39 protein-coding genes and 1 pseudogene (1 of these 40 running past the window's edge) are annotated in these 57,671 nt (G+C 51.1%); 17 read left to right on the top strand and 23 right to left on the bottom strand.

What is annotated here, in order from left to right; all coding sequences use genetic code 11:
- The 5 genes from MJ768_RS06990 to xth form a co-directional block, all read left to right on the top strand.
- Positions 1-429, top strand: a 429-nt coding sequence (locus MJ768_RS06990) for a hypothetical protein (RefSeq protein ID WP_239289436.1), incomplete at its 5' end; no start/stop codon positions are given.
- A complete protein-coding gene (locus MJ768_RS06995; RefSeq protein ID WP_239289438.1) occupies positions 422-1,432 on the top strand; it encodes a hypothetical protein in 1,011 nt (336 codons plus the stop codon). The genes MJ768_RS06990 and MJ768_RS06995, both read left to right, overlap by 8 nt.
- 1 nt (position 1,433) lies before the next feature.
- Positions 1,434-1,871 (top strand): type II toxin-antitoxin system death-on-curing family toxin, encoded by a 438-nt coding sequence (locus MJ768_RS07000; protein WP_239289440.1) that lies wholly within the window; start codon positions 1,434-1,436, stop codon positions 1,869-1,871.
- 412 nt (positions 1,872-2,283) lie between these two features.
- Entirely contained in the window at positions 2,284-3,759 is a 1,476-nt protein-coding gene (locus tag MJ768_RS07005) for a class I SAM-dependent DNA methyltransferase (protein ID WP_239289442.1), read from the top strand.
- A 111-nt stretch (positions 3,760-3,870) separates the two neighbouring features.
- Complete coding sequence (gene xth / locus MJ768_RS07010) at positions 3,871-4,638, top strand: exodeoxyribonuclease III (RefSeq protein ID WP_239289444.1); 768 nt, start codon at positions 3,871-3,873, stop codon at positions 4,636-4,638.
- Between the two features lie 58 nt (positions 4,639-4,696).
- Here xth and trpE read toward each other — a convergent pair whose 3' ends face one another.
- The 6 genes from trpE to gmk form a co-directional block, all read right to left on the bottom strand.
- Entirely contained in the window at positions 4,697-6,196 is a 1,500-nt protein-coding gene (gene trpE / locus MJ768_RS07015; RefSeq protein ID WP_239289446.1) for an anthranilate synthase component I, read from the bottom strand.
- A 132-nt stretch (positions 6,197-6,328) separates the two neighbouring features.
- Positions 6,329-7,012 carry a phosphoglycolate phosphatase gene (locus tag MJ768_RS07020; RefSeq protein ID WP_239289617.1) on the bottom strand — a complete coding sequence of 228 codons (684 nt, stop codon included), beginning with the start codon at positions 7,010-7,012 and terminating at the stop codon, positions 6,329-6,331.
- Between the two features lie 2 nt (positions 7,013-7,014).
- On the bottom strand, positions 7,015-7,698 hold the full coding sequence (gene rpe, locus MJ768_RS07025; RefSeq protein ID WP_239289448.1) for a ribulose-phosphate 3-epimerase: 684 nt from the start codon (positions 7,696-7,698) through the stop codon (positions 7,015-7,017).
- A gap of 152 nt (positions 7,699-7,850) precedes the next feature.
- Positions 7,851-9,224, bottom strand: coding sequence for an aminodeoxychorismate synthase component I (gene pabB, locus MJ768_RS07030; protein WP_239289450.1), 1,374 nt, complete (start codon positions 9,222-9,224; stop codon positions 7,851-7,853).
- Between the two features lie 421 nt (positions 9,225-9,645).
- A complete protein-coding gene (rpoZ, locus tag MJ768_RS07035) occupies positions 9,646-9,852 on the bottom strand; it encodes a DNA-directed RNA polymerase subunit omega (RefSeq protein WP_239289452.1) in 207 nt (68 codons plus the stop codon).
- The gene (gmk, locus tag MJ768_RS07040; RefSeq protein ID WP_239289454.1) at positions 9,840-10,475 is read right to left on the bottom strand and encodes a guanylate kinase; all 636 of its coding nucleotides are present in this window, start codon (positions 10,473-10,475) and stop codon (positions 9,840-9,842) included. Before gmk ends, rpoZ begins: the two co-directional genes overlap by 13 nt.
- A 673-nt stretch (positions 10,476-11,148) precedes the next feature.
- Between gmk and MJ768_RS07045 the strand changes: the two genes are divergently transcribed.
- From MJ768_RS07045 to MJ768_RS07065, 5 genes are all read left to right on the top strand, one after another.
- On the top strand, positions 11,149-15,765 hold the full coding sequence (locus MJ768_RS07045) for a glutamate synthase-related protein (RefSeq protein ID WP_239289619.1): 4,617 nt from the start codon (positions 11,149-11,151) through the stop codon (positions 15,763-15,765).
- Complete coding sequence (locus MJ768_RS07050) at positions 15,766-17,193, top strand: glutamate synthase subunit beta (RefSeq protein ID WP_239289456.1); 1,428 nt, start codon at positions 15,766-15,768, stop codon at positions 17,191-17,193. It begins immediately after the preceding gene.
- A gap of 317 nt (positions 17,194-17,510) precedes the next feature.
- A complete protein-coding gene (gene hemE / locus MJ768_RS07055; RefSeq protein WP_239289458.1) occupies positions 17,511-18,575 on the top strand; it encodes a uroporphyrinogen decarboxylase in 1,065 nt (354 codons plus the stop codon).
- Positions 18,576-18,866: 291 nt separating this feature from the next.
- Positions 18,867-21,044, top strand: coding sequence for a primosomal protein N' (locus MJ768_RS07060; RefSeq protein WP_239289460.1), 2,178 nt, complete (start codon positions 18,867-18,869; stop codon positions 21,042-21,044).
- Positions 21,045-21,090: 46 nt separating this feature from the next.
- Positions 21,091-22,488, top strand: a complete 1,398-nt coding sequence (locus tag MJ768_RS07065; protein ID WP_239289462.1) for an FAD-binding oxidoreductase — start codon at positions 21,091-21,093, stop codon at positions 22,486-22,488.
- A gap of 472 nt (positions 22,489-22,960) precedes the next feature.
- Here MJ768_RS07065 and MJ768_RS07070 read toward each other — a convergent pair whose 3' ends face one another.
- From MJ768_RS07070 to MJ768_RS07100, 7 genes and pseudogenes are all read right to left on the bottom strand, one after another.
- Positions 22,961-24,058, bottom strand: a complete 1,098-nt coding sequence (locus MJ768_RS07070; protein WP_239289464.1) for an acyltransferase family protein — start codon at positions 24,056-24,058, stop codon at positions 22,961-22,963.
- 70 nt (positions 24,059-24,128) lie between these two features.
- Positions 24,129-25,285 (bottom strand): annotated as a pseudogene (locus MJ768_RS07075) (IS3 family transposase).
- Positions 25,286-25,506: 221 nt separating this feature from the next.
- A complete protein-coding gene (gene proB / locus MJ768_RS07080; RefSeq protein ID WP_239289472.1) occupies positions 25,507-26,625 on the bottom strand; it encodes a glutamate 5-kinase in 1,119 nt (372 codons plus the stop codon).
- A 6-nt stretch (positions 26,626-26,631) separates the two neighbouring features.
- The gene (gene obgE, locus MJ768_RS07085) at positions 26,632-27,696 is read right to left on the bottom strand and encodes a GTPase ObgE (protein ID WP_239289474.1); all 1,065 of its coding nucleotides are present in this window, start codon (positions 27,694-27,696) and stop codon (positions 26,632-26,634) included.
- Between the two features lie 70 nt (positions 27,697-27,766).
- Positions 27,767-28,024: a 50S ribosomal protein L27 gene (gene rpmA, locus MJ768_RS07090; protein WP_239289476.1), complete on the bottom strand. Its 258-nt coding sequence runs from the start codon at positions 28,022-28,024 to the stop codon at positions 27,767-27,769.
- Between the two features lie 18 nt (positions 28,025-28,042).
- Positions 28,043-28,354, bottom strand: coding sequence for a 50S ribosomal protein L21 (rplU, locus tag MJ768_RS07095; protein WP_239289478.1), 312 nt, complete (start codon positions 28,352-28,354; stop codon positions 28,043-28,045).
- 144 nt (positions 28,355-28,498) lie between these two features.
- Positions 28,499-29,512, bottom strand: a complete 1,014-nt coding sequence (locus tag MJ768_RS07100; protein ID WP_239289480.1) for a tetratricopeptide repeat protein — start codon at positions 29,510-29,512, stop codon at positions 28,499-28,501.
- Between the two features lie 540 nt (positions 29,513-30,052).
- Between MJ768_RS07100 and MJ768_RS07105 the strand changes: the two genes are divergently transcribed.
- Entirely contained in the window at positions 30,053-33,178 is a 3,126-nt protein-coding gene (locus MJ768_RS07105) for an EAL domain-containing protein (protein ID WP_239289482.1), read from the top strand.
- Between the two features lie 126 nt (positions 33,179-33,304).
- Here MJ768_RS07105 and MJ768_RS07110 read toward each other — a convergent pair whose 3' ends face one another.
- The gene (locus MJ768_RS07110; RefSeq protein WP_239289484.1) at positions 33,305-33,703 is read right to left on the bottom strand and encodes a YqaA family protein; all 399 of its coding nucleotides are present in this window, start codon (positions 33,701-33,703) and stop codon (positions 33,305-33,307) included.
- A 63-nt stretch (positions 33,704-33,766) separates the two neighbouring features.
- The gene (locus MJ768_RS07115; RefSeq protein WP_239289486.1) at positions 33,767-34,582 is read right to left on the bottom strand and encodes a DUF4197 domain-containing protein; all 816 of its coding nucleotides are present in this window, start codon (positions 34,580-34,582) and stop codon (positions 33,767-33,769) included.
- Positions 34,583-34,842: 260 nt separating this feature from the next.
- On the opposite strand from MJ768_RS07115, the gene MJ768_RS07120 reads away from it, so the two are divergent.
- Positions 34,843-36,354, top strand: a complete 1,512-nt coding sequence (locus MJ768_RS07120; RefSeq protein ID WP_239289488.1) for a helicase HerA-like domain-containing protein — start codon at positions 34,843-34,845, stop codon at positions 36,352-36,354.
- A gap of 99 nt (positions 36,355-36,453) precedes the next feature.
- Here MJ768_RS07120 and lpdA read toward each other — a convergent pair whose 3' ends face one another.
- Positions 36,454-38,319 carry a dihydrolipoyl dehydrogenase gene (lpdA, locus tag MJ768_RS07125; RefSeq protein ID WP_239289490.1) on the bottom strand — a complete coding sequence of 622 codons (1,866 nt, stop codon included), beginning with the start codon at positions 38,317-38,319 and terminating at the stop codon, positions 36,454-36,456.
- A gap of 66 nt (positions 38,320-38,385) precedes the next feature.
- Entirely contained in the window at positions 38,386-39,645 is a 1,260-nt protein-coding gene (locus tag MJ768_RS07130) for a glutamate-5-semialdehyde dehydrogenase (protein WP_239289621.1), read from the bottom strand.
- Between the two features lie 147 nt (positions 39,646-39,792).
- Between MJ768_RS07130 and trpC the strand changes: the two genes are divergently transcribed.
- Positions 39,793-40,584: an indole-3-glycerol phosphate synthase TrpC gene (gene trpC / locus MJ768_RS07135; RefSeq protein ID WP_239289492.1), complete on the top strand. Its 792-nt coding sequence runs from the start codon at positions 39,793-39,795 to the stop codon at positions 40,582-40,584.
- 146 nt (positions 40,585-40,730) lie between these two features.
- On the opposite strand, the gene MJ768_RS07140 is transcribed toward trpC, so the two are convergent.
- Positions 40,731-41,822, bottom strand: a complete 1,092-nt coding sequence (locus MJ768_RS07140) for a porin (protein ID WP_239289494.1) — start codon at positions 41,820-41,822, stop codon at positions 40,731-40,733.
- A 511-nt stretch (positions 41,823-42,333) separates the two neighbouring features.
- On the opposite strand from MJ768_RS07140, the gene coq7 reads away from it, so the two are divergent.
- Entirely contained in the window at positions 42,334-42,960 is a 627-nt protein-coding gene (coq7, locus tag MJ768_RS07145) for a 2-polyprenyl-3-methyl-6-methoxy-1,4-benzoquinone monooxygenase (protein WP_239289503.1), read from the top strand.
- 695 nt (positions 42,961-43,655) lie between these two features.
- On the top strand, positions 43,656-45,638 hold the full coding sequence (locus MJ768_RS07150) for a RelA/SpoT family protein (protein ID WP_239289505.1): 1,983 nt from the start codon (positions 43,656-43,658) through the stop codon (positions 45,636-45,638).
- Positions 45,639-45,842: 204 nt separating this feature from the next.
- Here MJ768_RS07150 and MJ768_RS07155 read toward each other — a convergent pair whose 3' ends face one another.
- The 4 genes from MJ768_RS07155 to apbC all read right to left on the bottom strand — a co-directional run bounded on the left by MJ768_RS07155 (position 45,843) and on the right by apbC (position 50,327).
- The gene (locus MJ768_RS07155) at positions 45,843-48,095 is read right to left on the bottom strand and encodes an arginine/lysine/ornithine decarboxylase (RefSeq protein WP_239289507.1); all 2,253 of its coding nucleotides are present in this window, start codon (positions 48,093-48,095) and stop codon (positions 45,843-45,845) included.
- 195 nt (positions 48,096-48,290) lie between these two features.
- Positions 48,291-48,512 (bottom strand): hypothetical protein, encoded by a 222-nt coding sequence (locus MJ768_RS07160; protein WP_239289509.1) that lies wholly within the window; start codon positions 48,510-48,512, stop codon positions 48,291-48,293.
- A 68-nt stretch (positions 48,513-48,580) separates the two neighbouring features.
- Positions 48,581-49,147 (bottom strand): dCTP deaminase, encoded by a 567-nt coding sequence (dcd, locus tag MJ768_RS07165; protein ID WP_239289511.1) that lies wholly within the window; start codon positions 49,145-49,147, stop codon positions 48,581-48,583.
- Between the two features lie 85 nt (positions 49,148-49,232).
- On the bottom strand, positions 49,233-50,327 hold the full coding sequence (apbC, locus tag MJ768_RS07170; RefSeq protein WP_239289513.1) for an iron-sulfur cluster carrier protein ApbC: 1,095 nt from the start codon (positions 50,325-50,327) through the stop codon (positions 49,233-49,235).
- 114 nt (positions 50,328-50,441) lie between these two features.
- On the opposite strand from apbC, the gene metG reads away from it, so the two are divergent.
- Complete coding sequence (metG, locus tag MJ768_RS07175; protein ID WP_239289525.1) at positions 50,442-52,634, top strand: methionine--tRNA ligase; 2,193 nt, start codon at positions 50,442-50,444, stop codon at positions 52,632-52,634.
- Positions 52,635-52,642: 8 nt separating this feature from the next.
- Positions 52,643-54,322: a SulP family inorganic anion transporter gene (locus MJ768_RS07180; RefSeq protein WP_239289527.1), complete on the top strand. Its 1,680-nt coding sequence runs from the start codon at positions 52,643-52,645 to the stop codon at positions 54,320-54,322.
- Here the strand turns inward: MJ768_RS07180 and dnaE are convergent.
- Positions 54,313-57,671, bottom strand: the 3' portion of a protein-coding gene (gene dnaE, locus MJ768_RS07185; protein ID WP_239289529.1) for a DNA polymerase III subunit alpha. The gene runs 130 nt beyond the window's last position; only the last 3,359 of its 3,489 coding nucleotides appear in the window; its start codon lies beyond the right edge, outside the window — the gene reads right to left on this strand; it ends in the stop codon at positions 54,313-54,315. The two genes, MJ768_RS07180 and dnaE, sit on opposite strands and share 10 nt — an antisense overlap.

A 57,671-nucleotide genomic window follows, 5' to 3' on the forward strand; every position in this document is an offset into this window, starting at 1 on the left:
TATAAAAAACAATATGTTACGCTGCCTCAAAACTCGAAGTCCGACAGTCTGCTAGGCAGTCGAATTGGGCGTACTCAAATTATGCGGCTATCGACTGGCAATCAAGAATCTATGCGTAACATTGGGCAAGATAGAATTCGTTCAATAACTGTCCCTATTTGCTCAGGAGTAGAAGCTGATGCAGTTATTGAAACCCTTGCTGCAAGATTGTCTGAAGTTGACCAACTCGAACTAACCATCACCACCTCATTGCGACAATCTGAAGCCCTGCGCCAGTCCATTCTGAAAAAAGCCTTTTCCGGCAAACTGGTGCCGCAAGACCCTCACGACGAACCCGCCTCGGCATTGCTGGCGCGCATCAAGACGGAAAAAATGGGGCACACTCACGAATCGAAAAAATCTTTATCGAGGGGCAAGCGAAATGAATAAAGACCTGACCAACTCCGATATTCATCGGCAGAACATTCTCAATAACCATTATGCGTTGGAGAAGATCGAGGTTCATTTTGCTTTCTTCGGCAAACAGTTTGAAGGGCGGACAGTTTTTACCAAGGCTGACTTGGCGAGTTTATTTGAGGTGGATGAACGCACCATTGAACGTTATGTTGCTCAGCACGGGGATGAGCTGGGTAGAAATGGCTATCAAGTGCTAAGGGGAAAGACGTTAAAAAACTATAGGTTATCCGATGTCTCCGACACGAATGTCGGAGACAAAGCGCCTAGTTTGGGAGTGTTCAGCTTTCGCGCTTTGCTTAACATCGCCATGCTGTTGACTGAGAGTGAACGCGCCAAAGAAATCCGTTCGCGCATTCTGGATATTGTCATGGATGTGGTGGCTGAAAAAGCTGGCGGACACACGCAATTTATCAATCAACGCGACCCCGATTTTTTTCCTGCTGCTTATCAGGAATTTAGTTATCGCGAGTCGTTCACCAGTGCATTAAACCGCCATGTTGACGCTGGGCAGTTTAAGTATGCGCATTTCACGAACAAAATTTATCAAATTATTTTCCGTGAGAACGCCGCTGAATATCGGCAGGTGTTGAAGCTCGGCAAAAACGACAGCGTGCGTGACAGTATGTATGCCGAGGTGCTTAATCTAATTGCGAGCTTTGAAAATGGCATTGCCAGCCAAATCGAGCGGAGAGCGCAAGAACTCGGCAGAAAGCTCTTAGGGAGTGAGACGGATGAACTCTTTGTGCAAGCCGAAACCAACCCGTTTCTGCAGCCATTGATTCACGATGCGCGCACCCGTATGGCTAGCCGTGATTTGTGTTTCAGAGATGCGCTACACGATAAATTGCACTCATATATTCAAGCTGTACCGCAGGCTGATTTTGAGCGTTTTCTGGGAGAAACCAGCAAGGCTCTGGAAGAGCGCTTAAAAGATGAAGAGACGTTGGCTGTGTTTAAGCGCTTGAAGGATCGCTAACGTGGACGACGAGATTTTTTATTTTGATGCAAAGCATGCGGTTGAAGTGCATGACTACATTATTGAAGTTTCTGGTGGCTTGCACGGGAATCGTGATATTGGTTTACTGGAAAGCGTTTTGGATCATATCCAGAACGATATGTATTACCCCGGTTTCCATGAAAAATTGACGCATTTGGTTTTTTCGGTCAATAAATTTCATGCCTTTAATGATGGCAACAAGCGCGCCAGTATTAGTTTGGGCGCTTATTTTCTCCAGTTAAATGGCTACGACTATTGTGTAACGACATTCATACTGCGTATGGAAAATATCGTGGTGTGGGTGGCAGAGGGAAAAATAGATAAAGGGTTGCTCGGGGAAATGATCTGCTCCTTGATTGAAGAAGACGATTACAACGAATCATTGAAATTGAAAATTATTGAGGCGGTTAGCGCGTGAACTTTGCTACTTAACGCCGGATCAGGCGTATAAACTTTTGAAGCGCCTATTTGATTGAAAAATAATAAATAAACAATGGATTAAGCGGTATTCGTTCTATATTAAATCGTAGTCTATACGCCAGGGCGTATAGACAGCGCATAGAAGAGGCATAGAAATAGGTAAGCGTAATTACCCTTTAGTTAGGGTAATAGAGAGGGTAATAACAAATATCGAATTGGTCAGCAGGTTGCTGACCAATTGCTACAAGAAACATTCTAGCTTTGATTTAGCAGCCTCGATTTTCCATGGGGAAAGTTGTAATAAAACATTTGCTTATATGATGTCTCCGGCATGAATGCCGGAGACATCGTTCGCTACTTTTTGCGTCAACACCGCTACAAATGTACAAAATTTGATTCAGGGCTAAAGCATGAACGCAACCGCATCTATCGTTTCCAAAGTCTGGAGTTTTTGCACCACGTTGCGCGACGACGGGGTGAGCTATGGCGATTATCTGGAGCAGCTTACTTATCTGATCTTTCTGAAAATGGCCGACGAATACAGCCAGCCGCCGTATAACCGCAAGGTGAGCATACCCGCTGAGTACAACTGGCCAAGCCTGAAGGCCAAGCGTGGTGCAGAGCTGGAGGTGCATTATGTGACGCTGTTGCGCGAGCTGGGCAACAAGCCCGGCATGCTGGGGACGATTTTCACTAAGGCGCAAAATAAGATTCAAGACCCGGCCAAGCTGTATCGCCTGATCGACATGGTGAACGAGACAAGCTGGGTGACGATGGGCGCGGATGTGAAGGGCGACATCTACGAGGGCTTGCTGGAACGAAACGCGGAAGACACCAAGTCCGGTGCGGGGCAATACTTCACGCCACGTGCGCTGATCAAAGCGATGGTGGAATGTGTGCGCCCGGAGCCGAACAAGACCATTGCTGATCCGGCCTGCGGCACGGGTGGTTTCTTTCTGGCAGCCTATGATTTTCTGGTGAACGAACACCAGCTGGACAAAACGCAGAAGGCCTTTCTCAAACACGATACTTTTCACGGCAACGAGATCGTAGCGGGCACGCGCCGTCTGGCGTTGATGAATATGTTTTTGCACAACATTGGCGAAATCGACGGCGACAGCATGGTGTCGCCGAACGATGCGTTAGTAGCTGACAGTGGCAAACGCTACGACTACGTGCTGGCGAATCCGCCCTTCGGAAAAAAGAGCTCGATGAGCTTTACGAATGATGAAGGCGAGCAGGAGAAGGATGATCTGACTTACAACCGGCAGGATTTCTGGGCGACGACTTCCAACAAGCAGCTCAATTTTGTGCAACACATTCGCACCATGCTCAAGACCACCGGACGCGCTGCTGTCGTCGTTCCGGACAACGTGTTATTCGAGGGCGGCGCGGGCGAGACGGTGCGCAAGAAGCTGCTGGAAACTACCGAGCTGCACACCATATTGCGCTTGCCCACTGGCATTTTTTACGCCAACGGCGTGAAGGCGAATGTGCTGTTCTTCGACAACCACGCGGCGAGCAAAGAGCCGTGGACGAAGGCGGTGTGGTACTACGACTACCGCACCAACATTCACCACACGCTAAAAAAGAAGCCGCTACGCTTCGAGGATTTGCAGGAGTTCATTGCCTGCTACAACCCGCTAAACCGTCATGAGCGCAAGGAAAGCTGGAACGAGCAGAACAATCCGGAAGGCCGTTGGCGTAAATTCAGTTATGAGCAAATCATCGCGCGCGACAAAACCAGTCTGGATATTTTCTGGTTGAAGGATAAGAGCCTTGCCGATCTGGACAACTTGCCCGAGCCGGATGAGCTGGCATTAGAAATCATCGACAACCTGGAGGCGGGGTTGAACAGTTTCAGAGAAATTGCGGCGGCGTTATAGTGAGCAAATTGCACCAAGGTGTTGCAATGCACGTGACAATATCCCACATAAAACCCCATACAATATGCGTATGAAAATTAATTTCAACTTAATAAATATACTTAAAACTGTATGAAAATTGCGACCTGGAATGTGAACTCGCTTAAGGTGCGTCTGCCTCATACATTGGACTGGCTGGCGGTTAATCAGCCGGATGCGCTGTGTTTGCAGGAAACCAAGCAAGAGGACAGTAAATTTCCCCTGGCAGAGTTACAACAGGCTGGCTACCAAGCTGTGTTCAGCGGGCAGAAGACCTATAACGGTGTTGCCATTATCAGCAAGACTGTGCCTGACGACGTAATGGTCGGCATGCCGAATTTTTCGGATGAGCAGAGGCGTGTGATTGCTGCCACTCTAAACGGTGTGCGTGTGGTATGCGTTTATGTACCGAACGGTCAGAGCGTAGATTCAGACAAATATCAATACAAATTGGCGTGGCTGACTGCTTTGCAGAAGTGGTTAAAGGACGAGTTGGTTCGCTATCCTAAGCTTGTGCTGCTTGGCGATTACAACATTGCGCCCGAAGACCGTGACGTGCATGATCCTCAGGCATGGGTAGGCAATGTGCTGGTGAGCGAGCCAGAGCGCGCGGCGTTCAGAGCGCTTGAACAACTTGGGCTACGCGATAGTTTCCGCCTGTTCGAGCAGCCGGAGAAATCCTATACTTGGTGGGATTATCGCATGATGGCCTTCCGCCGCAATATGGGATTGCGCATTGACCACATTTTGGTGAGCGAAGCGCTGGTACCGAATTGCACTGCCTGTTCAATAGACCGTACGCTACGAAAGTTGGAGCGTCCATCAGATCATGTGCCAGTAGTGGCGGATATCAAAATTTAGACGCCGGGCAACACAAGTCCAATTTTGTTATTGAAAACGTGAGTTTCTGCCGCGCAAGCTATAAGCCAATTCCTATTTCGTCAGCATTATCCAGTCCAGCCAGTACCATCTCAGCGGCACGTAGCACGGCGCGTGCTTTATTCTGGGTTTCTGTCCATTCGCTAGCCGGTACCGAGTCGGCTACCAAGCCACCCCCGGATTGGACATAGAGAATGCCTGCTTTGACCACTGCAGTGCGGATGGCGATGGCAAGATCCATGTCGCCGTTGAAGCCAAGATAGCCGACTGCGCCCGCATAGATGCCACGCTTGGAAGGCTCTAGTTCGTCGATGATTTCCATCGCGCGTACTTTGGGCGCACCGCTCACCGTGCCAGCCGGGAAGGTGGCTTTCAATACCGCAATTGCATCCAGTCCCGGTTTGAGCGTGCCTTCGACATTGGACACAATGTGCATCACATGCGAATACCGTTCAATCACCATTTTTTCGGTAAGCTTCACCGTGCCCTGTTGCGCGACGCGGCCAACATCATTACGTCCGAGGTCTATGAGCATCAGGTGTTCCGCCAGCTCCTTTGGGTCGGCCAGAAGTTCTTGCGCCAGCGTGGCATCCTGTTGCGGTGTCTTACCGCGCGGACGGGTACCGGCGATGGGGCGCACGGTCACATTGTCACCTTCCAGTCGCACCAGAATTTCCGGCGAAGCGCCGACCACCTGGTGGTCACCCATGTCGTAATAGAACATGTAAGGTGAGGGATTAATGGAACGTAGCACCCGGTAAAGGTTGAGCGGTGAAGCAGGGAATGGCTGGCTTATGCGCTGCGAAGGCACAACTTGCATGATATCGCCATCGAAAATGTAGCGCTTGGCCTTTTCTACGGCCTGTTTGTAGGCTTCCTCACCGAACTCAGATACGGCCTGCTGGGGGGGAAATTGCGGGGCACGCGGTATTTCAACTGGTTGGCGCAGCAACTGTGACAGTTCTTGCAGACGCTGCCGTGCCAGAGCATACGCATTCGGCAGTTCCGGATTGGCATATACGATGAAGATAAGCTTGCCGGACAGATTGTCCACTACCGCCAGCTGCTCGGTGAGCATTAGCAGTATATCCGGCGTGCCGAGCACGTCCTGTTTTTGCGTTTTGGCCAGACGCGGCTCGATATAGCGTACGGTGTCATAGCCGAAATAACCAGCTAACCCGCCAGTAAAGCGCGGCAGGCCGGGCAGCGGCGCGACTTTGAAACGCGACTGGTAGTCCTTGATGAAGTCCAGCGGATTGTCCGCGTTTTGGGCGGTTTCGCTAGTTGGAGTGGTTAGCATAATGTGCTTGCCGCGCACTGTAATGCGGGTATCGGCGGGCAGGCCGATGAAGGAATACCGACCGAAGCGTTCGCCACCCTGCACTGATTCCAGCAAATAGGAATAAGGTTTATTGGCGAGTTTGAGATAAAGCGACAGTGGCGTGTCCAGATCAGCAAAGGTCTCTGCTACCAGAGGGATGCGGTTATATCCTTGCTCGGCCAGTTGATCGAAAGATTGTTCTGAAATGGGTTTCAACACGAATTGTTCCTAACTCAAAAAGTGGGAAGACGGCGGCACTAAAACGGGCGCAGCCACGCCGAACGGGGTGGTGATCACCATCGCCATGCGGTAGTTTCTCTCCAGGTTTTGAAATTCTCGTGTGTCATCAGGTCATGCTTTTTTTATCAGCTTTATCACATCTGGCAGCGTGTCAATCACAGCATCCAGATCAAGTCTATCCACTGGCTCGCCGTGATTGTAACCGTAGGGCACGCAGACTATTGGACAGCCGGCGGCGCGCGCCGCAACCGAGTCATTGAGTGAATCGCCGATCAGCAGCACTTGCTCCACCGGAACGCCGAAATACTTCGCGGCATGCAGTAGAGGCAGCGGATGTGGCTTTTTTTCCGGCAGGCTGTCGCCGGACAGCACGATCTCGAAATAATGTGCGAGTCCTAAACCCTCAAGCAGGGGCTCAGTGTAGCGTTTTACCTTGTTGGTAATGCAGCCTAGGCGGAAACCCGCCGCCTGCATGGCATCCAGTCCGGCAATCACTCCCTCAAACGGCTTGCTCTGCAACAGCAACTCATTGTAGTGCTGCTCGAAAATCGGCAGCGCCTGTTCATATAGATTTGTATCCGGCTCGGCATGCATGTCGCCGGTCAGCGCGCGTTTCACCAGCCAACTGACGCCGTTGCCGATGTAGCTTGTCAGCAAGTCTTGCGACACGGCAGGACGGCCAAGGTCACGCAACATGCGATTGGCGGAGGCCACAAGTTCCGGTGCAGTGTGGAGTAACGTGCCATCCAGATCTATGAGGATGGCGGAGATGCTTAGAGGGAAACGTGCTTGCATCATTACTTGTTTACTTTGGCCAGTTCGGCGCGCAGAGCGGCGATGATGGAATCATAGCGATGCGGGTCAGTGTCCTTGCCTGCACCATACACAGCGGAGCCAGCTACGAAGGTATCGCAACCCGCCGCAGCAATTTCCGCAATGTTGCTGGTGTTCACGCCGCCGTCGATTTCCAGCATGATGTCGCGCCCGCTTTCATTAATCTTTTGGCGCGCGGTGCGTAGCTTGTTCAGCGCGTCGGGGATGAATTTCTGGCCGCCGAAGCCGGGGTTCACTGACATAATCAGGATCAGGTCGATTTTGTCCATGACATGGTCGAGATAGCTCAATGGTGTGCCGGGATTGAATACCAGCCCGGCCTTGCAGCCGTTTTCCTTGATCAGTCCGAGAGTACGGTCGATGTGCTCGGACGCTTCCGGGTGAAAGGAGATGATATTGGCGCCGGCTTTGGCGAAGTCCGGGATGATACGATCCACCGGCTTGACCATCAGGTGTACGTCGATTACTGCTTGGGTAATCGGACGAATGGCAGAACACACCAGCGGACCAATGGTCAGGTTGGGTACGTAATGGTTGTCCATCACGTCAAAGTGGATAATGTCCGCGCCGGAGGCGATGACATTGATGACTTCTTCACCGAGCTTGGCGAAATTGGCGGAGAGAATGCTAGGTGCAATTTTGTACATGGCGACGCCTTTAACAAGTTTGAATTTGAAGCGCGCATTCTACCCGAAACTTTCCCGATGAATAAATCCAACAGGTGCAGCTCGCTGCTTTTATCATGTTATTCGACCATTGTTACTAATGACGCTTGAGCATAAAAGCAAATTGCTGAGCGTTACGCGTCTCGCTCATATTCGCCGCCATAGTGTTGTAAGACTTCCAGCATTGCTGCTGCTTTGTCTAAGGTCTCTTGATATTCAGCATCTGCGTGAGAATCCGCTACGATGCCGCCACCCGCCCAAAAGCGGATTTCGCCATCGGCGAATACCAAAGTACGGATAGTGATGTTGCTATCCATGTTGCCGTCGAAGCCGATATAACCAATCGCACCGCAATATACCCCGCGTCGATGCGGCTCTAATTCTTCGATGATTTGCATGGCGCGTTGTTTAGGCGCGCCAGTTACAGAGCCACCGGGGAAACAATCGCGTAACAACGCCAGCGCATCGCGCCCCGGCGCAAGCTGCCCGGTGACGGTACTTACTAGATGGTGTACTTGGGCAAAGCTCTCCAGTTCGAACAGCTTGGGTACTTGCACTGAACCAGGTATACAACTTTTGCCCAGGTCGTTACGCAGTAAATCAACAATCATTAAATTTTCTGCACGGTCTTTGTCGCTATGGCTCAATTCTTGCGCTATCTTCGTATCCTCGTGCGGATTGTTGTGACGCGGGCGAGTACCTTTGATCGGATTGGTTTCGACGCGCCCCTGCTTTACTTGCAAAAATCGTTCCGGCGAGGCGCATAGAATTTGCGCCTGCGGAAATTTGAGAAAAGCGGAATAAGGTGCCGGGCTCAGGCGGCGCAATTCGAGATATGCTGGTAGCGAATCACCGGAAGCATGTGCTGCATAGCGCTGCGCCAAATTGACTTGATAACAATCGCCCGCGCGCAAGTAGCGCTGTATGATATCAAATGCGGATTTATACCCCGCGCGGGTAAAATTCGACTGAATGCGGCCGTGTACTTTGAATTTTCCCTGAGGCGCGTTGCTGTTTTGCTGCAATCGCGCAAGGATTTGCGGCAACACTTGCACGGTTGCGTGTTCGCGTTGTTGTGATACCAGACGTGTAGTCTTTTCCTGATGATCCAGCACTATCGCCCAGTCGTAGATGCCAGCCATCATGTCCGGCAGATGTTCAGTATCCTGTGCCTGTGCGGGCAAAGTAAACAGGCGGCGCGCCAGATCGTAGCCCCAGTAGCCTAATGCGCCGCCCATAAAGGGAATGCCCGGTATTGCTGCGATGGGTGCACCCAATTGCTGGCGCAAGAGGTCAAATGGATCTGCTGTTAAACGCTGCACATCGGTTGCATTTGTGATTTCGGTGACTATGCCATGCGTGACCAGCGTTGCAGTGGGTTGTGCGCATAGGATGTCGTAACGTCCTAGCCCACCGCTGTCCAGCCACACCGCCCAAGGCAAATCCGCGATGGCCGCGAAGTAAGCGGCAGCATTGGCAGCATAGGGAAGAGGGGTGCTATAAAGCATCGGTGTTGGTGAGTGAGGAGGAAAGCTCGTGCCGCTTCGCAGTTCTGCTCGATCAGCATAAGTCCCGCATTACGGACTCAAGCTAGCAATTGATTTATGTAGGTGAGAGCGGGGAATAGTGAGTTTGGGTAAGTAATGGGATGCATTGGTATACACCAGAATTAAGGAATTAGATCTGACCCGTAATTAATGTACTACTAGCGGCAACTTCCCGAGTGCGAGGTAGTTATAGCCAGATGGTTAAGGGCGATGTAATTACGCTTTAATTTCCATAATACACTGGCAGTTTATTGGAGCGATTAAATCAACTTTGCGCGACCCAAGCCTATTTTCTTGGCCTTATTTGTTCAGATCGCTTATCTATTGCAGCTGAAATTGTTGCAATAAAATTGCAAGTGCGAATGACTGGGAACTGAGATGCTTAGGCTATTCCACGAGTAAGAATGTCTAGTCCAACCTTGCCTTCGCTGATTTCGCGCAGGGCGATTACAGTGGGCTTGTCTTTACATTCTTCCACTAGATAGCTGGCGCCATTGGCCAACTGGCGTGCGCGGTAGGCGGCAGCCAAAGTGAGTTCAAATCGGTTGGGGATGTTAATCAAACAGTCGTCTATCGTTACGCGGGCCATGGTGTGGTTTCTCCTTCTTGTAGTTGATTGATTAAAGCTTGCTGGCGTACAAGCTGTCTGTCGCGGCGAAGTCCTGCGGCAACGACGATAGCATTGAGCTCTTGCAAGGCAACGTCCAGCTTATCGTTAATGATAACATAGTCAAACTCTACGACATGGGCGATGTCTTCTTTCGCGGCGTGCAGACGCTGTGCGATCACGTTGACGTCATCTTGTCCGCGCGCATGCAGGCGATCCTCCAGTGCTTGTAAAGAGGGTGGCAGGATAAAGATGCTGATGCAATCTGGAAATGCGCGTCGCACTTGCGCCGCGCCCTGCCAATCAATTTCCAATAGTATGTCGCGCCCGTTCAAAATTTCAGCTTCAATCCAGGATTGTGAAGTGCCATAGAGATTGCCATATACCTCGGCGCTTTCTAAAAAATCACCATGTTCTGCCATATTCAAGAAAGTTTCACGGCTAACAAAATGATAATCTTCCCCCTCGGTCTCGCTTGGGCGTGGTGCTCGCGTGGTGTAGGAAACAGACATGTCAACCTGTTGATTGCTGGCCAGCAGCGCGCGGACCAGGCTGGTTTTTCCTGCACCCGATGGTGCACTGACGACGAAGAGATTTCCCGGCATATTATGTATAGGCATCTTTAAAAATTGAGCAGCAATTTCAACACAAAACTCCACTGCAAACCACAATGTAATTTTATCATCAACTGGCGAGAGCTTCTGAAAATTCAGTATTTATCCAAATCCAAGCCATATAAACAATTTCGCTGCGCCGTATATGTCTGATATGCGGGCCAAAAATTTGGCAAAAAGTCGCTGCGCAGCTTACGTTGGTAAATACGGATTTTAGATAACCCTGGTAATAATGTTGCATGGGTAAAGTTAAGTGGGGGGCGCTAACACGACACATGTCGCAGGGTGCTGTATCTTCGAGCCTTCTCCGTGAAACTCGCGCAGCAATTCGTTTGCTCCCTCTCCCACTGGGAGAGGGTTGGGGTGAGGGAAACGGGCATGGCGAGTTTTATTATCGGGGGCGGCATCTTTGCCATGCACATTAGCCTGAATTTCATATTAAGACAGGTTCTAGGTTGCTGTTCGTCCCGAGACAAGGTAATATTTCCGCCCTTTCGCCTTGTATTTTTTGTGGGCATAGATTGTATAAATAGCACTGTGGCGATGTGTGTCGCCACTTTTTTTGGGGTTAGTGATTTTTAATGAGGAACAACGTGTGAGTCATTCTTCGTTGCCGGTCCAGCAGGGTTTGTATGACCCGCGCCATGAGCACGACGCGTGCGGAGTGGGCTTTGTGGCACATATCAAAGGTAAGCAGAGCCATGAAATGATATGTCAAGGTCTGCAGATACTGAAAAATCTTACTCACCGCGGCGCGGTGGGCGCTGACCCTTTGGCGGGTGATGGCGCAGGTATTCTTATCCAGATTCCAGATGCATTTCTGCGCAATTCGTGCGCTGCACAGGGTATGTCCCTGCCGACGGCAGGCAAATATGGGGTTGGTATGTTGTTCCTGCCGCGCGATGCGGCGGCACGTTCCGCCTGCGAGCAGGTGATTGCCGACAAAATTGCTGTGGAAGGACAATTATTATTGGGCTGGCGTGATGTGCCGGTGGACAACGGCAGCTTGGGCGAGAGCGTTAAGGCGGTTGAGCCAGTGGTACGCCAGGTATTCATTGGGTGCGGTACGAATTGCATAGACGCCGATAGCTTCGAGCGTAAGTTGTTTGTCATTCGCAAGACCGCAGAACACGCTGTGCGCGGCCTGTCCAATGAGCAAGGGCGGGGTTTCTATATACCGTCGTTTTCTGCGCGTACTATGGTATACAAGGGTATGTTGTTGGCCGATCAGGTCGGCAAATATTATCTCGACCTGCAAGATGAGACTATGGTCAGCGCATTGGCGCTGGTACATCAACGTTTTTCCACCAATACTTTCCCCTCTTGGGATCTGGCGCATCCATTCCGTATGATTGCGCACAACGGCGAGATCAACACATTGCGCGGTAACGTGAACTGGATGACAGCGCGTCATGCGGCGATGTCATCCAAGCTGCTAGGCGCAGATCTGGAAAAATTGTGGCCGTTAATTGTGGAAGGCCAATCCGATTCTGCCTGTTTTGATAATGCACTGGAACTGCTAGTGGCAGGCGGTTATTCGCTGCCGCACGCGATGATGCTGCTGATCCCTGAAGCCTGGGCAGGCAATCCATTGATGGATGAAGAGCGCCGCGCTTTTTATGAATACCATGCTGCATTGATGGAGCCGTGGGATGGCCCCGCTGCCGTGGCCTTCACGGATGGTCGCATGATCGGCGCGACGCTGGATCGCAACGGCCTGCGTCCGGCGCGCTATCTGATTACAGATGATGACTTGGTGCTGATGGCATCTGAAATGGGTGTGCTGGATATTCCGCAAGGAAAAATTGTGAAAAAGTGGCGTCTGCAGCCGGGCAAGATGTTTCTCATTGATTTGGAAGCCGGCCGCATCGTAGACGACGCCGAATTGAAGCAGCAGCTCGCTACCGCAAAACCGTATCGCGAATGGATTGAAAAATCACGCTATTTCCTCGGCGACCTGCCAAGTGTGGACGAAAAGAAAACACCCAAGGAAAGCTTGTCTGACGCCAGCTTGCTGGATACTCAGCAGGCATTTGGCTATTCGCAGGAAGACATCAAATTCATTCTTGCGCCCATGGCTGCCGCAGGGGAAGAGGCAACGGGCTCTATGGGCAATGATGCCACCTTGCCTGTGCTGTCGGATAAAAACAAGGTGCTGTACAACTATTTCAAGCAGCTTTTTGCTCAGGTGACTAATCCGCCAATCGATCCGATCCGTGAAGAGATTGTCATGTCGCTTACCTCGTTTATTGGACCAAAGCCCAATCTGCTCGGTATCGACGAGACTGATCCGCCGCTGCGCCTTGAGGTGCATCAGCCAGTGCTGTCCAATGAAGATTTGGCCAAGCTGCGCGACATCAGCACATTAACTCAAGGACGTTACAAGGCGCTGGTGCTGGATATCACTTATCCTGCGGCACAGGGCGCGGCGGGTTGCGAGGGCGCGATCAAGGCGCTGAGTGCCGCAGCCGACCAGGCGGTGGCGGATGGCTGCAACGTGCTGATTTTGTCCGACCGTGCGGTTTCAAGTAAACGTGTGGCGATTCCGGCTTTGCTGGCTTGTGCGGGAGTGCACCATCATCTGGTACGCGAAGGGCTGCGCACCAGCACCGGACTGGTGGTGGATTCCGGTTCTGTGCGTGAAACCCATCACTTCGCGCTGCTTGCCGGTTATGGCGCCGAGGCGGTATGCCCGTGGCTGGCGTACGAGACTATTGCTGCCATGAGCGATTATTTACCTGCTGGTGTATCGAGCAAGGATGCGAATAAGCGTTTCATTAAGGCGGTTAACAAGGGTCTGCTAAAGGTAATGTCCAAAATGGGCATCTCAACTTATCAGTCTTATTGTGGCGGGCAGATTTTTGAGGCAATCGGCCTCAACGCTGATTTTGTGTCGCAGTATTTCACCGGCACGGCGACCCAGATCGAAGGCATTGGCCTGCATGAGGTGGCAGAGGAAGCGGTGCGCATTCATCAAGCCGCTTTCGGCAACGATCCGGTGCTGTCCAATGCGCTGGAAGCGGGGGGTGAATATGCCTATCGTGTGCGTGGTGAAGAGCATATGTGGACGCCGGATGTCATCGCCAAGCTGCAACATGCCACGCGTTCCAACAATGGGCAGGCGTACAAAGAATATGCGAAGCTGATTAACGACCAGACTCAGCACATGAAGACGTTGCGCGGCTTGTTCGAAATCAAGCAAGCCGGCGCGCCAGTGCCGTTGGCAGAAGTCGAGCCGGCAAAAGAAATCGTCAAGCGTTTTGCCACTGGAGCAATGTCGCTTGGGTCTATTTCCACAGAGGCGCACACCGCTTTGGCCATCGCAATGAACCGTATTGGGGGAAAATCCAACACTGGCGAAGGTGGCGAAGACCCGATGCGTTTCAAGCCAATTAAAGGCGGCGAGAAATTATCTGAAATTATAGGCAAGGGACGCATTGAAGCCGATCTGGTTTTGTTGCCGGGTGATTCATTGCGCTCCAAAATAAAACAAGTGGCTTCCGGTCGCTTTGGTGTGACAGCGGAATATTTGACTAGCGCCGATCAAATCCAAATCAAGATGGCGCAGGGCGCAAAGCCTGGTGAAGGCGGTCAGTTGCCCGGCCACAAGGTGTCAGAGTACATCGCTAAACTGCGTTTCGCCATTCCTGGTGTGGGGTTGATTTCACCGCCGCCGCATCACGATATATATTCCATCGAAGACTTGGCGCAGCTTATTCATGATTTGAAAAACGCTAATCCGCACGCTTCAATTTCGGTCAAGCTGGTATCTGAAGTGGGCGTTGGTACGGTGGCGGCCGGTGTGGCCAAGGCCAAGGCGGATCATATAACTGTATCTGGCCATGATGGCGGCACGGGTGCCTCGCCATTGTCTTCTATTAAGCATGCCGGCACCCCGTGGGAACTCGGGCTGGCGGAAGCCCAGCAAACGCTGGTGTTGAACCGGTTGCGTGGGCGTATTGTTTTGCAGGTGGACGGCCAGTTGAAAACCGGGCGCGATGTGTTAATTGGTGCGTTGCTCGGCGCGGATGAGTTCGGTTTTGCCACAGCGCCTCTGGTAGTAGAGGGCTGCATCATGATGCGCAAGTGCCATCTCAACACCTGCCCGGTGGGCGTGGCTACGCAAGATCCCGAGCTACGCAAGAAATTCACCGGTCAGCCTGAGCACGTGGTGAATTATTTCTTCTTTGTGGCCGAAGAAGTACGCGAATACATGGCGCAGATCGGTATTCGCAAGTTCGATGATCTGATCGGTCGTAGCGAATTGCTTGATGCAAAGCATGTCATTGCACATTGGAAAGCCAAGGGTTTGGACTTCTCCAAAATTTTCCATCAGCCTGATGTGCCCGTTAGCGTGGCGCGCCGCCACGCCGAGGAACAGGATCACGGACTGACTCAGGCGCTGGATCATCGGCTTATTGCCGAAGCCATGCCTGCGTTGGAAAGCCAGTTGCCGGTAATAATAGAAGGCCGCATTCGCAACGTTAACCGCACCGTCGGCGCAATGCTGTCGCATGAAGTGGCAAAACGCTATGGTCAAACGGGATTGCCGAACGATACCATTACGGTGAAATTACAAGGCACGGCAGGACAGAGCTTCGGCGCTTTTCTCGCGCATGGCATTACCTTCGAGTTGTCTGGAGAGGGCAATGACTATGTCGGCAAGGGGTTGTGTGGCGGGCGCATCGTGGTGCTACCGCCCAAGGAGTGCAACATAGTGGCCGAGGAAAATATTATCGTTGGCAATACTGTGCTGTACGGTGCGACCAGTGGCGAATGCTATTTCCGAGGGGTGGCTGGCGAGCGTTTCGCGGTGCGTAATTCCGGCGCTATTGCGGTAGTGGAAGGCTTGGGCGACCACGGCTGCGAATACATGACCGGCGGTATAGTGGCTGTGCTGGGCCAGACCGGGCGTAATTTTGCTGCTGGCATGTCCGGCGGCATTGCTTATGTCCTGGATGAGGATGGTGGTTTCGAACATCGTTGCAATCTGGCGATGGTGCAACTGGAACCGGTACCCGATGAGGCTGCTGCGAGCGAACTGGGCGAAGTCGAGACGCATGGCCGGGTGCATTTTAACCACCTCGGCAAGGCTGATGAACAGGTTTTGCGTGACATGGTGAGTGCGCACCTGCGCTACACCGGCAGTATCCGCGCTCAGGATATTCTAAATAATTGGGCGCGCTACTTGCCAAAATTCGTCAAGGTCATGCCGACCGAATATCGCCGCGCCTTGCAAGAAGTCGCGGCGGAACAAACCAAGCAATTGGAGGCTGTATAAATGGGTAAGATTACCGGGTTTATGGAATTCCACCGCTTAAGCGAGCACAGCTTGCCGGTCGCGGAACGCCTGAAAAACTATAAGGAATTCATACCGCGTCTGACCGACCAGCAGACTTCCGTTCAGGGTTCGCGCTGCATGGACTGTGGCATTCCATTTTGTACTACAGGTTGTCCGGTTAACAACATCATCCCGGACTGGAATGATTTGGTTTATCGCGGCAACTGGAAGCAGGCGCTGGACGTGCTGCACTCTACCAACAACTTTCCAGAATTCACCGGACGCATTTGCCCTGCACCGTGTGAAGCGGCCTGCACACTGACCATCAATGACGATGCGGTAGGCATAAAATCAATCGAGCATGCCATCATCGACAAAGGCTGGGAAGAGGGTTGGGTTGTGCCGCAACCAGCACAGACCAAATCCGGCAAGAGGATTGCCGTGGTCGGCTCTGGCCCGGCTGGCTTGGCTTGTGCGCAACAATTAGCACGCGTCGGACATGACGTGGTGGTATTCGAGAAAAATGATCGAATTGGTGGCCTTTTGCGATATGGTATTCCCGACTTCAAACTCGAAAAGTCGCACATCGACCGTCGCATTGAACAGATGCGTGCCGAGGGTGTGGAATTCCGCGTCAAGCAGAATATCGGCGTGCAGGTGTCAGCACAGAAATTGAAGGATGAGTTCGACGCCGTGGTATTAACGGGTGGAGCTGAACAGCCACGCGACTTGCCAGTACCAGGGCGCGAGTTGCAGGGAGTGCATTTCGCCATGGAATTTCTGCCGCAGCAGAACAGAGTAGTGGCGGGGGACGTTGTGCCCGATCAGATTAAAGCGACTGGCAAACATGTGGTGGTGATCGGCGGCGGCGACACTGGTTCCGACTGTGTAGGCACGTCTAACCGCCAAGGTGCGGCTTCGGTGACCCAGTTTGAGGTCATGCCGCGCCCGCCCGAGCAGGAAAATAAGCCGCTGATCTGGCCATACTGGCCAATGAAGCTACGCACGTCCAGCTCTCATGAGGAAGGCTGTCAGCGTGATTGGGCTGTGGCGACCAAGGAATTAACCGGCAAAAATGGCAAGATCGAAAAATTGCATGCCGTGCGCGTCGAATGGAAAGACGGAAAAATGCAAGAAGTGCCGGGCAGCGAAATTGAGATGAAGGCCGATCTCGTGCTCCTGGCGATGGGTTTCGTCAGCCCGACGCAGCAAATCCTGGAAGCGTTTGGCGTTGAAAAGGATGGCCGCGGCAATGCCAAGGCTGTCACTGAGGGAACGGGCTATTATCAGACATCGGTGGCTAAGGTGTTTGCTGCTGGCGATATGCGGCGCGGCCAGTCACTAGTGGTATGGGCAATACGCGAAGGCCGCCAGGCGGCGCGTGCAGTGGATGAATATTTGATGGGCAGTTCCAGTTTACCGTTCTAAATTAAGCAGTCCATATCAGGCGCTGAATGACGGGTTGCAATCAGCAAACTGCGCTGACCGCGCGTAATAGCAGCTATTCCGGGGTACCTGCTCGGTATTTTCAGGCTAATTGGTGCTATGGAACATATGGATTGCCTTCACTGCACTCGCGCCTGGCACCCAAAAAACCATCCCGATTTTTGCGTCTATCTGCTTCACCAATGATGCAGACCTATTGCATGACCAGGTTACCTTGCTAATCTCTCTGGTAAGGGGCGGTTGCGAGGTTAGGGGTAAGGCTGTTTAAATCTAGTCAATATAAATTAAAAGAGAACAACATGAATTTCAAGTTAAAAAATGATACCTTCCTGCGTGCCTTGCTGCGTCAGCCGACGGATTATACCCCTGTGTGGATGATGCGCCAGGCCGGACGATATCTGCCGGAATACTGTGCCACGCGCAAGCGCGCCGGTAGCTTTCTCGATTTATGTAAAAACCCGGACATGGCTACGGAAGTTACATTGCAACCGCTGGATCGATTCCCTCTGGATGCTGCGATTCTGTTTTCCGACATTCTCACCATACCGGATGCGATGGGTCTTGGATTGTATTTCTCCGAAGGAGAGGGGCCCAAGTTTGAGCGCCCCTTGCGCGACGAGGCTGCTATCAAAGCGTTAAGGGTGCCAGACATCAACAAAGATCTGCGTTACGTCACCGATGCCGTGTCGCAAATTCGCAAGGCGCTGAATGGTAGCGTGCCATTAATTGGTTTTTCTGGCAGCCCGTGGACGTTATCTTGTTACATGGTGGAAGGCGGTGGCAGCGACGATTATGCACGTGTAAAAACGTTGATGTACAAAGAACCCAAGCTGATGCACCACATCCTGGAAGTCACTGCGCAAGCGGTAACGCAGTATCTTAACGCCCAGATTGAAGCGGGTGCGCAGACCGTGATGATTTTTGATTCCTGGGGTGGCGTGCTTTCGCATGCTGCTTACTACGAATTTTCACTGCCTTACTTGCAGAAAATCGTGCAAGGGCTGAAGCGTGAATATGACGGTGTGAAGATTCCAGTGATTGTATTTACCAAGGGTGGTGGTTTATGGCTGGATAGCATCGCCGATATTGGCTGTGATGCGGTGGGCTTGGACTGGACCATAGACATTGGTGTAGCGCGACAAAAAGTGGGCCATAAGGTTGCGCTGCAAGGTAACTTGGATCCAGCCGTACTGTTTGCCACGCCGGAAGTTATCCGTGCCGAGACAGAACACGTGCTAGCTAGTTATGGCTATGGCAGCGGTCATGTATTTAATCTGGGGCATGGCATTTCTCAATTCACCAACCCTGACAATGCCGCGGTGTTAGTGCAGGCAGTTCATGAATTAAGCCGAAAATATCACTAAAAATGCTTGACATTACGTCTGGTTATACACAAATCGCGCATCGATCCATTATGAGGATAATTTTTATTATAGTATTAGAGCGTTAAATTTAAGTTATTGTTTTTATTAAAAATAAATTATGCCTATGAAATGAGCGGCTGGACAAAACTGTATATGGCATTGGTAGTTAGCCTAGTTATATTGGAGTTGTTCACATTGTTATCCACAGCTTATGTGGACAATAAAAAATACTCAATTAAGTCAGTCGGCTTAACTCAGTATGATAGAAATTGCTGGAGCAAACTTTATTAAATGACAATTGTTCGCGTCGCGCTAGATGTGCCATTGTCAACACTATTTGACTATTCGCTAGACAGTAGCATCGAGATTGTCCCGGGGACCCGCGTATTGGTTCCATTTGGACGCAAAAGAATGGCAGGCGTAGTGATGGAATGTGGAATGGATTCCGTCCTTTCTGCAGAACGTATCAAGCCCGTTTTGCAGGTGCTGGGTGATATTCCGCCACTGTCCGATGAACTGCTTGTTTTGCTGCGCTTCTGCAGCGACTATTACCACTATCCCCTTGGTGTTACTGTGCTGTCCGCCTTGCCGGTACGTTTGCGTGCCAGCCAGCTTGTCACGCTCAAGGAAACGATGCAATACAGACTAAGCGTTAGCGGCCGTGCGCTCGACTTGAGCCTGCTGTCCAAGCGCAAGGTAGTGCAGCACCGCATACTCGCAGCCTTGAAGTTGGATTCATTAAGTGCCGCGCAAGTGCGCGCGCTATCACCAAGCGGAGCATCTGCGCTTAAAGCATTGTCGCATGCGGGATGGGTGGAGACGTGTGCAGTGCCTGCGGTTTCCAGCTCATTTACATTCAACAATACTCATACGTTGACCTTGGAGCAGCAGCAAGCAGTGGATGCAATTACTAAAGCATCATGCTTTGGCTGCTTCCTGCTGCACGGTATCACCGGTAGTGGTAAGACCGAGATTTATGTGCATCTGATGAACCGGATATTGCAGCAGGAAGGGCAAGTGTTACTGCTGGTGCCGGAAATCAATCTTACGCCTCAGCTGGAAAATTATTTTCGCAGCCGCTTGCCGGATGTTGAGCTGGTCAGTCTGCACAGTGGCTTAAGTGATGGTGAACGTATGCAGAACTGGCTGCGTGCGCAGTCCGGCCGGGCGCGGATCATACTGGGTACGCGTCTGGCAGTGTTCACGCCGCTGCCACAACTGGCACTGCTGATTGTGGATGAGGAACATGACGCTTCGTTCAAGCAGCAGGATGGCTTACGTTACTCGGCACGAGATGTGGCAATCTTTCGTGCTAGCCAGCGTGGCGTACCGATTGTATTAGGATCCGCTACTCCTTCATTGGAAAGCTATTACAACGCACAGAGCGGACGCTACCAAATGTTGCGTCTGACCCAGCGCGCGGCGGCACAGGCGCGGTTGCCGACGGTGAGCTGTATTAACACCAGCAATATAGTTATGCAGCACGGTCTCAGTGAGCCGCTTCTTAAGGCCCTGACCGAGCGGCTACAGCGCGGTGAACAGAGCCTGATATTCATTAATCGGCGCGGTTATGCACCCGTGTTGATGTGCGGCGCTTGCGGCTGGCTGTCCAGTTGTTCAAGTTGCGCGGGCAAGTTAGTGCTGCATCTTAAGGATCGCCGCCTGCGCTGCCACCATTGCGGCCATCAGGAACGTGTGCCGCATGCCTGTCCGTCGTGCGGCAACGCCGACCTGCAACCGGTTGGCATCGGCACGCAACGGGTGGAGAGTGCGTTGCAGGAACATTTCCCCAAGGCGCGCATCCTGCGCGTGGACCGTGACAGCACGCGCAATAAAGGGACATGGCAAGCCATGCGTCAGCAAATTCAGGATGACGCGGTGGACATTCTGGTCGGTACGCAAATGCTGGCGAAGGGACACGACTTCCCTAACCTGACTCTGGTGGGTGTGCTTAACCCGGACGGCGCGTTATACAGTAGCGATTTTCGAGCATCGGAAAAGTTGTTTGCCCAACTCGTCCAAGTAGCAGGGCGCGCTGGCCGTGCCGACAAGCTGGGCGAGGTGCTGATCCAGACCGCATTTCCCGATCATTCATTGTTCCGCGCGTTGCGAGAACATGATTACGATACGTGGGCAAAAATCTTGCTGGCGGAACGCCAATCCGCCGGTTTCCCGCCATTCATGTATCAGGTGTTGCTGCGCGCTGAAGCCAAGCATGAGGCCCACATGTATACTTTCCTGCAACGAGCGCGCGAGGCTGCAGTTAAACTCTCCATGCCAGTTGAAATTTACGGTGTGGTTCCTGCTGCCATGCCGCGTCGCGCTAACCATTTTTTAGCACAATTACTGGTGCAAAGCGAAGCGCGAAAACCCTTGCAGCAATTCCTGCGCGAGTGGCGCCCCTTACTGGATGCACTACCAGCACAAAAACTGCGCTGGTCACTGGACATTGACCCGATTGATTTCTAGATCGTCAAAGCAATTGTGAAATAAGGCATTTTAAGGAAATATTTACATGCTTCCAGATTTGATGAATTTACTAAGAAACGTAGTCGGCACCGAGCACGTGCTGAGCGGCGAAACCGCAGCACCTTACTGTACCGACTGGCGCGGGCGCTACAGCGGCCAAGCGCTGGCTGTGGTGCTGCCTGGCAACACGCAACAAGTTGCCGCGGTAGTCGAGTTGTGTGCCGAGCGCCGCATCGCCATTGTCCCGCAAGGCGGCAACACCAGTTTAAGCGGGGGGTCAGTACCGTTACCGCAAGGCCAACAGATCGTGATTAACCTGTCGCGCATGAACAAAATTCATGCGCTGGACACCACCAACTATACATTAACCGTGGAAGCTGGCTGCACCTTGGCCATGGTACGAGAAGCGGCAGAGCAGGCTAACCGTCTGTTTCCCCTCGGCCTCAGCGCCATCGCGGCGCAATGCGAAATCGGCGGCAACATTTCCACTAATGCCGGCGGCATCGGCGTGCTGCGCTATGGCAACATGCGCGATCTCGTGCTTGGACTGGAAGTGGTCTTGCCCGATGGTCGCATCTGGAATGGATTACGCAGTTTGCGCAAGGACAACACCGGCTATGATTTGAAGCACTTATTCATCGGTGCAGAGGGCACGCTGGGCATCATCACTGCCGCCGTGCTGAAGCTGTTTCCGCGTCCTCAATCGGTGGTAACCGCGTGTGTGGCAGTGCGCGATCCGGCGGTGGCGGTAAAGTTGCTCGCACATTTGCGTGCTAATTGCGGCGACAAAATAAGTGCCTTCGAGATCATTTCGAGATCCTGTCTTGATCTCGTTTTAGAGCATATACCCGATACCGCTGAGCCATTTGTTACGCGCTATGAATGGATCGTGCTGATCGAGCTGTCGGATGTGCTGCAAGCGCCCCTGGATGCACCTTTGCTTAATGCGCTGCAAGTGTTCGGTGCTGGCATCCTCGAGTTCGCCGTAGATTCGGAAAGTAGCGCCGCAAGCTGGTGGAATTTGCGCAAAAATATTAGCGAAGCGCAGAAACGCGAGGGCATTAGCATCAAGCATGACGTCGCCGTGCCGATCAGCCACGTGGCAGAGTTCATCGCTCAGGCAAATGCCGCCCTGCGTGCCGCATTCAATGGTCTGCGCATCGTTGCCTTCGGCCATATCGGCGATGGCAACATCCACTACAACGTCTCAATGCTGGATTCAGCGCAAAACCCGGCCTTCATCGCGCAAAGCCAACAGGTCAACAGCATCGTGTACGACATCGTGCATGGACTAAACGGCAGCATCAGCGCCGAGCATGGGTTGGGGCAACTCAAGCGTAACGAGATACGTCATTACAAAAGTGCGCTGGAATTGGAGCTGATGCGCAGCATCAAGCACACATTCGACCCAAATAATTTAATGAATCCAGGAAAGGTAATGTAGTGAGTGCTCTTTGAGATATTCTATGGGTGGTCGGTTATATGCGCCATTTGGAATCAGAATATTATGATTTGAACGGTTTGGCTGTACACTACTTTTTGCCAATTAGGCATTTTTGAACAGCTTTGGTCTTGGTAAGGTAAGGATGCTTGGATTTTCATATGGGTAGCCTACCGAGCTTGCCTCGTAGCTCGGAAGCTTTCATCTCTCGCTTTCGTCAAAGTAAAGAGCTACGACGAAAGCGAATAAATATGGCTCCATTAATTCACAAGCACACCTCTAGATCTTCGGATTTCTTGTAGTCGGCCAACAGGCCATCAATCAGTTTAGGGGATAACGCTTTCAGTACGGTCGCCATCGCTCCTTGCAAGACAGCAGTTTCCCGCCAAATGGCCGTTTACACAAAAATTCTTACACCCACCATCCGCAGATTTTACCAAAGTCTGAATGATAAGTTACGGTAGTGGTAGCCACTTCATTTGGCGGATTCAAGACCATAAAAGACCTTAAGCCCAAGACAGGGTTTCTCAATGAAATGCCATGAGGCAATTGCAAATAGCGTCACAATGGGGAACGAGAACAGGAACAGGGAAACTGGCGAAATGCCGGGTGCCAGCGTGACAATGCTTTGTTGAATTGGAAAGGCGTAGATGTAAACACCAAAAGAATAATCATTGATTCGTGTTTTTTTTCCTAATAGATGGAATGATGAAGTAGCTACGAATAGCAAAAAATATCCATACGACAAATATATAAAAAGCAGAAATAGACTGGTTTCCCGAAATAAATATGTAAGGCCAATGAGTACCGCCACTAGTAAGCCGGAACGAGGAATCCAGTGGCGTACAGTGTACCCAATAGCTCCGAGTATAAAGACCGCGATCAATTGGCACGAAAATAAATTGAGGCCAGTATTCCAACTATCGAATTCGGTTTTGGTAACGGTGATCATTCGAGCAGCTAGGTAGAGCATCACTGTGGAAAATAAAATACTGCGCCAGCCTTTTCCTTCGGTTGGCAGCAGGCAGGTCGCACCGATCATTCCGGTCGCGATGTACACCAGGAATTCAACCTTTAAGGTCCATAGAGAACCATTAACGGCGTGAGGTATTGGCAGGTCTTCAAAAACGCCAGGTAGCGTGTTGGTTTTCAGGCTTAGGACATTAACGTTGTCGCGGATATATCTGAATGCCTGGCCGGATGAAAAATAGTGATTGATATCCAGAGAACTTGCTATGGGGCCAAGCAAAAGTGCGCTGATCGCCGCAACAACAGCTAAGCCAGGCAAAATTCTCAGCGCTCTTTTTGCCATGAACGAAGGAAAATGTGGCGTGGAGGCCCAACTTGAGGAAATAAGATAGCCGCTCAAAAAGAAAAAAGCTATCACGGCCAAGGCACCGCCATCAAATATACGAAGATGACGACCAATTGGCTCTAGTTGGATATTTCCGCTCAATGCGTAAGAGTGAGAAAAAAGTACCAATACCGCAGCGATCAGGCGCAAGGCGTTAAAATTATTTTCGCGGCTTGCCAATTTCTCAGAGATTGGGGCGCGCAAGTGGATCGTGGTCATATTTCAATGTGACTAGTATGAAAAACATATGAAAACTGAGGTCGGTTGTCAAGAATGGACACCAACGGGTTCATGCCGCCAACCTATTTTCATAGAATTGGCGCTCAAATGCGACAGGAGACAGATATCCCAAACGTGCCTGTTTGCGCTGCCGTCGGTAAAACATTTCGATGTATTCAGTGATGGCCTGAATGGCCTCGGCGCGAGTCTTGAAGCGCCGGTGATGCACCAATTCATTTTGAGCAATCCCCAGAAGCTTTCCATGGGGCGTTGCCGTAGCAGTTCCCCCGGCGCGACATCGATGGCACCATGCCGAACTGATCGAGCAATTTTCCGTACTCATGGGCGTAATAATGGCTACCCCGATCCGAGTGGTGTATCAGTCCGCGCGGTGGGCGTTTTGCCGCCATGCCCCGAAACAGCGACTGGCTGACCCAATTCCTGGTCATGCGCTCGCTCATGGCGTAACCCACCAGATCGCCAGTGAACAAATCTTTGTGGCCTGCTGCCAGATAGAGCCAGCCCTCATCAGTCGGGATGTAGGTTACCCAGGTCTGATTTGGGGCGGTCGCCTTGAATTTCTGCCCCAGCAAGCTTGACGCAACCGGCATGGCTTGTCGTTGCCTTAAACTTGCGTTTTGTTTGCAGCGTATCCCTAGTTTTCTGCGAATGCGCTTGATGCTGTGAACGCGGGTGTTGACGCCGTTTTCAGCCAAATCTTCCTTGAGTCGCTCTGAACCATAGGTCTTGCGGGTGCCCTGGTGGGCGGCTCGGATTTCCACTTCCAGTCGCCCCTTATTCTGTGCTCGTTTCGATGGCGGACGCCCCAGCCAAGCGTAATACCCGCTCGGCGAAACTTCGAAGATACGGCACATAAACGGCACCGGGTAACCCCCCTGTAATTCTTTCATCATCGCATACTTCACCGCACTTCCCTGGCAAAGTACGCCGCCGCTTTTTTAACAGGTCGCCCTCCATTTTGACTTCCGCCAGTTCCCGTTTGGTCTTGGCCAGTTCCAGTTCAATCGCGGTCAGCGGGCGTTGTGTCTTGCCGACATCGCCCAACTTCCCTATCTGCGCGGCCTTTAACCAGTACTCCAATGTGGAAACAGGCATCGACAAACGCCGCGCAGCCTTCTTCGGGCTTAACCTTTCTTCTGTGACTTGCTTGACCGCCTGCTCACGAAATTCTTTGTTGTAAATTGTGCTTGATACTCTCTGTTTCATCTCACACCTCCGTTTCAAGTTTAACAAAACGTTGGTGTCCTTTTTTCCCAGCCTACCTCAGAGCAGGCTATAGATCATATTCGATGGAATATCCACTAACTTACCGACAAAGCTGAGCACTCAAATACAACAAGGAATTGGTGGGGCATGCTCTCGTTACCAAGTTTGGCATTCATTTGTCTGATCAGTTGCGATTACTGCCCAAAAATTGGGCTTATTGCTTACAATAAAATCAAGTTGTCTCGATGTATTAGCTCTGGCTCATCAACATAACCCAAGAGGGATTCGATTTCGTTACTGGGATGGCCGCCGATGCGACGCGTTTCTGTAGCATTGTAGTTGATCAGGCCGCGCGCGATATCTTGCCCATTCGTATCCAAAATGGCGACCACTGTGCCGCGCTCAAATTCCCCGCTAACTTTGGTGATGCCGACTGGTAGCAGGCTCTTGCCTTCGTTACGCAATGCATGCACTGCGCCAGCATCCAGCGTCACCTTGCCGCTGATTTGCAGATGATCCGCCAGCCATTGCTTGCGCGCATTCAGAGGTAAAGTCTGCGCTTCCAACAGAGTGCCGATACTGTCGCCACGCATCAGGCGTGGCAACACATCTATTTCATGGCCAGACGCGATCACAGTGTGCGCGCCGCTCCGTGCAGCACGTTTTGCGGCGAGCACCTTGGTGAGCATGCCACCGCTCCCGATGTGGCTACCCGCACCACCTGCCATGGCTTCAAGCTTTTCATCGCCAGCTTGTGCCAAACTAACTAACGTAGCATTCGGATCTTTGCGCGGGTCGGCAGTGTAAAGGCCGATCTGATCAGTGAGGATAATGAGCGCATCAGCCTCAATCAGGTTGGCAACCAATGCACCTAAAGTGTCGTTGTCGCCGAACTTGATTTCATCGGTAACCACAGTGTCATTCTCATTGATGACAGGAATAACGCCAAGGGTCAGCAGAGTGCACAGTGTAGAGCGGGCGTTGAGATAGCGTTCACGATCGGCGAGGTCGGCATGGGTGAGCAATATTTGTGCTGTATGCAGGCCGTGTGCGCTAAAGCAGCTTTCATAAACCTGTATCAAGCCCATCTGACCGACTGCAGCAGCAGCCTGCAATTCATGCACGGCGCTGGGGCGTTGTTTCCAGCCTAGTCGCTGCATGCCTTCGGCAATCGCGCCAGAGGAGACCAATACTACTTTGTGCCCATTTTCACGTAGCGTAGCAATTTGCTGCGCCCAGTTTTGGATTGCAGGGATGTCCAGACCTTCACCTTGGTTGGTGACCAGGCTGCTTCCAACTTTGACGACGATGCGTTTGCACTGGGTCAGAATGGTTTTCATGATGCATTAAAGTATTTGGGTATCGGTTTTTTTGGCACTTTCGGCATTGGCCAACTCTTCCTGCTTGGCAACCTGCTCCACATGCTCCATGATGGCATAGCACAGCTCTTTACAGCCATCACCATTAATCGCAGAGATAGCAAAATAACGCGTGTAGTCGTGGAATTTTTGCAAAAAAGCGGCGATCTTTTCATCTTTATCTTGTAACAGATCAAGCTTGTTAAGTACTAGCCAGCGCGGCTTGTTATACAGCGCTTCATCATATTTTTTTAGTTCATTCAGAATTGAATTGGCTTCATGCACCGGATCGACTCCCTCGTACATCGGGGCAATGTCGACCAAGTGCAACAGCAAACGGGTACGCATCAAATGGCGTAAAAACTGGTGTCCCAGCCCCGCACCTTCGGCAGCGCCTTCAATCAGGCCGGGGATGTCGGCGATAACGAAGCTCTTTTCGGCCGATACCCGCACCACGCCCAAGTTCGGGTGTAACGTGGTGAAGGGATAATCGGCTACCTTGGGGCGGGCAGCGGAAACCGCGCGAATGAAGGTGGATTTGCCTGCATTGGGCATGCCTAGCAAACCCACGTCGGCGAGTACTTTCAACTCTAATTGCAGTTCGCGCCGTTCACCTTCAACGCCCGGGGTGCATTGACGCGGCGCGCGGTTGGTGCTGGATTTAAAGTGCAGATTGCCTAAGCCGCCCTTGCCACCCTGGGCGAGCAACATTTTTTGCCCATCATGATCCAAGTCGGCAATCAATTCACCGGTATTGATATCAGTGATGACGGTACCGACCGGCATGCGCAGTACAACATCTTCCGCACCCTTACCATAGCAATCGGCACCACGCCCTGCTTCACCATTGCGCGCGCGGTGATGGCGCGCAAAACGGTAATCCACCAGGGTGTTGATGTTGCGGTCTGCGAGGGCATACACGCTGCCGCCCCAACCGCCATCCCCGCCATCTGGGCCGCCCTTGTCGATATATTTTTCTCGCCGAAAGCTGGCCGCACCGTTGCCGCCATCGCCTGCGATGACTTCAATTTTTGATTCGTCGATGAATTTCATGATGTCGGTATCCTACAAATAAAAAAGCCCTATCTCGCGATAGGGCTCATTGTACTTGAGCTAGGAGTACTTAAACTGGAACCACGAAGATAGTCTTGCGTCTTTGTGCACCTTTGACGGCGAACAATACCTTGCCAGCAATCTTTGCAAATAAAGTGTGATCCTTGCCCATGCCAACATTGTCACCAGCGTGGAATCGCGTACCGCGCTGACGTACGATAATGCTGCCGGCGCTAATTAATTCGCCGCCATAGGTTTTCACGCCGAGGCGTTTTGAGTGTGAATCGCGACCGTTACTGGTACTGCCGCCACCTTTTTTTGATGCCATGTTTCTTCTCCTTCAATATTACGCCGAAATGCCGTCAATGCGGATCTCAGTGAAGTTTTGACGATGACCTTGATGTTTTTGGTAATGCTTGCGTCGACGCATCTTGAAGATTCTGATCTTCTCGCCGCGACCATTCGATACTATGGTTGCCGTGACAGTAGCGCCAGCTAACAGGGGTTGGCCAACAGATACTATATCGCCATTGCCGACCATGAGCACCTTGTCCAGCACGATGGCACTACCGACTTCACCAGCAACGGTTTCAATTTTCAGGGTTTCGCCTGCGACAACACGATATTGCTTACCACCGGTCTTGATTACTGCGTACATAACAACCTCGCTTGAATGCGGTTTTACAGAGTCGCGCATTATACACAAACGGCACTAGCCGTCAAAATGGTTTTTATCGTCTCATGGAATCGAAGATAAATTAGGCAGAAAATTTATTTGTCCCAGAACTACAAATATGCTGTTCTAATCGCAGTTCATGTAATTGCTCTTCTTGCAATCGTGTGCCAATTTTTGCGATTCAACGATTTGGGCTGGCGTCATGCGTTGAGCCACTTTATCACGATTTTCCTGTGCGTCATTTTGACCATTGATTGTCGCGAGATTAAACCACATATGTGCGCGAACATAATCTTGTTTAACGCCTTGACCGAGGTCATGCCTTAAGCCAAGACTATTTTGTGCGGTTGCATCGCCTTGCTGGGCAGCCAAGCGAAACCACTTTACCGCTTCCTGATAGTTCTGTGTAACGCCCTGCCCGTTGGCATAACTTAAGCCAAGGTAATATTGTGCTTTAGCATGTCCCTGTTCGGCCGCCGAGCGAAACCACTTTACCGCTTCCTGATAATCCTGTGCAACGCCTTGGCCGTTGCCGTAGCTTACGCCAAGATTAAATTGAGCTTTTGCATGCCCTTGTTTGGCCGCCAGGTGAAACCACTTCACAGCTTCCTGATAATTTTGCGCTGCAATTTGCCCATCAAGATATATTAAACCAAGGTTGTATTGTGCGACTGCATCGCCCTGTTCGGCTGCCGAGCGAAACCACTTCATGGCTTCCTCAAAATTCTGTGTAACGCCCTGCCCGTTGGCATAACTTATGCCAAGGCTAAACTGTGCTTTTGCATGCCCCTGTCCGGCAGCCGACCGAAACCACTTTGCCGCTTCCTGATAGTCCTGTGCAACGCCTTGGCCGTTGCCGTAACTTAAGCCAAGGTTAAATTGTGCATTTGCATGCCCTTGCTTGGCAGCCAGGCGAAACCACTTTACCGCTTCCTGAGTGTCTTGTGTAACGCCATCCCCATAGAGAAACATTTCACCAAGGTTGTTTTGCGCAGTGGCATCACCTTGCTCGGCAGCCAAACGCAATGATTCTTTAACTTGCACATATTTCCCTTCTGCCTTCTCCTCATCAGAATGTGCTTTGGCTAGGCCACTGCTCGTTGCCAATATTACTGTCAAATAAAAAATCCATTTATTCATTAATTTCTCCAGAAGTTATTACTTCGTACGAAAACTACGCTGCTACTGCCCTTGCGTCCACTGAATCAAAGTATTTTGGCAGCTTCATTACGCCTGCACGTTGCTCACCTTTTGATCATTATAATGGCATTCAACACGTGCATGCACTCACGGGTACAGGTCGCTTAGGCAAAGCTGAGCAAGTTACCATGTTCAAAATTAATTGATAAAAGTAATGCTTCACCGGCATCGGCAAACAATTGTTCACCCGTTTCTTCCTCTCCAGAAGATGACGGAATTTGAGTGGCGTGGTGGCGTCAGGTATGGCTTCGCATCCAAGATATGCTGTTTCATTGCGGCCTACCGTGTTTGTCATCTATTATGTTTAAAATATTTCATAACAGCATTGCGTTTACTAAATCAGAGTTGTCTTTGCGCAGTCAACCTGGCATAAGTGACGAATGCTTTTGTTGCGTCCCGAAATTGAATCCGCGTCAAAGTATATGCGCGCTGGTTAACTATTTTTCACGATCTGCAGCGCGCTCAGAAAGAATGGCCACAATGACAACTTCAAAGAACAACTTGCCCCGATTTTCGCGCCATCTCTGGGTGACGCTGGGCATGCTCGTTGTTTTCGTCGCAACCTTTGCCGTTTATGCTTGGACCGAAAGGGAGATCGGTCGCGCTAATAAGTTGCGGCAGCAGTCGTTCCTGCTGGCTGACGAATTGCGCCAGTCGTCTGATGACCTTACACGTATGGTTCGCACCTATGTGGTGACCGGAGACCCCATCTACAAGCAGCACTATGAGGAAATTCTCGACATCCGAAATGGCAGGAAGCCTCGCCCAATCGACTACCAGAACATCTACTGGGATATCGTGCTGGGCGACGACCAGCGTCCGCAGCCGCCGGGACTGGCGGTTCCCTTGCTGGAGTTGATGCGGGGGGCTGGTTTTACTGAAGAAGAATTCGCCAAACTGGCGGAGGCAATAACCAACTCGGATACGCTCACGCGCACCGAATTTGCCGCAATGGAACTGATCGAATCAACCAACCCGTTGATTGAGGTAAATCGCGCCAAGGCAATCCTGATGCTGCATGACGTAGCCTACCACCAAGCCAAGGCCAGCATCATGCGGCCGATCAGCCAGTTTCAAAGAATGGCTGATCAGCGTACGCTGGAGGCCGTTCATACCGCCGAAGTTCGCGCCACACTAATGCGTGCGACCTTCATCCTGTTAGGCTTGTTGCTAGCATTCCTACTCTGGAAATCGCAACGGAACTTGCGTGCAACTCTGGGTGGCTCAGTGAACGAGCTGCATACGCGCATTGCCCACCTTGGCAGTGGAAATTTTTCATCCGTCATCTCGGTCGCCAAAGGCATGGAAAATAGCGTGCTGGACTGGTTGTCGGAAACGCAGATGAGTCTGGCCAGAATCGACGCTCAGCGCAAGGAAGCCGAAGCAAAAAATCAACGCTTGACTAAGCTTTACGCCGCTTTGAGCAAGTGTAACCAGGCCATCGTGCGCTGCACCAGCGAGGCGGAGTTGTTCGCGCAAGTCTGCCGCGTTGTAGTGAATTTCGGCGGCATGGATATGGCATGGATAGGCGTGCTTGAAGAACATAGCAAATATATAAAGCCGATCGCATCCTTCGGCAGTGGTGTGGAATATCTGAGAGGGCTGCAGATTCCAGTGGAAGCCAATGAACCATACGGACGCGGACCGACCAGCTCGGCGTTTCGCGAGAACTTGCCATTTTGGTGTCAAAATTTTCAGCATGACCCCGTCACCACGCTGTGGCATAAGCACGGTGCACGGTTTGGGTGGGCGTCATCCGCCGCGCTTCCGCTACATCGTAATGGTGAAGTCAGCGGGGTTTTAACCCTATATACCGATGTGGACAACGCCTTCGACGAGAATGTGCGTAATTTGCTGGTGGGAATGGCGATGGACATAGACTATGCGCTGAAAAGCTTTGAGCACGAGGCGCAGCGTAAGCGGGCGGAAGAAGCATTGCGGGAGAGCGAACAGCGCTTGCGGACCATCATCGAGACGGAGCCGGAATGCATAAAGGTCGTAGACAGCGGCGGTCGGATCCTGGAAATGAACGCTACGGGCCTTGCCATGCTCGAAGCAGATTCTCTAGAGGAGGTGCAACAGCATAAACTCGTAGACTTTATTCTTTCCGAATATCACGATTCCTTTATTGCCATGCATAAGCGCGTGATGAGTGGCGAAAGTTGTATTTTTGAGTTCGAAATCAAAGGACTCAAAGGAACCCAGCGCTGGCTCGAAACCCATGCCGCACCACTAAGTAATGCGGACGGCAAAATCACGATGTTGCTTGGTATTACCAGAGATATCACCGCGCGCAAGGAAGCCGAGAAACGTATTCAATATCTGGCGCATTTCGACTCGCTCACCGGACTACCGAACCGCGTCCAATTGAACAACCACGCCAAATATGTCATCAGTTTGGCGCAGCGGAGTCAAGAGCCAGTGACGTTGATGTTCCTCGATCTCGATCACTTCAAGGACATTAACGATACTCTCGGCCACAGCGTCGGTGATGCTTTGCTGGTCGAACTGGCCAAACGGCTGCGCTTGGTGCTACGCGAGGAAGACATGGTGTCGCGCCTTGGTGGGGATGAATTCATCTTCCTGTTTTACGGCGTCGATGCACACGAAGCGCCCCTTGTGGCGCAGAAGCTGCTGGATGTCATCGCCGTACCCTGCCAGATAGAACAGTATGATCTGAACGTAACCGGCTCGATCGGCATCGCCCTTTATCCAGGCGACGGCGCGGATCTGGAAGCCCTTTCCAAAAGCGCCGATTCCGCCATGTATCGTGCCAAGCACGAGGGCCGTCATGGCTACCGTTTTTTTACTGCAGAAATGCAGATTCGTTCGGCACGCCACCTGAAACTGGTCAATGCACTGCGCCAAGCGATTGAACGCGATCAACTTCAGATTTATTACCAACCGCAGGTATCCGTGCAGGACGGCCGCATCGTCGGGGCGGAAGCTCTGCTGCACTGGACACATCCAGTGCTAGGTTCAGTTTCGCCAGCGGAATTCATCCCCTCCGCGGAAGAAAGTGGACTGATCCTGCCGATTGGGGAGTGGGTGCTGAGGCATGCGGCGCGGCAGGCAAAGTCCTGGATGCAGAATGGCCTAGTCCCGCTGGTCATGGCGGTGAATCTTTCCGCAGTTCAGTTCCGCCATTCCGACTTGCCCAATCTGATCACGCGCATCCTCGACGAAGAGGGCTTGCCGCCAGAGTATTTGGAGTTGGAGCTGACCGAGGGCGTAGCGATGCACGACCCGCAAAATGCCATTGCCGTGATGAACAAATTGCACGAGCGCGGCGTGCGCATGTCGATCGATGATTTTGGCACCGGCTATTCCTCACTGAGTCACCTGAAGAAATTCAAGGTATACAAGCTCAAGATCGATCAGTCCTTCGTGCGCGATATCAGCACCGATCCGGAAGACAGGGCTATCGTTAGCGCTGTCATCAACATGGCGAAGAGTCTTGGTCTGCAAACCATTGCTGAGGGAGTGGAAACGGCGGGGCAACTGGCGTTCCTGCGGGAACAGGGTTGCGATGAGATGCAGGGCTACTATTATTGCAAGCCACTGCCGGCCGACCAGTTCGAGGAGTTTGCTCGATCAAAGGCCTGATAGCCTTAAATCAAGCCTACATTTTTTAACTTCATAATCTCTAACGATTATTAACACGTAAATTTTCCTATGCGAAAGCGACGTTGAAGTAATTGGATCGTGAGTTTTCCGCCCGACTACATTGATTCAAATTTGGGTTGCGATCGCAATGATCCAGTAACGCGCGAATTTGCCTATCGCCATGAATAACGCAGCGTGCCATGGATTAAGCCTTAGCCATCCGGCAGCAAGACACAGCGCATCACCAAGTAATGGCACCCAAGCAAGCAGTAATGCGGGTGTGCCGTAGTGCTGTATTTTCTCCACATGTTTGAGCTTATGGGTTTGCGGTAACAACCGACCCATGCCGAATGACACCATGCCGCCTAGCGTATTGCCGAGAGTACCGAGCAAAAGCGCAGGCCAGAATAATTCCGGGTACAGTTTCAGCACACTGATCAGTACAACTTCAGAACCACCGGGAAGCAAGGTGGCAGCGAGGAAGCTGCTAATGAAAAACGACAACAGACTGGTAGATTCAGTCATGTTCAGAAAGTCGGTGGATTCTGCTAAAACCACCCTTTCCACTAAAAGTGAATAACAGACCGATTAAAATTTGATCGCCGAAAAAATCTTCTTCGCCAGATTACCGGTTGCTTCCAGCGGGTTTGCGCGAATCGCTTTTTCCTGTTCGGCCATCATCAGAAACAGACCATCCATCGCCTTGCGGGTAATGTAGTCATCTATTTTAGTATCGCGTTTGTCCACCAAACCAAACTGCACGCCCTTTTCAGCGAACTGATCATAGGTCTCCGCGAGCTTCACTTTCTGCATTGAAGTTGCTATGACAGGTTTAAATTTTCCGGCCAGCGCAGCTTCGGTGTTTTTGCGGAAATATTGCGTGGCGGCATCACTGCCACCCATAAGTATGCCTTTGGCATCTTCCACGCTCATTTTATTGACTGCACCGACTAACAGATCTTTTGCTTCAGGAACTGCTGTTTCGGCAGCCCGATTTATAGAGGCAGTCAAGTCGTCGGCATACTTTCCCATGCCAAATTTACGCAATAAGCCATCTGCTTTTTGCAGATTTTCCGGCAATGGAATGCGCACTTTGTTGTTACCGAGGTAACCATTCTCTTTGGCAAGGCTGGCAACGGCAGTTTCTGCACCCTGAATGAGGGCTTGCTTCAAGCTATCAACCTGATCGTTGTTGCTAAAACTGGCCAAATTTGCCGCAGATTTTAGAGCTCCAGTTGTTGCTGGTATATTGCTAGAGGCTGCAGGTTCTGAGTTTTGTGGGATAGGTTTGCCAAGATTGCCTACCTCTTTGTTAATTAAGTCGCCAAAATCAATGGCGTGAGCATGGCTAGCAGCAAGTGCGATAAAGACAAATAGAGTGCTTTGGATCATATGTCGAGGCATGATGATGTTTCTCCTGTAAGAGGCGGTTTAAATTTTACATGTAACTATTGTAAAGTCTTTTGGAAGCACGCAGATATAGTGTCGAGCATATTATTACAATGTGGTAAAAAGCGTGTTGGTGAGGATACATAATTCTCCTGCATAGTAAAGCTGAATCCACGTTATCATTTTTCGCTTGATTAATCTGAATCAGTGCATTCATGTAACTATTTATGCCTGCTGCATTTTGTGCAGAGCCACCAAATCAACTTGGAGCCTATATGAGCGAACCGCTACTGATCGCTAAAAATAACAAGCAAGAACTTTTTCTTCTGCCGCAAATGGCCAATCGTCACGGGCTGATAACAGGTGCGACAGGAACTGGTAAGACGGTCACCCTGCAAACACTGGCGGAATCCTTCAGCCGCATTGGTGTGCCAGTATTTCTTTCTGACATAAAGGGAGATTTGTCCGGCTTAAGCAAGGCAGGTGGCAACAATCAAAAAGTTGCCGAAAGAGTCGCGCAACTCAATCTGGAAAATTTTGTACATCGCGCCTATCCGGTAACGTTCTGGGATGTATTCGGAACCATGGGCCATCCGCTGCGCGCCACTATTTCTGACATGGGGCCGCTGCTCATTGGGCGTATGTTGAATTTGAACGAAGTGCAGCAGGGCGTGCTGGCGCTAGTATTCAAAGTCGCCGATGACAATGGACTGTTATTACTTGATTTGAAGGATCTGCGTGCGATGTTGCAGAATGTTGGTGACAATGCAGCAGATTTCACTACTGAATATGGCAACATCTCCACCGCCAGCATCGGTGCGATTCAGCGCGGCCTGCTGCAAATTGAAACGCAAGGCGGCGAAAGTTTTTTTGGTGAACCGATGCTAAACATTGCCGACCTGATGCAGACCGACGCTAACGGGTACGGCATGATTAACATCCTGGCCGCCAATAAGTTGATGTCTTCGCCAAAAGTGTATTCCACTATGCTGCTGTGGTTGCTTTCCGAATTATTCGAAAATCTGCCGGAAGCGGGTGATCTCGCCAAGCCCAGGCTGGTATTTTTCTTCGACGAAGCACATTTGCTGTTCAACGATGCCTCTGAAGCACTGCTCGATAAAATCGAACAAGTGGTACGTCTGATTCGTTCCAAAGGCGTAGGTGTATATTTCGTCACCCAAAACCCCGCAGATGTGCCGGACAAGGTGCTGGGCCAGCTCGGCAACCGTGTGCAGCACGCGCTACGCGCCTTTAGCCCACGCGATCAAAAGGCTGTGAAGGCAGCAGCTGAAACTATGCATGACAACCCCGATCTGGATGAAGAAGTCGTCATTACTACGCTGGGCGTAGGCGAAGCACTCGTTTCATGCCTGGACGAAAAAGGCCGCCCGAATATTGTTGAACGAGCACTGATTGTTCCACCACAGGCTCAAATTGGCCCGATTAATGAAGCGGAACGTAAAGCCATTATTCAAGATTCGCTGCTTGTCGGTCACTATGAAAAAGCAGTAGATCGCGAATCGGCTTACGAAATTATCAAGGAGCGCGCCAGCAATAAATCTGGGGAAGGTACAACAGCGCAGGCTGCTGATCCCACGCAGGCAGAAACGAGTGGCGGCATTGGATTCGGCGGGATGTTGGGAAGTATCTTTGGTGGCAGTGCATCAAGAAGTCGTGAAGGTGTAGGTGAGGCGTTTGCCAAGAGTGCCGCCCGTGCCATTGGCTCATCAGTAGGGCGGCAAATTATTCGTGGTGTACTTGGTTCGATCTTGGGCGGTAGACGGTAAGTATCATCGTATAGTAGTTTCGCATCATCGTTAGCCTAAGCAAAAGTAAGCGTAATAATTATGCTAACGGGGGGCGTCTCCAGATTTTTAGAGGTGCCCTTATTTTTTGCGCGGCATGTATAAGTCAGTAATACTGCCTTCGGCAATTTCCGCTGCAAAGCCGACAGTTTCCGACAGCGTGGGGTGCGGGTGGATAGTCAGGCCGATATCTTCCATGTTCGCACCCATTTCCAGCGCAAGTACAGTTTCGGCGATCAATTCCCCCGCATTGCAGCCCACGATGCCTGCACCAAGAATACATTTTGTTTGCGGGTCATACAGCAGTTTGGTAAGTCCTTCTTCACGTCCCATCGACAGTGCACGGCCGCTTGCTGCCCATGGAAAGGACGCTTTCTCATAGGCGATGCCCTGCGCTTTAGCCTGCGTTTCGGTCAGACCCATCCAGGAAATTTCCGGATCCGTATAAGCCACAGACGGAATGGTGAGTGCATCGAAGCCGGCTTTATGCCCGGCAATAACTTCCGCTGCCACTTTGCCTTCATGCGTTGCCTTGTGCGCCAGCATGGGGTCGCCAACAATGTCGCCGACAGCATAGATATGTGGCACATTGCTGCGCTGTTGTTTATCCACCGGGATGAAACCGCGCTCATTGACCACTACACCTGCCGCTGCTGCGTTAATTTCGTGTCCGTTCGGACGACGTCCAACGGCGAGCAGCACTCGGTCGTATAGTTGCGGCTGTGGCGCGTTGTCACCCTCAAAGGTTATATTCAATCCTTCCTTCTGTGCCTCAATTTTGGTGACCTTGGTCTTCAAGTAAATTGCTTCGTAACGTTTTTCGATGCGTTTGTGCAACGGACGCACAAGATCGCGGTCAGCACCGGGAATCAGACCATCGGCCAATTCAACCACAGAAATTTTGGAGCCCAGCGCGTCATATACCGTGCCCATCTCCAAGCCGATGATGCCTCCGCCAATAATCAACATACGCTCAGGGATATCCTGCAACAGCAATGCACCGGTGGAATCAATCAAGCGTGGATCATCGTACGGAAAGCCGGGAATACGCGCCACGCTGGAGCCTGCTGCAATGATGGCATTGTCAAACGTGATGGTTTTGCTACCGTCGCTGGTTTCCACCGTGATGCTGTTAGGCGAGCTGAATTTCGCCACACCGTAAACTACGTTCACTTTGCGCTGCTTGGATAAAGCGGCTAAACCGCCGGTTAGCTTGGCGATAATGCTCTCCTTCCAGCTGCGGATTTTATTAATGTCGATTGTCGGTTTGCTAAAAGTTACACCATGATGCGAAATTTCATCTGCCTCGGTGATAATCTTGGCGACATGCAACAGCGCCTTTGACGGGATGCAGCCTACATTAAGACACACCCCGCCCAGTTTGGAGTGGCGTTCAATTAGGATTACCTGTTTGCCCAGATCAGCAGCACGGAAAGCTGCGGCATAGCCACCGGGACCGGCGCCCAGTACGACTATTTCGGCATGAAGATCACCTTTTTCAAAAGAGGGTGAGGTTGGGATAGCAAAATCCGGAGTCAAAGATGAAGCAGGAGTGTCATGTGGCATAGATGAAATTCCCCCTGTACCCATCCTTTCCTCCGCTCTTTCTTTATCAGGTGAGGGGGTAGGCTTTTCCTCTGAAAAAGGGGAGATGGAAGCGGCAGGAGTGGATTGAACAGATGAGGAAATGGATCCTTCCGCTGCCGATTCTGCTTCCAACATTAAAATCAAGTCGCCTTGGCTGACCTTGTCGCCAATCTTGATCTTTAATTCCGTCACCATTCCCGCAACGGGGGAAGGTACGTCCACAGTCGCCTTGTCGGTTTCCAATGTGATCAGCGATTGCTCTGCTGTCACGGCCTCGCCTATTTTTACTAGCACCTCGATAACAGATACATCCTTAAAGTCACCAATATCCGGCACGTTAACTGCGATGGTTTGTTTCATATTTTCTTTCGTGATCATTTCAGGCAAGTGCATTTACACATGATCTCTTGGTGAGAAATGCTCCAGCTAATTTCTTATCTGTCCGCTGCCCAGTACAATAAATTTCTGCGAAGTTAAGCCTTCCAACCCTACGGGGCCGCGCGCGTGAATCTTGTCAGTTGATATACCGATTTCCGCGCCTAATCCGTATTCAAAGCCATCGGCAAAGCGCGTTGAAGCATTCACCATCACCGAGCTGGAGTCAACTTCGCGTAAAAAGCGCATCGCATTGGTGTAATTCTCGGTCACGATGCTGTCGGTGTGCTGCGATCCGTAGGTATTGATATGCGCGATAGCATCATCCAGCCCAGCCACCACACGCACGCTCAAAATCGGCGCAAGATATTCGGTGCGCCAATCTTCTTCTGTTGCAATTGCCATTTGTGTAACGAGCTTACATGCGGCCTCGTCACCACGCAGCTCCACCCCCTTGTCCACATATATTTTACATAGTTGAGGCAGCACTTGTGCCGCCACGCTGGCAGCCACCAACAAGGTTTCCATGGCATTACACACACCGTAGCGCTGAGTTTTGGCGTTGTCGGCAATACGGATGGCTTTTTCCAAATCAGCATCGTCGTCGATAAACACATGGCAGATACCGTCCAAGTGTTTTATAACCGGCACACGGGCTTCTTCCGAGATGCGCGCGATTAGACTTTTTCCGCCGCGCGGCACGATCACGTCCACGTATTCCCGCATGGTAATGAGTTCGCCCACTGCTGCACGGTCGGTGGTGCTGATCACTTGTACCGCACTCTCTGGCAAGCCGGAGTCGCGCAGCCCCTGCTGCACGCATGCCGCAATTGCGTTGTTGGAATGAATCGCCTCGGAGCCACCGCGTAAGATGGCAGCATTGCCTGATTTCAGGCACAGCCCTGCGGCATCAGCCGTCACATTAGGGCGCGATTCATAAATGATGCCGATTACGCCAAGCGGCACACGCATCTTACCGACCTGGATGCCGGAGGGACGATACTTCAGGTCGCTAATCTCACCGATGAGATCCGGCAGGGCAGCTATCTGCAATAGCCCTTCCGCCATGCTGTGCACGGTTTTTTCAGTTAGGGTGAGACGGTCGATGGAGGCAGCATCCAACCCTTTAACACGCGCAGCAGTGGTATCCTTGGTGTTCGCCGTAATGAGTTGTGCGGTGCTGCTCAGGATAGCAGCAGCAATATTTTCCAGGGCACGATTTTTGGCCGCGGTACCGGCTTGCGCCATAATGCGCGAAGCGGCACGGGCCTCCTGCCCGACCTGTTGCATGTATGTTTTTATGTCATCCATTTCTACCTCATCATTCAAGCGAAGCCAGTAGTTGGGCAGAGCGTAGCGAAACCCATCATGGATATCGCTGCGCTTCACCTATCTATAAGTGCGTATTTTACCATTGCACTTAAGTTAAAATGCGTACCTTGTATATTAGGGTCCGCCATGTCTGACATTCTGCAAAAAATTCTTACTGTCAAGGCGCAAGAAATTGCTGCCGCAAAAGCCGAATGCTCATGGGTAACCATGCGCGCCAAGGCGGAACAAGCCTTACCCACTCGTGATTTTGTCGGAGCAATTCGCAGCAAAATTACAACAGGTCAGCCCGCAGTGATAGCCGAAATTAAAAAAGCCAGTCCAAGCAAAGGCGTGTTGCGCGCGGATTTTCGCCCGGCGGAAATTGCCACGAGCTATGCAAGTCACGGCGCGGCCTGCCTGTCAGTGTTAACGGATGAACAATTCTTTCAGGGCCGTGCCGGGTATTTGCAGGAAGCACGTGCAGCTTGTTCCATCCCGGTATTGCGGAAGGATTTCATGGTGGATACCTACCAGATTTATCAGTCACGCGTTCTGGGAGCGGACTGTATCCTGCTGATTGCGGCTGCTTTGAGTTTGGCGCAGATGCAGGAATTTGAGTCTCTGGCTCTCAGCTTGGGGCTAAGCGTGTTGATCGAAGTGCATAATAAAGCAGAATTGGACGAGGCATTGCAACTCACCACTCCGCTCATCGGCATCAATAACCGCAATTTGCGCACTTTTGAAGTTTCGCTGCAAACCACACTGGATTTATTACCCCACATTCCAGCAGAACGTGTCGTGGTAACAGAGAGTGGCATTCTCCAGCCAGAAGATGTGAAATTGATGCGCGGCAATCACGTGCATGCGTTCCTGGTAGGCGAGGCGTTCATGCGTGCTGCCGAGCCAGGCCCTGCTTTAGCGCGGCTATTTGGTTTATGACATTGATGCCCCCGCCTGTAGCGGATTGCCCAGTATCTCTTTAACACGATCTCTCAGAAAGAAACTCTTCCCACATACCAAAAAAATGGACACCCGAAGGTGTCCATTTTAACTCTAACTACTAATCTTCGTTGGAAGACTTGTTCTTAGAACGAGTGCTTCATACCAACCGAGAATGCAGTCGGAGAATTACCAATCGCAGCCTGGCTGTAGGAGGTACCGCTGCTGTTCCAGCCTAACTGATAGGCAGCGTTTTGATCGTTATCCAACTTGGTCCACAAAGCATACATTGTGGTACGAATACTCATCTTGTGGTCATAACCGATAGTATATTGCTTTGCGCCAGTGTTTGAAGCGCCACTGATATGGTTATCAAGGTCGGTATACGACGCTTTAATTGCATCAGCAGGAGTCATGTTGAATCTTCCGGACAGATGCCAGGAAGTGGTATCACCACTTAAATACTTGTCGCTGATCTTTTCATAAATACCGTTGATCGCGAATTGGTCAACGGAATAGCCAAGAGCAGCTTTCCATGCATCGGAGTTCCTGGATGGATTAGCCGGTGCTGGACCATTGCTGTTGCTTTGATAAGCGGCAGTAGCGAAGAAAGGGCCAGAGTCAAACATACCAGCAAGTGAGTAACCTTCGTTGGTATTGTTGATAGTGTTTGAGCCAAAAGTACTTGATGTACTTTGTGGTGCGGTACCCTGCTGGTCGCCAAAATAAGAACCCGCAAAGCTGAAACCGGTGTAATTCGCAGAAGTGTAATTAACTGTGTTGTTCGTACGGATATCGTGAGCAATACCCATCAAGGAACGGTTATCAGCGATGGTATTGTGGAACATGTCCATGCGGCGGGTAGCCAGTTTGTAGGGAGTATCCATACGCCCCAACCTTACCGAACCCCATTGCTCGCCTTTCAGACCGGCGAAGGTATCACGGAAACCAAGGCCTGTTTGGGAACCTGGATTATCGTAAGGGCCTGCACCATTACCGATCGCGATTTGGCTTTCAACTTGCCAGATTGCGGACAGACCGCCACCCAGGGCTTCCGAACCCTTGAAACCGAGACGAGAGGCATTGCTGCCTACGCCTGAGCTATCCCTATGACCGTCATTATCGACAAAGTCGTAGGACACGTTTGCCTGACCATAAATGCTGACATCGGCCATTGCTGCTGAGGTCGCAAATACGCCCGCGACGGCTAGAGCAATTAAACTTTTATTCATGTTCATAAAATATTCTCCTTGATTTACTAAATTATTGGTTTTCCGGGAAAACCTCTCAAATTTAAAGCACTTATGAGAAGTCTGGCTATATTCTGACAGAGAGCTTTAGAGATAAGCAAGGTGCATGTTGTATTTTTGCAACAATATATAAATAAAAGAATTCCTCTAGTTTAAACAAATCAAGATTTGTAATTTGCAAGAAGAAAATTGAAAGATAGTTTTAGTGTTGATATTATCATATTGATTATAATTATCCTATTAATCCGATCAGAAACGGATCAATAGGATTTGAGCTAATCACCATGAATTGCGGTGGCACTACCTCTATATTAATATCTAATTATTCGCCCAAATGCACGGCATGAAAACAATTCCGCCTCACTGTAATACAATACGCTAAATATTTAACCCCAAATTTTTGCTGCAAAACTGCGTAGTTGAAATGGAGTCTTGATTTTTAGTGGCGCTCTTTCTATCGGGCTATCGAGATTGGTATAAAAATGCAAAGGAAAGTTCTGTGTTGAGTTTTGACAGCTTGATTATAAAATTCGACAAGAGCTTGCGCACTCTATTTAGCGAAGCGCAAAGTATTCGCCCTTTTCCTGATGCCGGTTTGCCGGATGCCGCATTAGACGAGAACGAGAAAAAGCTCGCAGCAGCGCTGATGCGAGTAAATCATAGCGGTGAGATTTGCGCTCAAGCATTATATCAAGGGCAAGCGCTGACGGCGCGTGACCCTGTGGTGCAGGAGGAATTGCAACAGACAGCGAACGAGGAGACCGAACATCTGGCATGGACGTCGCGACGTGTGCATGAATTAGACGGCCATCTGAGCTTGCTCAATCCAATTTGGTATGGGAATTCGTTGGCCATCGGCGCGCTCGCCGGATTGCTAGGCGATAAATGGAATCTTGGATTTATGGCGGAAACCGAACGTCAGGTAGGTGCGCATTTGCAAAGTCATTTGGGGAGATTGCCAGAACAAGATATAAAAAGTCGTGCGGTTGTTCGGCAAATGCTCACTGATGAAGCCCGGCACGGGGATATTGCAGTGCAACTGGGTGGTGCGGAATTGCCACTGCCCATAAAGTTGGCGATGCAAGCGAGCGCAAAGGTAATGACACAGACTGCATATTGGATATAGCTTGGTATTCTACAAAAAATTTTCGATAGAGTGATCAAGACGCGCTTTCGCCCTGCTTCCTCTGTACCGTAGTTACGTCTTCCCTCAAACCGGCCTTTTAAGATTGCAGATTTCTCCAGTTATCCTGCCAAGGCCATCCTAGACAGTATACCGCACCTCTGAATCTATCTAATTATAAATTGAAGCATGCCTATCCGGTTGATACCCAAGGTTACTATAGGGCACCTCTAAAAATTCACCACCAATCGCTCCTGAGGCACCAGTTACGGCCAGAACTTTGGGATAATACGTCCATCATCCCTCTACCCGATCTTTTCATACTCGCTCCCCCATGCCCCGGTTTTTTTGATGTTGAGACACGTACCGCCAAGTTGACGGCGATGGTCGCCAATGGGATAGGTGCGCCCGCTATGGCATAAAACAGGGGAAGCCTACCGAAAAAAGCACTGTTTTGGCATTTGATTAGCTCGGAAATCAGGTGGCGTCCTGAACAAACCAGGAAGTATTTAAACTTGGCGGAATTCGGCGCAATTTATTTTATAGAGGTGCCCATAAGCGGTTTAGTGTTTTGATGCTCGATTAGAATTGCCGTCATCTGATGATTTAGAGTGACAGGGGCAAAGCACGTTAGCGGATTGATTCGAACTGTAATGGCTAAAAAATCCTGAATGACTACATTGATGCGATAATATTTTATGGTTTCCGTTCAACAAAAACTTTCTTCCTCGTCAGGAGATCTCGATTCCTGGCTTGATTCCTTATCAAAAACTTTTGTTTCTGCAGAAGTCAGGGTGATCCGCCATGCCTGCGAATTGGCTGAGCCACTTTATGCCGGGCAAGTCGAACTGACAGGCGCACCCCTGTTTCAGCACGCGCTTGGTGCGGCATCTATCCTGATTGGTTTGAATATGGATTTTGAAACCGTAGCCGCCGCCATCATGCATGCGGTGCCCAAGTATATGGACAACTGGGCTGAAGCTTTGGAAACACGTTTTAGCGCTAATGTAAGTCATTTGGTTGAAGGTATTTCGCGCATTGAGCAAATCCGGGAATTCAGCGAGATGCAAGGCGTGCATAAAAAAGAAAAGAAAAAAGGTGATAGCAGCCAGCAGATAGAAAGTTTGCGAAAAATGGTTCTGTCCATGGTGGAAGACATTCGGGTGGTGTTGATCAAGCTTGCTGAGCGAACCCAGACTATGCGTTGCTTGTCAGGTGCCAGCGAAGATCAGCAAAAGCTGGTTGCGCTTGAAACGCAGGGTATTTTTGCGCCATTGGCAAACCGTCTCGGCGTATGGCAAATAAAATGGGAACTGGAAGACCTTTCTCTGCGCTATCTGGAACCGGATATGTACAAGAAAGTGGCTATGCTGCTGGATGAACGCCGCGTAGATCGCGAACAATATATCGCGGATGTATTGACTCAGTTGAGGCTGGAGCTGAGTCAGGCAGGCATCAAGGCGGAGGTGGCAGGACGGCCAAAGCATATCTTCAGTATTATCAATAAGATGAAGCGCAAGCAAATAGATTTCAGCGATCTCTATGATGTGCGCGCAGTGCGGATTCTGGTGAATGACGTCAAGGATTGTTATGCGGCACTTGGGCTGGTGCATAACTTGTGGCAGCCTATTTCCAGTGAATTTGATGATTACATTGCGCATCCCAAGAGCAACGACTATCGCTCATTGCATACGGCTGTGGTCGGTCCGCGCAACTTGACACTTGAGGTGCAGATACGAACTTTTGAGATGCATCAGCATTCGGAATTAGGAGTCGCTGCCCACTGGCGATATAAAGAGGGCGTAAAATCGGACGTCAGGTTCGATGAGCAGATTGTTTTGCTGCGCCAGATTCTGGAATGGAAAGAAGATGTAACTGACAGTGGTGACATGCTGGCGCAATTCAGGAATGAATTATTTCATGATCAGGTTTATGTGCTTACGCCTCAGGGGAAGGTAATCAATTTGCCCAAGGGCGCGACCCCGGTGGATTTTGCCTATGCTTTGCATACGGATTTGGGACACCGTACGCGCGGCGCCAAGGTGGATGGCAGCATAGTGCCTCTCAATTACAAGTTGCAACACGGGCAACGGGTGGAGATTTTGGCTGCCAAGCAGGGCTCGCCGAGCCGGGACTGGCTTAATCCTGCTCACGGTTATTTGCAAAGTCAGCGAGCCCGGGCCAAGGTGCGGCACTGGTTCAAGTACCAGAGTTTCGATGAGCATGTTTCTCAGGGCAGGACGCAGTTGGATCGCGAACTGCACCGACTAGGCGTTACCTCTTTAAATCAGGAAAAAATCGCGCAAAAATTGCATTTTCACAAGTTGGAAAACTTACTGGCAGCAATCGGGCGGGGCGATGTCACACAGCGACATCTTGTTCTCGCCATCCAGGACGAGATGCCAGCCAGGACAGAAGAAATAATAAAACCAATTGCCGCTAGGTCTACTGCTGCACGCTCATCCCCCACGGACATCCTGGTTGAAGGCGTGGGTAATTTGCTGACCAGAATAGCCAAATGTTGCAAGCCCGTGCCGCTGGATTCGATTGTTGGATATGTCACGCGCGACCGGGGAGTAACGATTCATCGCAAGGATTGTTCATTCATGCTGCACTTGCCGGAAAACAGGTGCGACCGTATGCTTAGTGCGCAATGGGTAAGTCAAAAAGCACTACCTTGACTGGTTGATATTGAGTAAAAGTCTATGACCGTCATGATTTGAGATGTTTGTCCACCTTAAAGAGAACGATATTGCATGCCTTCGAGAATATTCTTGACTGCCCAGCCTCGTATTGACAGCAGCCAGTTATAAAATGGAATTGGCGAAGTCATAATCGTAGTTTTAGCACGGCCTAATTTTGGCGGATTCAAGTTCGAACCGCACCTACTCTTGTCTTACGCAATCCACATAATAGCGCGGCCCGTCACTATCCTCATTTGCCACCAAGCCATGAATGTCACTCTCAAATCCTGGAAATTTCTGATTAAAGTCTCGCGCAAATTTGAGGTAGTCCACGATGGTTTTGTTGAAGCGCTCTCCCGGGATGAGTAGCGGAATGCCTGGTGGATAAGGCGTCAACAGCACGCTGGTGATGCGTCCTTCCAGTTCGTCAATCGATACGCGGTCAATCTCGCCGTGCGCCATTTTAGCGAAGGCGTCGGACGGCTTCATGGCGGGCTCCATGTTGGAAAGGTACATCTCGGTGGTTAACCGAGCTACGTCATTGATCTTGTAAATGCCGTGAATATTGTCGCACAGGTCACGGAGGCCGATCTTCTCATAGCGTGCGTATTTGGCGACAAATTCGGGCAGCACGCGCCATAGTGGCTGATTCTTGTCATAGTCATCCTTGAATTGCTGCAACTCGGTTACCATGGTATTCCAGCGTCCCTTGGTGATGCCAATGGTGAACATAATGAAGAAAGAGTAGAGGCCGGTCTTTTCCACCACAACACCATTTTCCGCCAAGTACTTGGTGACAATGGCAGCCGGAATGCCGGAATCGGCGAAGTCTCCTCCGACATCCAGCCCCGGGGTGATAATGGTGGCCTTGATCGGGTCGAGCATGTTGAAGCCAGGCGCCAGGTTGCCGAAGCCATGCCAGCGATCATCTGCACCCAGCATCCAGTCCGTGCGCGAGGCCATGCCTTCTTCGGCGAGATAGTCCGGCCCCCAAACTTTGAACCACCAATCCACACCCCACTCTTCATCCACCTTGCGCATGGCACGACGAAAATCGAGCGCTTCAGCAATGGATTCTTCTACCAGAGCGGTGCCGCCGGGAGGCTCCATCATTGCGGCAGCCACATCGCATGACGCGATAATGGCGTACTGCGGGCTGGTAGAGGTATGCATCATATAGGCTTCGTTGAAGCAGTCGCGATCGAGTTTGCGCATTTCGCTGTCCTGCACCAAAATCTGTGAGGCTTGACTCAATCCGGCCAGCATTTTGTGTGTCGATTGTGTGGAAAACACCATGGATTCTTTGCACGGCTTACGGCCTTGGCCTATGGCGTGCATATCCTTGTAGAAATCATGAAAGGCGGCGTGCGGTAACCATGCCTCGTCGAAAAGCAGGGTATCAATTTGTCCATCCAGCATCTGCTTGAGGGTTTCCACGTTGTACAACACACCATCGTAAGTACTCTGAGTGATAGTCAGGATGCGCGGCTTTTGCTTTTTATCCTTGATGAACGGATTTGCATCGATCTTGCGCTGGATAGTCTCAATTTTAAACTCGTCCAGTGAAATCGGTCCAATGATGCCGAAATGATTACGTGTCGGCATCAGGAATACTGGTATTGCGCCAGTCATAATGATCGAATGCAAGATGGATTTATGACAGTTGCGATCCACCACTACGATGTCATCTGGTGCAACGGTGGAATGCCATACGATTTTATTTGATGTAGAGGTGCCGTTAGTCACAAAGAATAGGTGGTCGCAACTGAAAATACGCGCTGCATTTCGCTCGCTGGCTGCTACCGGTCCGGTATGGTCGAGCAGCTGACCCAGCTCGTCGACTGAGTTGCACACGTCTGCACGCAACATATTTTCACCAAAAAACTGGTGAAACATTCGACCTACCGGCGATTTCAGGAAAGCCACCCCGCCCGAATGGCCGGGGCAATGCCAGGAATAGGAACCATCTTGCGCGTAATTAACCAGGGCGCGGAAAAACGGCGGGGCGAGCGAGTCAAGATATAATCGGGCTTCACGGATGATGTGCCGCGCCACAAATTCCGGCGTGTCTTCATGCATATGAATGAATCCGTGCAATTCGCGCAGGATATCATTCGGGATATGGCGTGAAGTACGCGTTTCGCCGTATAGATAGATGGGGATATCGGCATTTTTAAAGCGGATCTCTTCCACGAAAGCGCGTATGCTTTTCAGCGCGATTGCCGTCTCTTCTTTGCTGCCGCCGCCGAATTCCTCATCGTCAATCGATAGCAAAAAGGCTGAAGCCCGGCTTTGCTGCTGCGCAAATGAAGTCAAATCCCCGTAGCTGGTTATACCCAGCACCTCCATGCCTTCTTTCTGGATGGCACCGGCCAAAGCGCGAACGCTCAGGCCACTGGAATTTTCCGAGCGGAAATCCTCGTCGATGATGATGATGGGAAAATCAAATTTCATTCAGTGCTCCTTGGTGGGGAATATCTGCCGGGCAGCGAGTTGGTGCCGATTGTCGCAGATTTAGATAATGTGGTTAGTGTTAAATAACATTAAGAACTATGCTATCCGGTAACGCGAATACAAGGATTGCCAGCTGCATTTACGGGGATGATTAAACCGGGATTTATCAAAAAGTTTAATGCTATTCTGGTGCAGTTAGTCGCGCGGGGGGTAGGGGTTTTTCAGGGCGTTAACCAGCTCAGTCAGTACCGCGCGAAACTGCTGTTCGTCACAACCCATTAGTACTGCATCCTCCAGCGCATCTTGGCAGATTTGGCGGATTTCCTCCATGTTCTCGCTCAGCACCTTGTTCTTTTCCACGCAGGCGACCACCTCGCCAGTGGGGCTGAGCCAAATGGTTTGGGGATAGGATGCCATTAAATTTATGCCTCTATATGATTCAGTAGAATTCAATGAATGGGTGGAACGTAACCATGCATCTGATTTTATATTTTGGGTAGTGTAACCCCAACCTGCCCCTGATACTTGCCGCCCCTATCCTTGTATGAGACTTCGCATACTTCGTCGGATTCGAAGAAAATCACCTGCGCCACGCCCTCATTGGCGTAAATTTTTGCCGGTAAAGGTGTGGTATTGGAAAACTCCAGCGTTACATAACCCTCCCATTCTGGTTCTAACGGTGTGACATTGACGATAATGCCGCACCGCGCGTAGGTAGATTTACCCAGGCAAATGGTCAGTACGTTGCGGGGGATGCGGAAGTGTTCCACGGTGCGTGCCAGCGCGAAAGAGTTGGGCGGGATGATGCAATAGTCGCTCTTAAGCTCGACGAAAGAGTTGGCATCGAAATTTTTCGGGTCGACAATGGTGCTATTGATGTTGGTAAATAGTTTGAATTCGTCTGAGCAACGGATGTCATAACCGTAGCTCGACGTGCCATATGACACGATACGCTGGCCATTTCTTTCTTTCACCTGCCCGGGTTCGAACGGCTCGATCATGCCGTGCTCTTTGGCCATGTGACGTATCCACTTGTCTGATTTAATGCTCATGTTTAGTTTGATGCAGAAGTTATGGTCAAGGGAGCAGAATGAAAATATAAATGCTTTATGACACGTTGCACATTATGTTTTCGCATTACGTCTTCTGCATCACAATTTTAGGGAATGCCGCGCTATAGTCTTGCGCCATTTCAGCAATTTTCACCGCCAGATGCCGCGCAATCTGCTTGTACTCCTTGGCAATTGCACCATCGGGGTCGGCCACAACGGTAGGTTTGCCGGAATCGGCCTGCTCGCGAATGCGGATGTCCAAAGGCAATGAACCGAGAAACTCTACTTTGTAGTCGTTACACATCTTTTCAGCTCCGCCGCTCCCGAAGATGTGTTCCTCATGCCCGCATTTCGAGCAGATGTGCGTGCTCATGTTTTCCACGATACCAAGTATTTTAATGCTCACCTTCTCGAACATCTTGAGTCCCTTGCGCGCATCCATCAGTGCGATGTCCTGGGGAGTGGTCACGATGATCGCCCCGGTCACTGGTACTTTTTGCGACAGAGTCAGCTGGATATCGCCAGTGCCGGGCGGCATGTCCACCACCAGATAGTCCAGCTCATCCCAGCGCGTCTGATTCAACAATTGATCCAGCGCCTGAGTGACCATCGGGCCGCGCCAGACCATCGGCACATCCTCGCCTTGAATCATGAAGCCGATGGACATGACCTGTAGTCCATGTCCCTGCATAGGCTCGACCGACTTGCCATCGCGCGATACGGGCTCGCCTTTGATGCCCATCATGGTGGGTAGGGAAGGGCCGTAAATATCCGCATCCAGAATCCCGACGCGGGCACCTTCCGCAGCCAGGGCCAGCGCCAGATTCACCGCCGTAGTGGATTTACCCACACCACCTTTGCCGCTGGCCACCGCAATAATATTCTTTACCCCATCAACCAGCTTTACGCCGCGCTGCACAGCATGGGGCACTACCTTGCTGCTCACATTCACGGAAAGAGTGTTGATACCTGGTAAAGCGCTACGCAGGTGATTTTCTACCATCATACGTATCTCGTCCCACACGCTTTTCGCAGGGTAGCCAAGCAGAATGTCGAGCGATAAATTATCGCCACTGATCTTTATATTTTTTACCGACTTGCCCGCTACAAAATCTTTTTTTGTGTTGGGGTCAATCAACTTTGTCAGTGCGGCCTGTATGTCTGTGTCGGTAAAACTCATGTGCTGCTCCTGCAATTAAAACGATAGGGGGCAAGCATTCTACCCAAGATTCCCCGTCACGCCTATAGTTCAATTTTGCTACAATTACGGCCCTTTACAAGGGGTTTTCCATTTATGCCGCGCAAGATACTGGTTACGTCCGCATTGCCTTATGCCAATGGTAGTATCCACTTGGGTCATTTGGTCGAATACATTCAGACTGACATATGGGTGCGCTTCCAAAAAATGCTGGGCAACACATGTTATTACGTCTGTGCTGACGATACTCATGGCACGCCTGTCATGCTTCGCGCCGAAAAGGAAGGTATCACCCCGGAACAATTGATAGATCGCGTGTGGCATGAGCACAAGTCAGATTTTGAAGGCTTCCATGTCGAGTTCGACCACTACGGCAGCACCAACAGCGCCGAGACCAAGGAATTCTCGCAGGCGATTTATCGCAAACTCAAAGCTGCTGGCTTGATTGAAGTGCGTTCAGTCGAGCAGTTCTATGACCCCGTCAAGAACATGTTCCTGCCGGATCGTTTCATCAAGGGCGAATGCCCGAAGTGCCACGCCAAGGATCAATACGGCGACAACTGCGAAGCGTGCGGCACCACTTATTCGCCCACTGAACTGATCAATCCTTACTCCGCCGTGTCCGGCGCGCAACCCGAGCGGCGCAACTCCGACCACTACTTCTTCAAACTCTCCGACCCGCGCTGCCAGGAATTCCTGCGCGAGTGGACGCGCAGCGGAACGCTGCAACCCGAAGCCGCCAACAAGATGCAGGAATGGCTGGGCGCCGAGGGCGAGAACAAACTCACCGACTGGGACATCTCGCGCGACGCGCCCTATTTCGGCTTCGAGATACCCGATGCACTGGGCAAGTATTTTTACGTCTGGCTGGATGCGCCGGTGGGCTACATGGGCAGCTTCAAGAAGCTGTGCGATGCCAATGGCATCGCCTTCGACGACTACTGGAAGCCAGGCTCCGATACCGAACTGTACCACTTCATTGGAAAGGACATCCTTTACTTCCATGCCTTGTTCTGGCCTGCGATGCTGCAACATTCCGGTTTTCGTACCCCGACCAAGTTGTTCGCACACGGTTTTCTCACCGTGAACGGTGAGAAAATGAGCAAGTCGCGTGGCACGTTCATCACCGCCGACAGCTACCTTAAACAGGGACTCAACCCCGAGTACCTGCGCTACTACTACGCTGCTAAGCTCAATGGCACGATGGAAGATCTCGACCTGAATCTTGAAGATTTCGTGGCGAAGGTGAATAGCGACCTGATTGGCAAGTACATTAATATTGCGAGCCGTACAGCAGGTTTTATTACTAAGCACTTCGGTGGGGAATTGATGGAAATGCCTGAATCCGCCCATCCCATTTACGATCAATCCTTAATAGCTCTGTCCAATGAAGAAACAGATAGAGCAGATACAAATCCACAGAGCGTAAATAAATTTGATGCCAGTAACGAAGATCACCTAATCAATAATCCCCAAAAATTACTTCACGAGTTTCAAAGTGCATCAACTGTACTTGCAGATTTTTACGAAAACAGAGACTTTGCCAAAGCTTCACGACACATCATGCGATTGGCTGACATAGCCAATAAATACGTCAACGAAGAAAAACCTTGGGAGTTATCAAAGTTAGGCATTCAACCCGAAAAGCTTCATTTCGCTTGCTCTTTGAGTATCAACCTAGTGCGCATCCTTACCATTTACCTAAAACCCGTATTGCCCAAGCTTGCTGTTCAAGTAGAGAGTTTCTTGAATGTCACTCCATTGCAATGGAGTGATGCGCTTCAAGCCTTGCCTAGTGGGCATACTATCAATCCATATCAACATCTGATGACCCGTGTTGACCAAAAACAAGTTGACGCCATGATAGAAGCCAACAAACAAACTTTGGAACCTGCAACAGGCACTCATTCACCAGCACGTCACGCCGAAGCGCAGCAACGTGCCATCGCGCCGATTGCCGAAACCATCTCCATCGACGAGTTCAGCAAGGTCGATCTGCGCGTGGCACGCATCGTCAACGCCGAGCATGTGGAAGGTGCAGAGAAGCTGCTAAAACTGACGTTGGATATCGGCGAGGAAAAAACGCGCACGGTATTCGCGGGCATCAAATCGGCTTACGATCCGGAAAAATTAAAGGGTCGCATGACCGTGATGGTTGCTAATCTTGCGCCACGCAAGATGAAATTCGGTTTATCGGAAGGCATGGTGTTGGCGGCTTCCGGCGATGCGCCCGGTTTATTCATACTCAGTCCGGACGACGGCGCACAACCTGGCATGAGGATTAAGTAGTTCGCCATATGAAGCTGGCCGAATTTTTCCGCCCCAAATTGCTTGACACACTACGGGGTTACAATCGCCAGCTTTTTGTCTCCGACCTGACTGCCGGTATTACTGTCGGCATCGTAGCGCTGCCATTAGCCATCGCCTTCGCTATTGCCTCCGGCGTTAAACCTGAGGCGGGTATTTTTACCGCCATCATTGCTGGTTTTATCATTTCTGCATTAGGCGGTTCGCGTGTGCAAATTGGCGGCCCCACCGGCGCATTCATCGTGATTGTGTATGGCATCGTGATGCAGTACGGGCTGGCCAATCTGCTCATTTGCACCATCATGTCGGGCATTATGTTGCTGTTGATGGGATTATTTAAACTGGGCAGCCTGATCAAACTCATTCCGCATCCCCTGGTTATCGGTTTTACCAACGGCATTGCGGTGTTGATTATGCTCAGCGAGGTGAAGGATTTTCTCGGCTTGAAAATGGACAGCGTGCCCGCAGAGTTCTCGCACAAGTTAAATGCGCTTTACCAAGCACTGCCCAGCTTCGACCTGACAAGCATTGCCCTGGCAACGCTGTCCATGCTACTGATCCTGTTTTATCCCAAAAACTGGGCACGGCACATGCCTTCGCTAATCGTGGCACTGGTGCTGGGCACCGTCATAGTGGCATTAATCGATCTGCCGGTGGAAACCATAAGCACGCGTTTCGGCGGGATTCCGCAGGGCCTGCCCGCATTTGAGATGCCCGAATTTACCTTCGCCACGGTGCGCTACTTGTTTTCTCCTGCTCTCACCATCGCCTTGCTCGGCGCGATTGAGTCCTTGCTTTCCGCTACGGTGGCAGATGGCATGATAGATGACAAACATGATCCGAATCAGGAGCTTGTTGCCCAAGGTTTCGCCAATATTGTTTGCCCATTCTTCGGCGGCATTCCCGCCACTGGCGCAATTGCGCGCACCGCTACCAGTGTGCGCGCCGGAGCGAACAGCCCAGTCGCCGGAATGGTGCATGCCATTACTTTACTGCTCATCATTCTCATCGCAGCCCCGTTAGCCAAGCACATTCCGCTTGCCACGCTAGCCGCCATTCTGATGGTGGTTGCCATCAACATGGGCGAGTGGGAAGCATTTACGAGGTTGAAAAAATATCCGGCCAGCGATAGTGCTGTCATGCTCACCTCATTTGTGCTTACGGTGGTATTCGACATTACCGTAGCGGTGGAAATTGGTATGGTGCTCGCAGTATTGTTTTTCATCCACCGTATCACCGGCTTGACTCATGTCAGTGTGGCGCAAGAATCGCTAGACCATGATGATAGCGAGACGACTCTGGCACGCAAAGTCGTACCAAAAGGCGTGATGATCTACCGCATTTTCGGCGCATTATTCTTTGGTGCGGCCGACAAGCTGGAAACCATCCTGCGGCAACAACAAAACGAGCCAGACGTGCTAATTTTGAAAATGGACGAAGTTATCTCCATGGACGCGAGCGCGCTACACACACTGGCATCCATGCAGCGCAAACTGCGAAAAAACGGCAAATACCTCATCCTGTGCGGCGCCCATACACAACCGTATTTCATGATGCATCAAGCAGGATTTTTTGACGAGATGGGAAGCGACAATGTAACGGCTGATCTGGACAGCGCATTACGCCGTGCTGCCAAATTATTGGAAGAGAAAAAACTTGCTCAAGTATAAGCGATATGAACATTCTGTTCGCCCAGCAGTTTTTTTAATCCGCTCATTAGATCACTGTGCAGCGTGACGCTCCAAGACTCGCCCAGCTTTAAGTTTGCGCTCCCGTTGGTATTGCAGTAGCACACTAGCACCATGCATTTACCCTCGCGGTAGGGGGTGAGTAGTTCTTTTAACTCTGTCACGCTAATGCGTGCGTCAGACGAAACAGTAAGTTCCAGGCGCTTCGCGAAAGTGGAACGCGCCGAGGCGAAATCGAATAACTCCTCACCGCTGATGCGCATATTGCCGGAATACTCGTCGAGACTGGCTTTGCCGCGCACCACCAGCAATTCATCTTCACGTATCCACGGGCGATTGGCCTCGAATACTTCGTTGAATACCATCATTTCCAACTGTGCGCTGCCATCGTCCAGTGTGACAATCGCCATGCGCCCACGTCGCGTCTGCTGTATTCGCACGCCGGATACTATGCCAGCCAATACCACAGGTATCCCACCGCGTTTGTTGTTGCCGTTTTGCGGCAGCGCTTGCAGCGTGATATCGGCCAGGCGTGTCTTGACGAAATTTTCCAGTTCGTTGGCATATTCTTGATAGGGATGGCCACTGAGATAAAAACCCAAGCTGGTTTTTTCGTGTTGCAATTGCTCGCGCAATGTCCAGCGCGGGACGTTCTTCATTTGCACCGGCATCGCGACACTTGCATCGTCCTCGAATAGACTATTTTGATTGACTGATCGTGCTTGCTGCTCCGCACTGCACAGCGCGACCTCGAGCGATGCCAGCAATTGATGGCGATGATCCGAAATTTTATCGAATGCGCCACTGCGGATCAGCGCTTCAGTAGCGCGACGGTTTACTACGCGCTTATCTACGCGATGGCAAAAATCGAACAGATCGCGGAATGGCCCACCGAGATTGCGGGCATCTTCAATGCTATCTATCGCAGCTTTGCCTGTACCCTTAATGGCTTCCAGTCCATATGCAATCGTTTTTTCGTCCACCGGCATAAAGCGGTTTACAGACGAGTTAATATCCGGCGGCAAAATGCATATTCCCTGTGCCAGGGTATCGAGATAGAAAATATGCACTTTGTCGGTGTTATCCATATCCGATGACAGTGTGGCGGCCATGAATGCAGCCGGGTAATGCGCTTTTAGATAGGCGGTCTGATAGGACACCAACGCATAGGCAGCTGAATGCGATTTGTTAAAGCCGTACCCGGCGAATTTTTCCATCAAGTCGAACAGTTGCTCTGCCAGTCGCTTGTTGATAGCGCGCGCCACAGCGCCGTCCACGAAGATGCTGCGTTGCAGCGCCATTTCCTCAGCATTTTTTTTCCCCATCGCGCGGCGCAACAAGTCTGCCGCTCCCAGCGAATATCCGCCGATGATCTGCGCGATCTGCATCACTTGCTCTTGGTACACGATCACACCGTAAGTTGGCTTGAGTGAAATCTCCAGTTCGGGATGAAAATAATCAGCCTTGGAGCGGCCATGCTTGCGGTTGATGAAGTCCTCTACCATGCCTGATTCGAGCGGACCTGGGCGATATAACGCAACCAGCGCCACGATGTCTTCAAATGTGTCCGGTTGCAGCTTGATAATCAGCTTTTTCATGCCAGGAGATTCAAGCTGAAATATTGCCGTGGTGTTGGCAGCCTTGAGCAGTGCGTAAGTTGGCTTGTCCTCCAGTGGAAGGTTTTCAATGGAGAAGCGATTTTCAATGGGAAAACCTAGGCCTGCTGGCATCTTGTTTACATATTTCACCGCCCAATCAATGATGGTGAGCGTGCGCAACCCCAAAAAGTCGAATTTCACCAAGCCGATCTGTTCCACATCGTCTTTGTCAAACTGACTGATACCCTTGTCGCTGCCCTCGGCGTAATAAAGCGGACAAAAGTCGGTCAGCTTGCCCGGTGCGATCAGTACCCCGCCCGCGTGCATGCCGACATTGCGCGTTAAATCTTCCAGCCGTGCACCCAGTTCAAGCAGTTCTTCCACGCCTTCTTCGCTGCTGATGATGGCGTTGAATTCCGGCTCCAGTTCACGCGCTTTTTTCAGTGACACCGGTTTGACGCCTTCCAGCGGAACGAGCTTGGACAGGCGATCGCACAGGCCGTAAGGAAAATCCAGCACGCGCCCGACATCGCGGATCACCGCTTTGGACGCCATGGTACCGAAGGTGGCAATCTGAGACACACTCGCCGCGCCGTATTTTTGCTTCACATAATCGATAACGCGCTCGCGCCCATCCTGGCAGAAATCTACATCGAAGTCGGGCATGGATACGCGTTCTGGATTCAGGAAGCGTTCAAACAGCAGAGCGTAGCGTAGCGGGTCAAGGTCGGTGATACCGAGACTGTAAGCCACCAGTGAACCTGCGCCAGAGCCGCGGCCAGGGCCGACTGGCACGTCATTGCGCTTGGCCCAGCGGATGAAATCTGCCACGATCAGAAAGTAACCGGAGAACCCCATTTTTATAATGGTCTCAATCTCGAACGCCAAGCGTGCGGTGTATTCCTGCATCTTCGCCGCGCGCACAGTTTCATCCGGATACAACTGCAGCATGCGCTGATGCAAACCATGTTCAGACTCTGTGCGCAGAAAATCATCCAGACTTTCGCCGTTGGGGGTGGGGAAATCCGGCAAATATGGCTTACCCAGTTGTAAGGTCAGATTACAACGCTTGGCGATCTCCACGCTGTTTTGCAACACTTCAGGAAAATCGGCGAAAAGTGCCATCATCTCGGCCTGGGTTTTGAAATACTGCTGCGTAGTAAATTGGCGCACGCGCCGCTTGTCGTTCAGCACATACCCTTCGGCTATGCACACGCGCGCCTCGTGCGCTTTGTAAGCTTCCTGGCTTAAAAACTGAATCGGATGTGTGGCTACTACCGGTAACGCCAGTTCTACGGCTAGTTTGACCGTTTCACGCACATGCAGCTCTTCGCGCGCCATGCCGGTACGCTGCACTTCCAGATAATACCGACCGGGGAACAGCTCCGCCCACTCAAGCGCCAGCTGACGTGCCGTTGCCTGATTGCCGTTCAACAGCGCCGTGCCGACCTCACCGAGATGCGCACCGGATAATGCGAGCAGCCCATCTGTACCGTCACGCAACCATTGTTTGTGTATCTCGATGCGACCGCTGTTTTGTCTTTCCAGATAGGCGCGTGTCACCAAATCACACAAGCGCAAGTAGCCAACATTGGACTGGCATAACAAAAGCAGACGAGAAGGCTTGTCGCGCTCGGCTGGATTGCTGATGAACACATCACAGCCGATAATGGGCTTGATCCCGGCAGCGCGCGCTGCCTGATAGAACTTGATCAGGCCGAATACATTATTTA

The sequence above is a fragment of the Candidatus Nitrotoga sp. 1052 genome, assembly GCF_927312905.1.
Taxonomy (GTDB): domain Bacteria; phylum Pseudomonadota; class Gammaproteobacteria; order Burkholderiales; family Gallionellaceae; genus Nitrotoga.

Excerpts from the sequence above, each read along its gene's own strand:
- apbC (WP_239289513.1), bottom strand. The coding sequence starts at position 50,327 with ATGAGTTTTACCGACACAGACATACAGGCCGCACTGACAAAGTTGATT.
- lpdA (WP_239289490.1), bottom strand. The coding sequence starts at position 38,319 with ATGAAACAAACCATCGCAGTTAACGTGCCGGATATTGGTGACTTTAAG.
- obgE (WP_239289474.1), bottom strand. The coding sequence starts at position 27,696 with ATGAAATTCATCGACGAATCAAAAATTGAAGTCATCGCAGGCGATGGC.
- MJ768_RS07180 (WP_239289527.1), top strand. The coding sequence starts at position 52,643 with ATGAAGCTGGCCGAATTTTTCCGCCCCAAATTGCTTGACACACTACGG.
- dcd (WP_239289511.1), bottom strand. The coding sequence starts at position 49,147 with ATGAGCATTAAATCAGACAAGTGGATACGTCACATGGCCAAAGAGCAC.
- trpC (WP_239289492.1), top strand. The coding sequence starts at position 39,793 with ATGTCTGACATTCTGCAAAAAATTCTTACTGTCAAGGCGCAAGAAATT.
- MJ768_RS07070 (WP_239289464.1), bottom strand. The coding sequence starts at position 24,058 with ATGACCACGATCCACTTGCGCGCCCCAATCTCTGAGAAATTGGCAAGC.
- rpoZ (WP_239289452.1), bottom strand. The coding sequence starts at position 9,852 with ATGGCCCGCGTAACGATAGACGACTGTTTGATTAACATCCCCAACCGA.
- xth (WP_239289444.1), top strand. The coding sequence starts at position 3,871 with ATGAAAATTGCGACCTGGAATGTGAACTCGCTTAAGGTGCGTCTGCCT.
- MJ768_RS07115 (WP_239289486.1), bottom strand. The coding sequence starts at position 34,582 with ATGCCTCGACATATGATCCAAAGCACTCTATTTGTCTTTATCGCACTT.
- gmk (WP_239289454.1), bottom strand. The coding sequence starts at position 10,475 with ATGCCGGGAAATCTCTTCGTCGTCAGTGCACCATCGGGTGCAGGAAAA.
- MJ768_RS07120 (WP_239289488.1), top strand. The coding sequence starts at position 34,843 with ATGAGCGAACCGCTACTGATCGCTAAAAATAACAAGCAAGAACTTTTT.
- MJ768_RS07060 (WP_239289460.1), top strand. The coding sequence starts at position 18,867 with ATGACAATTGTTCGCGTCGCGCTAGATGTGCCATTGTCAACACTATTT.
- hemE (WP_239289458.1), top strand. The coding sequence starts at position 17,511 with ATGAATTTCAAGTTAAAAAATGATACCTTCCTGCGTGCCTTGCTGCGT.
- MJ768_RS07140 (WP_239289494.1), bottom strand. The coding sequence starts at position 41,822 with ATGAACATGAATAAAAGTTTAATTGCTCTAGCCGTCGCGGGCGTATTT.
- MJ768_RS07005 (WP_239289442.1), top strand. The coding sequence starts at position 2,284 with ATGAACGCAACCGCATCTATCGTTTCCAAAGTCTGGAGTTTTTGCACC.
- MJ768_RS07110 (WP_239289484.1), bottom strand. The coding sequence starts at position 33,703 with ATGACTGAATCTACCAGTCTGTTGTCGTTTTTCATTAGCAGCTTCCTC.
- MJ768_RS07155 (WP_239289507.1), bottom strand. The coding sequence starts at position 48,095 with ATGAAATTTGATTTTCCCATCATCATCATCGACGAGGATTTCCGCTCG.
- MJ768_RS07105 (WP_239289482.1), top strand. The coding sequence starts at position 30,053 with ATGACAACTTCAAAGAACAACTTGCCCCGATTTTCGCGCCATCTCTGG.
- MJ768_RS07130 (WP_239289621.1), bottom strand. The coding sequence starts at position 39,645 with ATGGATGACATAAAAACATACATGCAACAGGTCGGGCAGGAGGCCCGT.
- MJ768_RS06995 (WP_239289438.1), top strand. The coding sequence starts at position 422 with ATGAATAAAGACCTGACCAACTCCGATATTCATCGGCAGAACATTCTC.
- rpe (WP_239289448.1), bottom strand. The coding sequence starts at position 7,698 with ATGTACAAAATTGCACCTAGCATTCTCTCCGCCAATTTCGCCAAGCTC.
- proB (WP_239289472.1), bottom strand. The coding sequence starts at position 26,625 with ATGAAAACCATTCTGACCCAGTGCAAACGCATCGTCGTCAAAGTTGGA.
- MJ768_RS07150 (WP_239289505.1), top strand. The coding sequence starts at position 43,656 with ATGGTTTCCGTTCAACAAAAACTTTCTTCCTCGTCAGGAGATCTCGAT.
- metG (WP_239289525.1), top strand. The coding sequence starts at position 50,442 with ATGCCGCGCAAGATACTGGTTACGTCCGCATTGCCTTATGCCAATGGT.
- MJ768_RS07160 (WP_239289509.1), bottom strand. The coding sequence starts at position 48,512 with ATGGCATCCTATCCCCAAACCATTTGGCTCAGCCCCACTGGCGAGGTG.
- MJ768_RS07020 (WP_239289617.1), bottom strand. The coding sequence starts at position 7,012 with ATGCAAGCACGTTTCCCTCTAAGCATCTCCGCCATCCTCATAGATCTG.
- rplU (WP_239289478.1), bottom strand. The coding sequence starts at position 28,354 with ATGTACGCAGTAATCAAGACCGGTGGTAAGCAATATCGTGTTGTCGCA.
- rpmA (WP_239289476.1), bottom strand. The coding sequence starts at position 28,024 with ATGGCATCAAAAAAAGGTGGCGGCAGTACCAGTAACGGTCGCGATTCA.
- MJ768_RS07065 (WP_239289462.1), top strand. The coding sequence starts at position 21,091 with ATGCTTCCAGATTTGATGAATTTACTAAGAAACGTAGTCGGCACCGAG.
- pabB (WP_239289450.1), bottom strand. The coding sequence starts at position 9,224 with ATGCTTTATAGCACCCCTCTTCCCTATGCTGCCAATGCTGCCGCTTAC.
- MJ768_RS07100 (WP_239289480.1), bottom strand. The coding sequence starts at position 29,512 with ATGAATAAATGGATTTTTTATTTGACAGTAATATTGGCAACGAGCAGT.
- MJ768_RS07050 (WP_239289456.1), top strand. The coding sequence starts at position 15,766 with ATGGGTAAGATTACCGGGTTTATGGAATTCCACCGCTTAAGCGAGCAC.